Raw genomic sequence first — 57,671 nt, forward strand, 5'->3', positions numbered from 1 at the left:
TGGTCAGTTGATCTTTACGCCTTCTTTATGCCCTGACCCCACCCCCCATCTCGCCCCTTTACGCCCCTCCCTCGGACAATTTCCCCAAAGCGGCCCTCATGCCGCATCAAGGGAGATGGGCTCATGTACATGCTCGATGGGCTGTCACTGCTGTTGGCGGTGGCGTTGGCGGTTTACCTGCTGGTGGCGCTGCTGCGCGCCGATCGCAGCTAAGGGGCGGCCATGCACAGTTACGATTACCTGCTATTGCTGGCGTTCTTCGCCATCGTGCTGCTACCGGCACCCTGGCTTGGGCGTTTCTACTTCAAGGTGATGGAAGGCCAGCGCACCTGGCTGACCCCGCTGCTCGGCCCGGTGGAGCGGGGCTGCTATCGCCTGGCTGGGGTCAACGCCGGGCAAGAGCACAACTGGAAGCAGTACACCTTGGCCCTGCTGGCCTTCAACCTGGCCGGCTTCGGGCTGCTGTTCGCCGTCCTGCTGCTGCAAGGCAGCCTGCCGCTCAACCCGCAGCACCTACCGGGCCAGGAATGGTCATTGGCGTTCAACACAGCGGTCAGCTTCATGACCAACACCAACTGGCAGTCCTACAGCGGTGAGGCCTCGGTCAGCTACCTGAGCCAAATGCTCGGCCTGACCGTGCAGAACTTCGTCAGCGCCGCCACCGGCCTGGCCGTGCTGGTCGCCCTGTGCCGTGGTATCGCCCGGCGCTCGACCACCACACTGGGCAACTTCTGGGTCGACCTGACCCGCGCCACCCTCTACGGCCTGCTGCCGCTGTGCATCGTGCTGGCGCTGCTGCTGGTGTGGCAGGGCGTGCCGCAGACCTTCGCCGACTACGCCCATGCCGTCACCTTGCAGGGTGCCGACCAGACCATCCCGCTCGGCCCGGCCGCCAGCCAGATCGCCATCAAGCAACTGGGCACCAACGGTGGCGGCTTCTTCGGCGTCAACTCGGCGCACCCGTTCGAGAACCCCACGGCCTGGAGCAACCTGTTCGAGGTGGCCTCGATCATCCTGATCCCGGTGGCGCTGGTGTTCACCTTCGGCCGCTACGTCAAGGACCTGCGCCAGAGCCGCGCGATCATCGCCTGCATGCTGGCGCTGTTCCTGATCGGCGGCAGCACCGCGCTGTGGTCGGAGTACCAGCCCAACCCGGCCTTCGAGAGTGCCCAGGTGCAACAGAGCGCGCCGCTGGAAGGCAAGGAGAGCCGCTTCGGCACCACCGGTTCGGTGCTGTGGACGGTCACCACCACCGCCGCCTCCAACGGCTCGGTCAACGCCATGCACGACAGCCTCAACCCGCTGACCGGCATGGTGGCGATGGTCAACATGATGGTCGGCGAGGTGATCTTCGGCGGCGTCGGCGCAGGCCTGTACGGCATGCTGCTGTTCGTGCTGATCGCGGTGTTCCTGGCCGGCCTGATGATCGGCCGCACCCCGGAGTACCTGGGCAAGAAGCTGCAGGCCCGTGAAGTGCAACTGCTGGTGGCGACCTTGCTGGTGATGCCGGTCGGCGTGCTGGTGCTCGGCGCCATCGCCGCCAGCCTGCCAGGCCCGGCCGGCGCGGTGAGCAACCCCGGTGCCCACGGCTTCAGCCAGTTGCTGTACGCCTACACCTCCGGCACCGCCAACAACGGCTCGGCTTTCGCCGGCTTCGGCGCCAACACCCCCTACCACAACGTGATGATCGCCCTGGCCATGCTGATCGGCCGCTTCGGCTACATCCTGCCGGTGCTGGCCCTGGCCGGCAGCCTGGCGGCGAAGAAGAGCGCGCCGCAGGGACTGAACAGCTTCCCCACCCACGGCCCGCTGTTCACCACGCTGCTGCTGGTGACCATCCTGCTGGTCGGTGGCCTGACCTTCCTGCCGACCTTGGCCCTGGGGCCGATCGCCGAACACCTGAGCCTGGGTTTCTGAGGAATCATTGATGAACATGCCCATTCCTGACGTGAAGGCGCAACGCAGCGCCAAGGACCAGACCCGCTTCGCCGCGCTGTGGCGCCCGGCGCTGCTGCAGGCCTTCGTCAAGCTCGACCCGCGCCAGCTCAAACGCTCGCCGGTGATGCTGGTGGTGGCCTTCACTGCGCTGCTCACCACGCTGCTGTGTTTTGCCCCCGAAAGCGGCGTGAGCACCGGCGTGGCGGTGCAGATCAGCGTATGGCTGTGGTTCACCGTGCTGTTCGCCAACTTTGCCGAAGCCCTCGCCGAGGGCCGCGGCAAGGCCCGCGCCGACAGCCTCAAGGCCGGCAGCCAGGGCCTGACCGCGCAACGCCGCAAGAGCGACGGCAGCTACGAGACCGTCGCCGCCAGCCAGCTGCGCAAGGACGACGTAGTACGCGTGGTGGCCGGCGAGATGATCCCCGGTGACGGCGAGGTGCTCGAAGGCATCGCTGCGGTCAACGAGGCCGCCATCACCGGCGAGTCCGCGCTGGTGATCCGCGAGTCCGGCGGCGACCGCTCGGCCGTCACCGGCAACACCCGCCTGGTCTCCGACTGGCTGCTGATCCGCATCTCCAGCAACCCCGGCGAATCGACCCTGGACCGCATGATCGCCCTGGTCGAAGGCGCCAAGCGCCAGAAAACCCCCAACGAGATCGCCCTGGACATCCTGCTGATCGGCCTCACCCTGATCTTCCTGATCGTGGTGGTGACCCTGCAGCCGTTCGCTCGCTTCGCCGGCGGTAGCCTGCCGCTGATCTTCCTCGCCGCCTTGCTGGTGACGCTGATCCCCACCACCATCGGCGGCCTGCTGTCGGCCATCGGCATCGCCGGCATGGACCGCCTGGTGCGCCTGAACGTGATCGCCCGCTCCGGCCGCGCGGTGGAGGCGGCCGGCGACGTGCACACGCTGATGCTCGACAAGACCGGCACCATCACCTTCGGCAACCGTCGCTGCAGTGCCCTGCATGCCGCCTCGGGCGTGACCGCCAAGGAACTGGGGGAGGGTGCCTTGCTCGCCTCGCTGGCCGACGACACCGCCGAAGGCAAGTCCATCGTCGAGTACCTGCGCCAGCTGCATGACTTCGCTGAACCCTCGAGCAGCCAGTACCAGGCCATCGCCTTCAGCGCCGAGACGCGCCTGTCGGGCATCGACTTCCAGCAGCACCGCTACCGCAAGGGCGCCGTCGATGCGGTGCTGGCCTTCGTCGGCATGCAACGCCTGGAAATGCCGGTACCCCTGGCCCGTGAAGTGGAGCGCATTGCCCAGAGCGGCGGCACACCGCTGCTGGTGTGCGTCGACAAGCGCCTGCTCGGCGTGATCCACCTCAAGGACGTGGTCAAGCCCGGCATCCGTGAGCGCTTCGCCGAGCTACGCAAGCTGGGCATCCGCACCGTGATGGTCACCGGCGACAACCCGCTGACCGCCGCGGCCATTGCCGCCGAAGCCGGCGTGGATGACGTGCTCGCCGAAGCCACCCCGGAGAAGAAGCTGGCGCGCATCCGCCAGGAGCAGAACGACGGCCGCCTGGTGGCCATGTGCGGCGACGGCGCCAACGACGCGCCGGCCCTGGCCCAGGCTGACGTGGGCATGGCCATGAACGACGGCACCCAGGCCGCCCGCGAGGCCGCCAACATGGTCGACCTCGACAGCGACCCGACCAAGCTGCTGGACGTGGTGCAGGTGGGCAAGGAGCTGCTGGTCACCCGCGGCGCGCTGACCACCTTCTCCATTGCCAACGACGTGGCCAAGTACTTCGCCATCCTGCCGGCGCTGTTCGCCGCCATCTACCCGCAATTGGGCGTGCTCAACCTGATGCAGCTGGCCAGCCCGCAGAGCGCGATCCTCTCGGCCATCGTGTTCAACGCGCTGATCATCATCGTGCTGATCCCCCTGGCCCTGCGCGGGGTGCGGGTGCAGGCCGCCAGCGCCGCCCACCTGCTGCGGCGCAACCTGCTGATCTATGGCCTGGGCGGGATCCTTGTGCCGTTTGCCGGGATCAAGCTGATCGACCTGCTGCTCAACGCCCTGCACCTGGTTTGAAGGAGAGACTGACATGACTGCTTATGTACGCCCGGCCTTGAGCCTGATCCTGTTGATGACCGTGGTCACTGGTGCCCTGTACCCACTGGCGGTGACCGGGATTGCCCAGGTGGCGTTCCCCGACCAGGCTAATGGCAGCCTGGTGCGTGACGACAAAGGTGAAGTGCGCGGTTCGGCGCTGATCGCTCAGGAGTTCAAAGGCGATGGCTGGTTCCAGTCGCGGCCCTCGGCGGGGGCGTATGCCACCGTGGCCAGCAGCGCGAGCAACCTGTCGCCGAGCAACCCGGCACTGGCCGAGCGGGTCAAGGGCGAGGCCGCCGCGCAATACCAGGCGCAGCAGGGGCCGGTGCCCTTGGCGCTGCTGACCACCTCTGGCAGCGGCCTGGACCCGCACCTGCCGCCGCAAGCCATCGCCTACCAGCTGCCGCGTGTGGCGGCGGCGCGGCAGGTGCCGGTGGAGCGCTTGCAAGTGCTGGTGAATGACGCCACCCTTCGCCCATTGGTCGGGCCGCCGGTGGTCAATGTGCTGGCGCTGAACCAGGCGCTTGAGCGTTTGGCACCTGTTAACCGGCACTGACAAGGGGCCGCTTTGCGGCCCTTCGCGGGTAAACCCGCTCCCACAGGGGAAGCTTGGCGCTATCCCTGTGGGAGCGGGTTTACCCGCGAAGGCCTGCGCAGCAGGCCCAAAATCGCAATCTGTAAAGGATGAACCATGAGCAACCCCACCCGCGCCGACGCGCTGTTGGCCGGCCTGCCCCGCGAAGGCCGGGGCCGGCTCAAGGTATTCCTCGGCGCCGCGCCCGGGGTCGGCAAGACCTTCGCCATGCTCCAGGCCGCCCACGCTCAGCAGCGCCAGGGTGTGCAGGTGGTGGCCGGGGTGGTCGAAACCCACGGCCGCGCCGAAACCGAGGCCCTGCTCGGCGGCCTGCTCCAGCAACCCTTGCTGCGCAGCGAATACCGTGGCGTGCTGCTCGAAGAAATGGACCTCGACGGCCTGCTCAAGGCCAAGCCCCCGCTGGTGCTGGTCGACGAGCTGGCCCACAGCAACGCCCCCGGCAGCCGCCACGCCAAGCGCTGGCAGGACGTGCAGGAACTGCTGGCCGCCGGCATCGACGTGTACACCACGGTCAACGTCCAGCACCTGGAAAGCCTCAACGACAAGGTGCGCGACATCACTGGCGTGCAGGTGCGCGAAACCCTGCCCGACTGGGTGCTGCAGGAAGCCTTCGAACTGGTGCTGATCGACCTGCCGCCGCGCGAGCTGCTGGAGCGCCTGCGCGAGGGCAAGGTCTATGTGCCCGAGCAGGCCCGCGCCGCCATCGACGCCTATTTCTCCCAGACCAACCTCACCGCCCTGCGCGAGCTGGCAATGCAGACCGCCGCCGCCCAGGTGGATGCCGACCTGGCCAGCGGCTACCGCCAGCGCGGCCAGGAAGCGCCAGCCTTGCGCGGCCGGCTGCTGGTCGGCATCGACGGCGACGACCAGGCCGAACGCCTGGTGCGCCATGCCAGCCGCGTTGCGCAACGCCGCCATTTGCCGTGGAGCGTGGTGCACGTCGACAACGGCCGCCTGCGCGACGAAACCGCCCGCCATCGTCTGCAGGCCGCCCAGCAACTGGCCGAACGGCTGGGCGGTGAAGTGGTGCTGCTCAGGGCGGGGGAGGTGGCCCGCACGTTGATCCAGCACGCCGCCGAACGCCGCGCCAGCCTGGTGCTGGTGGGCCAGTCCAGGGACCTGCTGCGCCGCCGTTTCTTCGGTGCCGGCGTTGCGGCACGCCTGCTGCGCGAAAGCCATGGCCTGGAAATCAACGTGCTCGACCGCGACGCCCAGCCACAACCGGCCAGCGCTGCGGCCAAGCGCGTGTGGGTGTGGCGCCACTACCTGCTGGCGCTGGTGGCCACGGTGCTGGCCGCCGGCCTGTCATGGGCGGTGTCCAGCGTGCTGGCGCTGCCCAATATCTCGCTGGTGTTCCTCGCCGCCGTGCTGCTGGTAGCGGTGCGCAGCAGCCTCGGCCCGGCGTTGGCCTGCGCCGTCCTGTCGTTCCTTGCCTACGACTTCCTGTTCATCCCGCCGAACTTCTCGTTCAGCATCCAGCGCGAAGAAGACGTGCTGACCCTGGTGTTCTTCCTGTTGATGGCCGCGCTCACCGGCAACCTCGCCGCCCGCCAGCGCCGCCAGTTGCAGGCCCTGCGCGAAACCCAGGCGCAGACCAACCAGTTGCTCGACCTGTCGCGCCGGCTGACCGTGGCCACCGATCGCCAGGCCGTGTTCAGCGCTGCCGGCCAGCACCTGAATGGCTGGCAGGACGTGCAGGTGTGCCTGCTCGAACGTAGCGCCGACGGCCTGCTGCAAGTCGCCAGCGGCGATGCCCCGGCCTTCACCGACAACGAACGCGCCGCCGCCGAATGGGCCTGGCAACACGGCCAGGCCGCAGGCTTCGGTAGCGATACCTTGCCCCACGGCCGCTGGTGGTGGTGGCCGCTGGCCGTGGAGGAGCAACCCCTGGCCTTGCTCGGCGTGCGCCCGCGCAGCGGCGAAGCCATGGGCGCCCAACGCCGCCGCCTGTTGATGGCCCTGGCGCAGCCCCTGGCCCAGGCCCTGGCCCGCGCCCGCCTGGGCGAGCAACTGGAGGCCGCGCGCCTGCACGGCGAAACCGAGCAACTGCGCAGCGCCTTGCTCGCCTCGGTGTCCCACGACCTGCGCACCCCGCTCACGTCCATGCGCGGCAGCATCGACAGCCTGCTGGCGCTGGGCGACGCCATCCCCCCGGACGACCGCCGCGAGTTGCTCGAAGGCACTCGCGATGAAGCCGAGCGCCTGGACCGCTATATCCAGAACCTGCTGGACATGACCCGCCTCGGCCACGGCAGCCTCAAGCTCGCCCGCGACTGGGTGGCCCCCGCCGATATCGTCGGCAGCGCCCTCAACCGCCTGCGCGTGGTGCTGGCGCCGCTGCGCGTGCACACCGATGTGCCCGGCGAGCTGCCGCTGCTGTTCGTGCATGCCGCGCTGATCGAGCAGGCGCTGGTGAACGTGCTGGAGAACGCCGCGCGCTTCTCGCCGCCACAAGGGCGGCTCGACTTGCAGGTGAAGGTGCAGGACCAGCAACTGTGCTTTGCCGTCAGCGACCAGGGCCCCGGCATCCCCGAGGACGAGCGCGAAAAGATCTTCGACATGTTCTACACCGCCGCCCGTGGCGACCGCGGCGGGCAGGGCACCGGGCTGGGCCTGGCGATCTGCCAGGGCATGATCGGCGCCCACGGCGGGCGCATCCTGGTGGGCGAGGGCCTCGATGGCCACGGCACCTGCATCACTCTATGCTTGCCGCTGCCCACTCAACCCGATAGCGAAAGTGAAGCCCCATGAGCCAAGCCGCCACCCTGCTGGTGATCGACGACGAACCGCAGATCCGCAAGTTCCTGCGCATCAGCCTGGCGTCCCAGGGCTACAAGGTGATCGAAGCCGCTACCGGCAGTGAAGGCCTGGCCCAGGCCGCCTTGAGCAAGCCAGACCTGGTGGTGCTCGACCTCGGCCTGCCGGACATGGACGGCCAGCAAGTGCTGCGCGAGCTGCGTGAATGGAGCACGGTGCCGGTGATGGTGCTGTCGGTGCGCGCCAGTGAAGTGCAGAAGGTCGATGCGCTGGACGGTGGTGCCAATGACTACGTGACCAAGCCGTTCGGCATCCAGGAATTCCTCGCCCGCGTGCGCGCATTGCTGCGCCAGGCGCCGCAGGTGGGCAGTGCAACTTCGACGGCCAGCTTTGGGCCGCTGGTGGTGGACTTTGCCTTTCGCAAGGTGACGCTGGAGGGGCTGGAGGTGGCGCTGACGCGTAAGGAATACGCGTTGCTGGCGCAGCTGGCCGGGCACCCGGGGCGGGTGATTACCCAACAGCAGTTGCTCAAGGATATCTGGGGGCCGACCCATACCGATGACACCCATTACCTGCGGATTGTGGTGGGGCACCTGCGCCAGAAGCTGGGGGATGACCCCACCGCGCCGCGGTTCATCATTACCGAGGCGGGGGTGGGGTATCGGTTGGTGGCACCAGCGGTTTAGCCGCAGAGCGGTTTTGCTTGGTCGATCCTGGGGCTGCTTCGCAGCCCTTTCGCGGCACAAGGCCGCTCCTACAGTAGACGGTGGCCTCCTGTAGGAGCGGTCTTGTGCCGCGAAAGGGCCGCAAAGCGGCCCCAGAAAGTGCGACGCCTTACACACCCAGCTCCAGCGCCAGCAGCTCCTGCACAGTCTGCCGCCGGCGGATCATGCGCAGGCTGCCCTGCTCGATCAGAAACTCCGGCAACAACGGCCGGCTGTTGTAGTTCGACGACATGGACGCGCCGTAGGCCCCGGCATCGTGAATCACCAGCAGGTCACCTACCTTGGCTTGCGGCAGTACCTGGGGCGTCAGCTCCTGATCGTCCTGGGTAAACACATCCCCGGACTCGCACAGCGGCCCGGCCACCACGGTTGGTTGCAGCGGGCGATTGACGGGCCGCCCCACGGCATCGAACAGGCTCATGCGGTGGTAGGCGCCATACATCGCCGGGCGCATCAGGTCGTTGAAGCCGGCGTCCACCAGGATGTAGTGCTTGCTGCCCATCTGCTTGACGGCGCGCACCTCGGCCACTAGGTAGCCAGACTCCGCCACCAGGAAGCGCCCCGGTTCGATCTCCATGCGCACGGGGTGGCCGAGCATCGCTTCGATCTCCGCCCGCGCCACGGCCCAAGTGCGGGCATAGCACTGCAGGTCCACCGGCTGGTCGTCCTGACGGTACGGCGTGGACAGCCCGCCGCCGATGGAGAAGGCTTCGATGTCCATGCCCAGTTGGCCGATCAGCCCGACCATGGCCCCGGCCACCTGCTCCAGGTGCTGGTAATCCACCCCCGAGCCGATGTGCATGTGCACGCCCACCAGGTGCAGGCCGTGCTGCTTCACGCAGGCCAGCGCCTCGGGCAGTTGCTCGTGCCAGATGCCGTGCTTGCTGTTTTCACCGCCGGTGTTGGTCTTGCGGCTGTGGCCGTGGCCGAACCCTGGGTTGATGCGCAGCCACACCCGGTGCCCGGGGGAGCGTTCGCCCAGTTGGCGGAGCATGTCGATGGAACCGGCGTTCACTTCGATACCGGTCTCGACCACCCGCGCCAGGGTCGGCTGGTCCAGCACGTCGCAGGTCAGCACCACCCCGGCCGGCTCGCCGGTTACTTGCGCGCCCGCGGCGAAGGCACGTTCCATTTCACCCAGCGAGACCGCATCGAGCACCAGGCCGCGTTCGCGGATCAGGCGCAGCACGTGCAGGTTGGGGTTGGCCTTTTGCGCGAAACGGACGGTGTCGAAGTGCTGCAGCAGTTGGTCGATGCGCTGGCCGATGGTTTGTGCGTCGTAGGCCCACAGGGGCGAGCCGTGTTGGCGGACGGCGTCGGCCAGGAGGGTGGAAGGGGTGCTCATGGTGGTGTTCCTTGTAATGGATACACCGATCTTGAATGAGTTGATTGATTCACAAAAATAGCTATTTTTATTCTATCTATTCATATTTGATATGTAAGTGCGTGGGAGCGGGCATGCCCCGCGATCACCGGCATAGCCGGTGCCATACACCGCGTTGCTTGCATCGCGGGGCAAGCCCGCTCCCACGAACCGCTCCCACGACACCGCGTCCATACCTCTGGCTGTGTAGCCCCATGAAACTCTCCGTCCGCCACATCGAAGTGTTCCGCGCCATCATGGCTGCCGGCAGCGTCACCGGTGCCGCCCGGCTGCTGTTCACTTCGCAGCCCACCGTCAGCCGTGAACTGGCGCGCATGGAGCAGGTCACCGGCCTGAACCTGTTCGACCGCGAAGGCGGGCGCCTGGCGCCCACCGCTCAGGCCCTGCTGCTGATTGACGAGGTCGAGCGCGCTTTCGTCGGCCTGGAGCGCATCGACCGCTTTGCCCAGGCCATTCGCAACTTCGAGCAAGGCCGGCTGGCCATTACCTGCCTGCCGCTGTTCTCGCAAACCCTGCTGCCCAGGGCCTGCCAGCGCTTCCATCAGCAACACCGGGGCGTGAGCGTGAGCATCACCGCCCAGGAGTCGCCGCTGTTGGAGGAATCACTGGTCGCCCAGCAGCACGACCTCGGCCTGACCGAGGTCGAGCAGGTACCGCGTGGCGCGGTGGGCGAGTTGCTGTTCAGCGCCGACATGGTCTGCGTGCTGCCCCAGGGGCACCCGCTGCAGGCCAAGGCGGTCCTTGAGCTGAGCGATTTCGACGAGGTCGACTTTATCAACCTGGCCAGCCTGGATACTTACCGCCAGCAGCTCGACCAGCACTTTCGCGCCGCCGGGGTGAATCGGCGCACGGTGATCGAGACCACAAGCGCGGCCTCGGTGTGCGCCATGGTCCGCCAGGGGCTGGGGGTAGCGATCATCAACCCGTTGAGCGGGCTGGAGGCGGGGCAGGGTGGGTTACCGATTCGACGGTTGAGCATCTCGGTGCCGTATCGGGTGATGCTGATCCAGCCGGAACATCGGCCGACGTCGGCGGTTGTCGAGCCGTTTTGCCAGGCTTTGCGTGAGCAGGCGCGGGAAATGACAGCAGCGCTGGGCGGTAGCAGCGCTCAAGTGGCGGTAGAATCCGGGGCAGCTTTGTCCATCCACAAGGAAGCGCAATGAGCGGATCGCAGCCCACGACGGCAAAATCCCTGGGGGATCTCGAACCCCTTCCAGATTCTGTGTCGACCCTCACCCGGTTATTGCTGGAGGAAACCCATGAGCGACACGAAGATATCGTGTTCGAACTCGGGCTGCTCGGCGATGCGGCAGCCGTCCCTGCCATTGCGCAGGCGGTGAACATTCCGTTCGCCAGCCTGGTGCGCTGGGGCAACCTCCAGGAGTTCCAGCGCAAGTGCGCGTATGCGCTGGCACGGATCGGCACCCCGGAATCCCGCGCGGTGCTTGAACACATGGCGAGCAGTGCCGACCCGGACATCCAGGCTTATGGAGAAGAAGGGCTGGCTCGTTGGCCCCTCAAGTAGAGACGCCATTGGACCCCACTCGCGGCATGGCGCCAGCCCTTCGGTGAGTGGCATGGTTTGATCCAGCAGCACGACCTTGGTCTGACAGAGGTCGAGCAGGTGCCCCACGGGGTGTCGGGGATGCTTTGGGGAGGATTGCGCTGCCTTGAGTTGAGTGGGGTGCCGCGCAATGGCTGCTGGTTAAACAGCAGTGCGCATACAGGCCTGAGTGCGCCCGGTCGCTGACCGCCTAAACCCGATGGGTTTACATAGAATTATTCCAGGCCAATAATTATTGAAATCCAATAATTCTGGATAAACCGATGGCAGACATCTTCCTGCGCCCTGAGCTGGCGGCCGACATGGCTAAACAGCTGCTCAAACCGTCCGCGCTCGATATCGGGTTGCGCTCTGGGCTGTTCCTGTCCGGCTTGCGCCGTACCGGTAAAACCACCTTCCTGAAGAACGACCTGATCCCCGCGCTGGAGGCCCGTGGCGCGTTGGTGATCTATGTCGACTTGTGGAGTGATACCCAGACCAACCCAGTGGCTTTGGTGCTTGGCGCGGTGCGTAGAGCCTTGAACGATTTGCTCACGCCCACGTCGGCGTTCATGCAAAGGCTCAAGGCCCTGCGCGGAGCCGGGATCGAACTGGCCGGTATGAGGTTCGGTTTCGATCTGGAGACCTTGGGTGAAGCAGGCGGCGTTACGCTCGCCGAGGCTCTTACCGAAGTAGTGGACCAGGCCAAGGCCGACGTGGTGCTCATAGTCGATGAGGTGCAGCACGCCATCACCACCGAAGACGGCCAGCAGATGATGCTGGCATTGAAGGCCGCACGCGATTCCATCAATCCTCGGCCAGCGTCACCGGGCCATTTCCTGTTCATCGGCACCGGCTCGCACCGGGCAATGGTCAATGAATTGACCGCCCGACGTAACCAGGCATTTGCCGGTGCGACCAATGTCGCCTATCCGGTGTTGGGCAGTGACTACGTCGAATTCTGGCTCAAGCGGCTTGAGGCGGATGGCCTCGAAAACCTGCCGTCCCTGGCGATCGCGGCAGAGGCTTTCAGGACCCTGGGCAGCCGGCCGGAGGAGTTCATCCGTGCATTGCGCCAGCTTCTCCACTCACCAAGCCTGAGCTCAGGGCCGGATGTTGTACTTCCGGTGATTGCGGCTACCTTGCGTTCGGCGGCGGCGGACCTTGAACTGATGAAGGTCGAGGAGCTGGGCATCCTGGCTCAGGCGATCTTCGCCCGGATCGCCGCAGTGGATGGCGATACACGCGGGGTGTTCTCCAGCGAGGCGGCGGTGGAATATTCGACGTTCGTCGGCCGCGAGGTGCGCGTGGAAGAAGTGCAGCCGGTCGCCAACGACTTGCTGGCGGCCAACCTGATCATTCGCCGTGGCCACGGGCTGTATGGCGTGACCGACCCGTTCGTGCAGGAGATCTGGCGGGAACGCCAGGAACTGCTGGGCAAGCGGTGAGGTAGCTTGTGCATTGGTAGCGACAACTGCCGGAAGCACTCCACGACCATTGTGTGAGAGGCACGTCGTGACGGTAATGTGAAGCTTTCGGCGGATTGCTTCAGTTCTTGGGGAGGCATTGGTTATCTTTGCAGCGAGCCTCGAAGTCGGCCATGATTTTTGTGTAGTAGCTCGCTGGTAATTTATCTTTGTAGGTTTGGATGATTTTGATGGTTTCAAGGTAGGTGAGCTTGAGCCTGGGCTCAAAGTTGTCAGAATCTATCGAGGCGCCTGCAAAAGCCTGGGTGATGTTAAACGCGGGGATTCGTAGGGCGCTTGCATCAGGGTCGTCAAATATGATCATTTTCAGGGCGAATTCATCTGCCTTGAGTTCTCTTTCATTGCTTTCCTCGGCCGAGATCGGTGGCTTTTCCAAGTCTCCGTTCATGATGTGGAAGAACTCGTGGAATAGTTGTCCGAACCACTGGCCGGCTTGTACTTGTCCGAGCATGTTTGAGATGAATTTGTTGCGCATTTCTTTGGAATAGTCCAGCTTCGCGTTTGGGATGTTTTCCAGTGCCTTTAAAAGTTTGGCTTCAGTGATGGCGCCATTGCGTTCATCGTTGTACATCCAGTCAATCGCAGCTTTGTACTGATCAAGCTGCGTCATGCACTTCTCCGGGTGAAGATTCATTGCGAAAAGATAGGCAAAGAGCAGTGGTTCGCAAAGTTTTGGGTAGGGTGTCCCGCTTTCCCTGGAAAAAATTGAAAGTGCGGCAGAGGACAGGTACCTCTGGTACCGGGCAAGGAAGTCTAGTGTGACATCTTCGGCTTTCGAGCCGAGGCTCAATGCGTAAACTGAAATATAGGCGTACCCTTCCCCAAAATCATGGATCACTCGGTAGCCTGTCGGGCAATAGACAATAACAGGGTGCCCATTCCTGAACGTGGAGTACATGCTTTGAGTGCCACACCGGCTTAACGGTCCCGAGCTACCAATAACTAGTTCGGTGGTTTTAAGCTTTTCTTTCAAGTTGTCGGGTGCGTAATAGACCAATCTTTCGCGAGCGGCTGAAAATACCTGGGCGTGGCGCTGTGCAAGCAGTTGCACGTAATCTTGCTCACTGTTTGCTGGCGAGCTACCTAGGCACAGGAGTGCAAAGAGCGCCACGCTATAGCGCATCATCTTGGTCGCCCAACGAATTGAGCTTGCTCAAAATATTAATCGCTTGATTTCTATTTACAGTAAGCCCGCTGACCTTTTCTGTCGGATCGCCTTTGGACATGTCGCGAATGGCAAGTTGCAGTGCTTGGGATATTGCTTGCCGGTCAATGCGTTGCCCGTCAAAGAAAACCAGTATATTTTGGCAGTCTTTTTTAGTGTCGGATCCGCGGCTTTCTGATGTGCGTAGGAGTTGACCGTGCTCGCCATGGTTTGCAGGGAGCATCAATACACTGGCGGGGGCCTGGATCGAAGGCGGAGTGTAGTCCACCGTTGCTTGATAAGGTCGATTGACCAAGCTAACCAGTAGCCACATGCCAAACGCAGCAAAAAACACGCCTGGCCCGGCAGAGACAATCTTTATGCTAAATGATGAGGTTTTAGCCTCGCTTTCGGTATATGACAAAATTGCGTCTTTATACAGTCGCCAGCCTAAGTAAATGCAAATTAGTCCGGCAATAGCGCAAATAATGAGGACTGAGCAGCGGGCTATTGCAGCCAAGAGCTGAGGGCTAATGCACGGAGAAGCTTCCACAGGGCACCTCCAAGTGACATAGATATGAATGTAGCTCAACGTCAGGCACATTCAAAATGTAAGGAGGTGCGCTGGACGTGTTCGGTTTGGCGTCGGCGAGATGCTGGCGTTGCGAATGAGCGCCAAGGTCACCTGACCTTCCCAACCGGCGTGAAGCTGCCGACCAGATTCGGGCCAACCGTGTTCTTTGGTTTGTAATCCGCCTCGTGCTTGAGCCGGTCTTCGACACTCGGGTCGATGGCCTCCCGGCCAAACAGCGTTTGCCCGATGTCCCGGTAGTAGGGTGGGTTGAACTGGCTGTAGGCACCGCCAAGGAACTGTTTGTAGGAGTTGGTGATCGGCAGAGTGGTAGTGGGCAGGCTGGGGAGCTTGCTGGTGTCGACTGCAAGGCCACATTCGACCGCCTTGTTGATCATCCACGTCAGGGCGATATCCGAGAGGCTGTTGTCCGGGTAGCCACCGCCGATATTGGCGTGGGCACCGGAGAACCAGACTTGCTCCACACGCTGGTTGGGTTTGCTCTTCGGGTCCCACAGGGTGCACTGGTAGTTCTTGCGCCACTCATCGATCGCCAGCGCGTGGAAGGCGTTGTGGACGATCGAACTCAGTTCGGTGTCATGGAATTCGTAGTACGACTTGTTGAACCAGTCGAAGGACTCAAGCGGCACGCCCAGCGCGCCGACGGTATCCCAGATGCCCAGCATGTGGATGGTGATGTTGCGTGAGAAGTTGCTGCGGAAAAGTTGTGCTCTGTCCGAGTCGGCGCCCTCGTCCCGGGTCCGATACAGGCCATAGGCCTCTTCTGTCAGGTCGATATGCTCGGGTTTGAGCAATCCTGCGTTGCGGATCAGGCCCACCAGACTGCGCGCGGTGTAGGCGCCCCGGCTGAAACCGAAGATGTGGACCAAGTCACCGGGCTCGTAGGTGTTTGCCAGGTGGCGATAACCTTCGAGGATCTTATCTGAAAGCCCCACGCCGAAGGCACCCCCGCGGATGCGGTCGTACCATGCCGTGCCAACGCCTTGGTCGTACCATTTGTGCTGGACGGTGTTGTCCTTGTCGCGTGGGAGCAGGGCGGCGTGCAACTTCCAGACGTTGGTGCTCTTGCTGCCTTTGATTTCGGACTTCGTGTCCGGTGTATTCCAGGTGCCGTCAAACGAGATGATGATTTTCTTGGGCATAGTCCGTTCTCCTTCGCCACTGTGCTGCCTGGGCTTTGAACCGCACTGGGTATGGGCGTGGGTAACGGGTTTTTCGTGCAGGGTGCAGCGCAAGTTACAGCGGGTGGTGCGCTGACACATGCTCCCAGGGCCATTCGCAGGTGCTGTTCTCAGCGATCACTGTAGCCGTACATTTGTTGGGGTGCCGTGGAGGCTATGGGGCGGGCTCTGAGCTCAGAGCAAGAATCTGAACTCGGAAAGCAGTTTTACCGACTCGGGCAGTTTTTGCTGGAGTAGCTTGTCCAGATAGACCTGCGCACTGAGGGCTGGGTTTTTCAATGATTGACGCTGACGTTGGGCCGCCTCAAGCACAGCGGCCTTGTCGAGGTCCCACAGGTCGGCGATGAAGTCATCGGGATGCAGTGCTTCGATATCGAAGCTGCCAAGCGTAGCGTCGGGAAAGTCCTTGAGATTGAAGGTCACGATCACCGAGGCGTTGCACTTGATGGCGGCGGCGAGGACATGGCGATCATCCTCATCCGGCAGATCCAGCCCGCCCATCAGTGGCTCGTAATCGCTGACCAGTGCGTCGGGCACTGCCTCATCCATAAGGCTCGACGTGCGATCTAGCTGCGTTCGGTCAAGGTCCGGGCGATTGATCAGTAGATTGCGCTTCCACTCGTCATGAATCCTGGCTGACCAGCGGGCCCGGTACACGCCCGTCAGTGCAAGGTTCATCAGCAAGTCACGCAGTGGGACGGGGTAAAGAACGTTGGCGTCGTAAAGGGCTGTGAAGGAGGAATGCTTCATTCGTAGCCCATCCTTAAGTCCTGTGCCTGGGCTGCCAGCTCGTCCATCGCGGCACGGCTGATTGCATCACGTTTGTTTTTGTAGGCCACCAAATCCGCGAATTTGACCCGGCGGTGACGGCCTGTCTTGGTGTGTGGCATCAACCCTTCGTCCAGCAGCTTTACCAGATGCGGGCGGGAAACATTGAGCAGGTCGGCAGCTTCCTGAGTGGTCAGCTCGGCGTGGATCGGCACGACCTTGACGGCGTTGCCCAGTGCCAGTTCGCTGAGGATTTCGCCAAACAGGCGCAGGGCAAAGGTGGGGACCTCCACGACCTGGCGCTGATTCGCGTCATTGAGCAGCTCGATCCGTTGGGTGTGCGCTGCGGTCGAGAGAAAGGCGGCGAGCGTGCGGCTTGATTCGACGGCCACGGCAATCTCGTTGTCATCGGGAAGCATGTTGCGCGAAAGGTCGGTGGTGGTCATGGGCATCTCCAGGGCGCTATCGGGGGAAGGTGCCGTGACAGTGCGGCAGCCTGAGATCGCTTTATATTCGAAATATTCGAAAATCGCAATAAACGAAACGGCCTTCCATGGCAACCAGATGTACCTGTGGAAACCGGCATGTTTTGCTATGTCGCATGACATAAGCCAGACGCAGCGGCATCCGCGCGCACCGCGATACTGCGCCTTGTTGGCACGACGCGGTATCGCGGTGCGCGCTGATACCGCTGCGCCTGTCTTGCGTCATGCACCAAGGCAGGCGCCGCCTCTCTCACCGTAAAACCGCAGCCAAAGCAGATGCGCAAGCTCAGTGCCTCATCCCCAACTCCGCATCATCCATCAGCGCCTTGGCCAGCGCGCTCAGGTAATACGATGCCCAGAGCAGTTGCGGCTTCTCTTCCATGATCCCGGTAATGGTCAGGTCCCGCACGCAGCCCATCAGCTCCGAGGCCTGGTCCCGCGCATGCTGGCAAGGGATGCCGGGTTCGATGCAGAACAGCGGGGCGGTCATCCCTTCGCCTTGGTAGAACTTGGTCTTGCCCACGGTGGTGCGGGGCGTGGTGTCGTCTGTGTTCATTGCTCACTCTCCCTGAAATGATCGATGCCTGGGCAGGCCCTATCGCGGGTCAAGCCCGCTCCCACGGATGCAGGCATAACCCTGCGGGCTGGGGGTGGCGTGGGAGCGGGCTTGCCCCGCGATAGCGCCAGCTCAGGCGACACATGACCAACGGCCTAGTGGAACGCCCGGCGCTCCATCTGCGGCATCTGCACCTGAATCAACGCCGACTCGAGCAGCACCCGCAGCGCCTCGATCTCATGCATCAACGCCATGATCAGAATTGACGCGGGCGACTTGGGCTGCTGGACCGAAATGGCCTGATGCGCCACAGCCTGAGCGCACAGGGCGTACTCCGTGGCCTGGACGAGGGTGTCTTCGAGGGAGTGGTGGTTGTGGGGTGGATCGGGGACGATCTTTAACATGGCATAGATCCTTTCATCGGGCTGCCATCTGCCAGCTGTCAAACTGGAGGGTGGCAGCTATACGTGGGTTGACAGACCGGCGGACTATGCAAGTTCCGGCGCACGCAAGCGTGCCCGCACGTACAGCCGCCATAGAAGACAGCCATATGCATAATACCGTCGCGGCCTGTCAAAGCCGATCGCTGAACACCAGCGACTCGACGAGACTAGGGGCCTGCCAGGTCTACCGCAACGGAAAAAAGGCGGCAGGAGTATGTTTGGGAAATGGACTACAAGTAAGGGCTTTAATCTGATTCTTCGTGACGGGTAGCAACGTCAGCAGTTGCAGATATTGCATTGATACTGGCCGGCCCGGTAAACGCGATTCCTGTGGGAGCGGCTTTAGCCGCGAAGCAAGCGACGCGGTGACTGGCACCGGCTACGCCGGTGTTCGCGGCTAAAGCCGCTCCCACAGGGATCGCGCGTTGAGCAAGACCGTGGCTCCTGAAAGGGGCCAGTTTCAGGCAATCGATGTTGTGCCCAAAAACGCAGCCTCCAACAACTGCCGCGTATACCCATGCTTGGGCTCATTAAAGATCGCCCGCGCATCCCCCTGTTCCACCACCTGCCCATGCTTGATCACCATCAACTGGTGACTCAACGCTTTCACCACCGCCAGGTCGTGACTGATAAACAGGTACGTCAGGTTGTACTTGACCTGCAATTTCCGAAGTAATTCCACCACCTGCCGCTGCACTGTTCGGTCCAGCGCCGACGTCGGCTCATCCAGCAAAATCAGCGCCGGCTTCAACACCAACGCCCGAGCAATCGCAATCCGCTGCCGCTGCCCGCCAGAGAACTCATGGGGATACCGATGCCGCGTTCTAGGATCCAGCCCTACTTCCTCCAGCGCCGCCACAATCGCCGCTTCCTGCTCGGCCGGCGTGCCGATCTTGTGAATCCGCAACCCCTCGCCAACGATATCCGCCACGCACATGCGCGGGCTCAGGCTGCCAAAGGGGTCCTGGAACACCACCTGCATTTCCCGGCGCAGCGGCCGCACTTCCTTCTGGTTCAACCCTTCCAGGTTCTGCCCATGGAAGCGAATGCCGCCCTGGCTGGAGATCAACCGCAAGATGGCCAAGCCCAGGGTGGACTTGCCGGAGCCACTCTCGCCAACGATGCCCAGGGTCTGCCCCTGGGGCAGGCTGAAGTTCACCCCATCCACCGCCTTCACATGGTCCACGGTGCGGCGCAGCAGCCCCTTCTTGATCGGGAACCACACCTTCAAGTCCTTCACCTCCAGCAACGGCGCCCCTTCGGCGTTCGCTGCCGGCGCGCCGCTGGGTTCGGCATTGATCAGCATCTGCGTATACGGATGCTGCGGCTTGCTGAACAGCGTGGCGCAATCGGCCTGCTCGACGATCTTGCCGCACTGCATCACGCACACGCGGTTGGCGATGCGGCGCACCAGGTTGAGGTCGTGGCTGATCAGCAGCAAGGCCATGCCCAGACGCGCCTGCAACTCCTTGAGCAGGTCGAGGATCTTCAACTGCACGGTCACGTCGAGCGCCGTGGTGGGCTCGTCGGCAATCAGCAGTTCGGGTTCGTTGGCCAGGGCCATGGCAATCATCACGCGCTGGCGCTGGCCGCCGGACAGCTCGTGGGGCAGGGCCTTCAAGCGCTTGCGCGGCTCGGGGATACCGACCAGTTCCAGCAGCTCCAGGGTGCGCGCAGTGGCTTGCTTGCCAGTGAGGCCTTTGTGCAGCAGGAGGATTTCGTTGATCTGCTTTTCGATGCTGTGCAGCGGGTTCAGCGAGGTCATCGGCTCCTGGAAGATCATCGCGATGCGGTCGCCGCGGATGCGCTGCATGGGCTTTTCGCCCAGGTGCAGCAGGTCCTTGCCGCCGTACTGGATGCTGCCGGACGGATGCCGGGCCAGGGGGTAGGGCAGCAGGCGCAGGATCGAGTGGGCGGTGACGGACTTGCCCGAGCCGCTCTCGCCCACCAGGGCCAGGGTTTCGCCTTTGCGGATGTCGAAGCTGATGCCATCGACCACGCGGTTGACCTGGTCGCCGGTAACGAATTCCACGGCCAGGTCGCGCACTTCGATCAGGGTGTCTTGGCTCATGTCATTTCCTTGGGTCGAAGGCATCGCGGGCGGACTCGCCGATGAACACCAGCAGGCTCAGCATCACCGCCAGCACGGCGAAGGCGCTGATGCCCAGCCACGGCGCTTGCAGGTTGGACTTGCCCTGGGCCACCAGCTCGCCCAGCGACGGCGAGCCGGCGGGCAGGCCGAAGCCGAGGAAGTCGAGGGCGGTGAGGGTGCCGATGGCGCCGGTGAGGATGAACGGCATGAAGGTCATGGTCGAGATCATGGCGTTGGGCAGGATGTGCCGGTACATGATCGGGCCGTTGCGCATCCCCAGGGCGCGGGCGGCGCGCACGTACTCGAGGTTGCGGCCCCGCAGGAACTCGGCGCGCACCACGTCCACCAGGCTCATCCACGAGAACAGCAGCATGATGCCCAGCAGCCACCAGAAGTTGGGCTGCACGAAGCTGGCGAGGATGATCAGCAGATAGAGCACCGGCAGGCCGGACCAGATCTCCAGGAAACGCTGGCCGGCCAGGTCGACCCAACCGCCGTAAAAACCCTGCAGGGCGCCGGCGATGACGCCGACGATAGAGCTGGCGAGGGTCAGGGTCAGGGCGAACAGCACCGAGATGCGAAAACCGTAGATCACCCGGGCCAGCACGTCGCGGCCCTGGTCGTCGGTGCCCAGCAGGTTGTCGGCCGAGGGCGGCGCGGGGGCGGGCACCTTGAGGTCGTAGTTGATGCTCTGGTAGCTGAACGGGATCGGCGCCCACAGCACGAAGGCGTCTTTCTTGGCCAGCAGCTCGCGGATGTACGGGCTCTTGTAGTTGGCCTCCAGCGGGAACTCACCGCCGAAGGTGGTCTCTGGGTAGCGCTTGAAGGCGGGGAAGTACCACTGCCCGTCGTAGCGCACCGCCACCGGTTTGTCGTTGGCGATCAGCTCGGCGCCCAGGCTCAGGCCGAACAGCACCACGAAGATCCACAGCGACCACCAGCCACGGCGGTTGGCCTTGAAGCGCTCGAAGCGTCGGCGATTGAGGGGGGAGAGGGCCATGTCAGTGCTCCCGGCTGGCGAAGTCGATACGTGGATCGACCAGGGTGTAGGTGAGGTCGCCGATCAGCTTCACCAACAGCCCCAGCAGGGTGAAGATGAACAAGGTGCCGAACACCACCGGGTAGTCGCGGTTGATTGCCGCTTCGAAGCTCATCAGGCCCAGGCCGTCGAGGCTGAAGATCACCTCGATCAACAGGGAACCGGTGAAGAAGATGCCGATGAACGCCGAGGGGAAGCCGGCGATCACCAGCAGCATGGCGTTGCGGAACACGTGGCCGTACAGCACGCGGGTGCGGCTCAGGCCCTTGGCCTTAGCGGTGACCACGTACTGCTTGTTGATCTCGTCGAGGAAGCTGTTCTTGGTCAACAGGGTCATGGTGGCGAAGTTGCCGATCACCAGCGCGGTGATCGGCAGCACCAGGTGCCAGAAGTAGTCCAGGATCTTGCCAGTGGTGGACAGCTCGTCGAAGTTGTTGGAGGTAAGGCCGCGTAGCGGGAACCAGTCGAAGTAGCTGCCGCCGGCGAACAGCACGATCAGCAGGATGGCGAACAGGAACGCGGGGATGGCGTAGCCGACGACGATGGCCGAGCTGGTCCACACGTCGAAATGGCTGCCGTGGCGCACGGCCTTGGCGATCCCCAGCGGGATAGACACCAGGTACATGATCAGCGTGCTCCACAGGCCCAGGGAGATCGACACGGGCATCTTCTCGATGATCAGGTCGATGACCTTGGCGTCGCGGAAGAAGCTGTTGCCGAAGTCGAGCTGGGCGTAGTTCTTGACCATGATCCACAGCCGTTCGGGGGCGGACTTGTCGAAGCCGTACATGCGTTCGATCTCGGCGATCAGGGCCGGGTCCAGGCCTTGCGCGCCGCGGTAGTTGGAACCGGCCACCGACACTTCGGCGCCGCCGCCGGCGATGCGGCTGGTAGCGCCTTCGAAGCCTTCGAGCTTGGCGATCATCTGCTCGACCGGGCCGCCGGGGGCGGCCTGGACGATGATGAAGTTGATGATCAGGATGCCGAACAGGGTGGGGATGATCAGCAGCAGGCGGCGCAGGATATAGGCCAGCATGTCAGTTGGCCTCATCCGCAGGGGCTTTGGTCACGGCGGGGGTGACGCCTGGCTTGATCCACCAGGTGTCGATGCCGATGTCGTACCTGGGCGGCACCTGCGGGTGGCCGATGTGGTTCCAATACGCCACGCGCCAGGTCTTGATGTGCCAGTTGGGGATCACGTAGTAACCCCACAGCAGCACGCGGTCGAGGGCGCGGGTGTGGTCGATCAGGCTCTGGCGCGAATCGGCGTTGATCAACTGTTCCACCAGCTGGTCGATGGCAGGGTCGCGCAGGCCGATGAAGTTGCGGCTGCCGGGGTTGTCGGCGGCGGCGCTGGACCAGTATTCGCGTTGCTCGTTGCCGGGCGAATTGGATTGCGAGAAACCGCCGACGATCATGTCGTAGTCGCGCGAGCGCAGGCGGTTGATGTACTGCGAAACGTCGACGCGGCGGATGTTCAGCTCGATGCCGAGGTCGGCGAGGCTGCGCTTGAACGGCAGCAGGATGCGCTCGAACTGGGTCTGGGCCAGCAGGAACTCGATGACCAGCGGCTTGCCGTCCTTGTCGACCATCTTGTCGTCGACGATTTTCCAGCCGGCCTCCTGCAACAGCTTGTAGGCCTGGCGCTGCTGTTCGCGGATCATGCCGCTGCCGTCGGTGATGGGGTTGTGGAAGGCCTCGCTGAACACTTGATCGGGAACTTTGCCGCGCAGCGGTTCGAGGATTTTCAGCTCGGCCGGGGAGGGCAAGCCCTGGGCGGCCATATCGGAGTTTTCGAAGTAGCTGCCGGTACGCAGGTAGGCGCCGTTGAACAGCTGCTTGTTGGTCCACTCGAAGTCCAGCAGCAGGCTCAGCGCCTGGCGCACCCGCACATCCTGGAACACCGGCTTGCGCAGGTTGAAGATGAAGCCTTGCATGCCGACGGGGGTGCCGTTGGGCAGCTCTTCCTTGATCAGCCGGCCATCACGCACGGCGGGCACATCGTAGGCGGTGGCCCAGTTCTTCGCGCTGACTTCCAGGCCGTAGTCGAACTGGCCGGCCTTGAGCGCTTCGAGGGCGACGGTGTTGTCGCGGTAGGAGTCGAAGGTCATCACGTCGAAGTTGTAGAAGCCGCGGTTGATCGGCAGGTCCTTGGCCCAGTAGTCCTTGACCCGCTCGTAGCGGATCGAACGACCGGCCTTCACGTCGGCGACCTTGTAGGGGCCGCTGCCCAAGGGGATTTCCAGGTTGCCGCGGTTGAAGTCGCGGTTTGCATACCAGTGCTTGGGCAGCACCGGCAGTTGGCCGAGGATCAGCGGCAGCTCGCGGTTGTTGGTGTGCTTGAACTTGAACAGCACCTTGAGCGGGTCTTCGGCGACCACCTCGGCGACGTCGGCGTAGTACTGGCGGTACAGCGGCGCGCCGTCCTTGATCAGGGCGTTGAAGGTGAACACCACGTCTTCGGCGCGCATCGGGTGGCCGTCGTGGAAGCGCGCTTCGGGGCGCAGGTAGAAGCGTACCCAGCTGTTGTCGGGGGCTTTCTCGATCTTGCCGGCCACCAGGCCGTACTCGGTGAAGGGTTCGTCCAGGCTCTGGCGCATCAGGGTGTCGTAGATGCTGCCGACGTTGTCGGCGGGCACGCCCTTGTTGATGAACGGGTTGAGGCTGTCGAAGCCGCCGAAGCTGGACTGGCGGAACGTGCCACCCTTGGGCGCATCCGGGTTGACGAAGTCGAAGTGCTTGAAGTTGGCCGGGTATTTCGGCGCTTCGTCATACAGGGTCAGGGCGTGTTGCGGGGCGGCCATGGCCGGGAGCGTAAGGCAGGCCAGCAGCAGGCTGCAGGCCAGGCGCAGGGTCGGGGTCATTTGGCTTTCTCCGAAGTCTTCTTGATCCACCAGCTGTTCAGCCCGAGGGTGTAGGGCGGCGTGGTGACGAAGGCCAGCCGGTTGCGGTAGGCCAGGCGATGGTTGTCCAGGTACCAGTTGGGGATCATGTAGTACTGCCATGAGAGCACGCGGTCCAGGGCCCGGGCGGCGGCGATCTGGTCATCGCGGGTGCGGGCGGCGAGCAGGGTGTCGAGCAGGTGGTCGACCACCGGGTCCTTCACGCCAGCATAGTTCTTGCTGCCCTTGGTCGCGGCCTGGCTTGAATGGAAGTACAGCCACTGCTCGAGGCCGGGGCTCAGGGTCTGGTTAAGGGTCATCAGGATCATGTCGAAATCGAACTGGTCGAGCCGTTGTTTGTACTGGGCGCGGTCGACGGTGCGCAAGCGCGCATCGATGCCGATGCTGGCCAGATTTTCGACATAAGGTTGCAGGATACGTTCGAGGTTCGGGTTCACCAGCAGCAGTTCCATGCGCAACTGCTGGCCCTTGCTGTCCACCAGGCGCTGGCCGTTGAGCTTCCAGCCGGCCTGGGCGAACAGATCGAGGGCCTGGCGCAGGGTCTGGCGGCTGATGCCACGGCCATCGGTGTGGCTCACCTGGTAGGGCTCGGTGAACAGTTTCTCCGGCAGCTGGTCGCGGAACGGCTTGAGCAGCAGCCACTCCTTGCCGGTGGGCAGGCCGCTGGCGGCGAACTCGCTGTTGGGGTAGTAGCTGGTGGCGCGGCGGTAGGCGCTGCTGAACAACGCGCGGTTGGTCCACTCGAAGTCCAGCATCAGGCCCAGCGCCTGGCGTACCCGGGGGTCGCCGAAGGTGGCGCGGCGGCTGTTCATGAACAGGCCCTGGGTTTGCGTGGGGATCTGGTGCGGGATCTGCGCCTTGATCACCTGGCCCCGGCGCACGGCGGGGAAGTTGTAGCCGTTGGCCCAGTTCTTGGCCTGGTGCTCGATATAGATGTCGAACTCGCCGGCCTTGAACGCTTCGAAGGCCACGGTGGCGTCGCGGTAGAACTCGTATTCGACGCGCTTGAAGTTGTACTTGCCGCGGTTGACCGCCAGGTCCTTGCCCCAGTAGTCCTTCACCCGCTCGAACACCAGGCGCCGGCCAGGCTGCACTTCGGTAATGCGGTACGGGCCGCTGCCCAGCGGTGGCTCGAAGGTGGTGGCCTTGAAGTCGCGGTTTTGCCAGTAATGCTTGGGCAGCACCGGCATCTCGCCCAGGCGCAGGATCAGCAGCGGGTTGCCGGCGCGCTTGAACACGAAGCGGATGCGCAAGGGGCCGAGGATGTCGACGCGCTGCACTTCCTGCAGGTTGGTGCGATAGATCGGGTGGCCATCCTTGAGCAGGGTGCGGTAGCTGAAGGCGACGTCGGCCGAGGTGATCGGCGTGCCGTCGTGAAAGCGGGCCTCGGGGCGCAGGTTGAACACCACCCAGCTGCGGTCCTCGCTGTACTCGACGCTGCGGGCGATCAGGCCGTAGCTTGACGTGGGTTCGTCGCCGGAGGGGTCGTACATGCCGGTGCCGACCATCAGTGGCTCGTTGAGCTCGCTGATGCCGTATTGCAGGAAGTTGGGCGTGGTGACCGGGCTCGAGCCCTTGAAGGTATAGGGGTTGAGCGTGTCGAAGGTGCCGAACGCCATGGCCCGCAAGGTGCCGCCTTTAGGGGCTTGCGGGTTGACCCAGTCGAAGTGGGTGAAGGTGGCCGGGTACTTGAGCGTGCCGAACTGCGCGTATCCGTGGCTTTCGCTCACCATCGCGACGGCGGGGAAGCTCAAGGCCAGGCTGAGGGACAGCAGGAGGGGACGTATCAAATCGGCATCCGATCCAGAAGGCGTTGGGCTTTGGTCGGGGTACAGTAACAGCTTGTCTGGAATGGAAAAAGGGTACGGCGCGGGGCTTTGCTTCAGCCTTCAAAGCATCGCGGGGCAAGCCCGCTCCCACGCCAGGTCGCGATCGGCGTGGGAGCGGGCTTGCCCCGCGATTGAGCTGTTAACGCGCCAGGTAAACGGTCAGCGTCTGCCCTGGCTTGAGCGCATGGCCGCTGCGTGGGTTCCAGCGCTTGAGGTGCTGCATCTCGACATTGAAGCGCTTGGCCACCAGGTAGTACGAGTCGCCCTTGCGCACTTTGTACTGGGTGGAGCGCTGCTTCGAGTCGGCTACCCGGTTGGCGGCGGCGCTCGGTGCGCTGCCGCCGCGCAGGGCCAATACCTGGCCGACCTTGAGGCTGTTGCCGCGCAGCTTGTTCCAGCCCTGCAACTGCTTGACCGACACGCGGTTGGCCTTGGCGATGCTGGCCAGATTGTCGCCGCGCTTGACCCGGTAGCTGCGCGCCGCCGGCGCCTTGGCCTCGGCCAGGGCAGCGTTGAACACGGCCTTGTTCGGCTGCAGGCTGACCAGCTCCTCGGGCTTGAGGTTGGACATGCGATCTGTCAGCAACTGCGCCTTGGCGGTGGGCACCAGCAGTTGCTTGGGGCCGTCCACGGTCATGCGCTTCTTGAATGCCGGGTTGAGCTGGATCAGCTCGTCCTCGTCGATGTCGGCGAAGGCGGCGACCCGCGACAGGTCGAGGCGCTCGCTGATGGCGACGGCTTCGAAGTAGGGTTCGTTGGCGATCGGGTTGAGGTTGACGCCATAGGCTTGCGGGGTGTTGACCACCTGCGACAGGGCCAGCAGCTTGGGCACGTAGTCGCGGGTTTCCTGCGGCAGCGGCAGGTTCCAGTAGTCGGTGGGCAGGCCAAGGCGTTCGTTGCGCTCGATGGCGCGGCTGACGGTGCCTTCGCCGGCGTTGTAGGCCGCCAGGGCCAGCAGCCAGTCGCCGTTGAACATGTCGTGCAGACGGTTCAGGTAATCCAGCGCGGCGTTGGTCGATGCGGTGATGTCGCGGCGGCCATCGTAGAAGTTGGTCTGGCGCAGGTTGAAGTGGCGCCCGGTGGACGGGATGAACTGCCACATGCCGGCGGCGTGCGCGCGGGAGTAGGCCATCGGGTTGTAGGCGCTCTCGATGGCCGGCAGCAGGGCCAGCTCCAGCGGCATGTCACGCTCTTCCAGACGCTCGACGATGTAGTGCAGGTAGAGGCTGCCACGCTCGCCGGCGTTCTCGAGGAACGACGGGTTGCTGGCGAACCACAGGCGCTGCTGCTCGATGCGTGGGTTGACGTCGACGTTGTCCTGCAGGGCGAAGCCCTGGCGCATGCGCTCCCATACGTCCTGCGGGGCCTGCTCCTTCGGTTTGACCAGCAGCGGGGCGGGCTTGTGCTTGATCCGCGCCTGGTAATTGTGCGCGCGAACGCTGTCGGATTCGTCGAGCTGACGGGTGCTCTGGCAGCCGACCAGGGTGGCGGCCAGCGCCAGTGCACTGATCTGGGCCAGTCGCGTCAGGGCGACCGAATGAGAGGTTCTGCGGCTAGTGGAAGGCATCGGCTGGGACAGGTATCCGGGCAAAAAAGTTCGGCGATTCTAGAAACCGGTCCCGGCCGGGTCAACCTTTGTACCTGTGTCGCGATATATCTTGGGGTTATCAGAACACGTCCTTCCAAGACCTCAAGGCAGCAAAAACAGTGGCTTGGGTGGGGTTTGAAAGACCCTTCCATTCGTCTGCTTTTTCTTTAACGGATGTTTCAGCAGTGCGCAAAAAAGGGTTGGTCTGGCGCTCCAGGCCAATGGTCGAGGGCAAGCTGATGCGATTTTCGGCGCGCAGCCGGGTAACGTCTTCGAACCGCTGCAGAACCTGCGCGTTGTGCGGCTCTACGGCGCGGGCGAAGCGCAGGTTGCTCAGGGTGTATTCGTGGGTGCAGTACACCTGGGTTGCCGCGGGTAAGGCGGCCAGGCGCTGCAATGAGTGGTGCATCTGCTCCGGGGTGCCTTCGAACAGGCGGCCACAACCGGCGGCGAACAGGGTGTCGCCACAGAACAGTAGCGGCTTGGCCGGTTGCGCAGTGTAATAGGCGATGTGCCCAAGGGTGTGGCCGGGCATGGCCAGCACCTCGAAGTCGAGCCCCAGCACCTGTACGCGGGCGTTGTCTTCCAGGGCCAGGTCGCGGGCCGGGATGCGTTCGTGGGCAGGGCCGCAGACGCGGGCGCCGGTAGCCTTTTTCAGCGTTTCGACGCCGCCGACGTGGTCGTGATGGTGGTGGGTGACGAGGATATCCGTCAGTACCCAGCCTGGGTGGGCGTCGAGCCAGGCCTGCACCGGCCCGGCATCACCGGGGTCGACCACCGCGCAGCGGCGATTGGCAGTATCCTGTAACAACCAGATGTAGTTGTCGGAGAAAGCGGGTAGGGCATCGATCTGTATCATGGTGCGGATCCGTATCGCCAAGCCTGGACATTGAAGGCATCTTAGCCGCGATGGCGCGGCCGGAGAACCTTCGAGGGAGAACGCAATGACCGACCAAGCCTTCGCCCAGGCCGACCCCGAGTGGGTCGAGCTGATCAGCCTGGCCCGCGAGTGGTTCAACGGGCCGCTCGGGCAATTGATGCTCGAGGAAGAACAGAAACTGCTCGAACAAGAGCTCGGCCGCTTCTTCGGCGGCTATCTGGTGCATTACGGCCCCGGTGCCGACGCCCCGCCCAATGCCCCGCAGGTGCAACGCAACGTGCGCCTGGGCGCGCCTTTGCCCGGGGTCGAGATCGTCTGCGAGGAGCAGGCCTGGCCGCTGTCGGAGCACGCCGCCGACGTGGTGGTGTTGCAGCATGGCCTGGATTTCAGCCTGTCCCCCCATGGCCTGCTGCGCGAGGCTGCCAGTGCGGTGCGCCCGGGCGGCCACTTGCTGATCATTGGCATCAACCCCTGGAGCAGCTGGGGCATGCGCCATTTCTTCAGCCACGGCGCCTTGCGCAAGGCGCGCTGCATCCCGCCGTCGCGGGTCGGCGACTGGCTCAACCTGCTGGGCTTCGCGCTGGAGAAACGCCGTTTCGGGTGCTATCGTCCGCCGCTTGCCTCGGCGGCCTGGCAGCAACGCCTGGCCGGCTGGGAGCGCATCGCCGGTGGCTGGCAGACGGCCGGTGGCGGTGTCTACCTGCTGGTGGCACGCAAGATCATGGTCGGCCTGCGGCCACTGCGCCAGGAGCGCCGCGAGCCCATGGGCAAGCTGTTGCCGCTGCCGCTGGCCAAGGTCAACCGCAACGCCAGCAACCCCGATATCGAAAAGCATTGAAGATGAGTGGTACATGAGCGAAAGCGAAATCGTCGAGATCTACACCGATGGTGCCTGCAAAGGCAACCCTGGCCCGGGCGGCTGGGGCGTGCTGATGGTGTTCAAGGGCGTCGAGAAGGAGTTGTGGGGCGGCGAGCGCGAAACCACCAACAACCGCATGGAACTGATGGCCGCGATCGAAGGGTTGAAGGCGCTCAAGCGTGAATGCGAGGTGGTGCTGACCACCGACTCGCAGTACGTGATGAAGGGCATCAACGAGTGGATGGTCAACTGGAAGAAGCGTGGCTGGAAGACTGCCGCGAAGGAACCGGTGAAGAACGCCGACCTGTGGATGGCCCTCGATGAGCAGGTCAACCGCCACAAGGTGGTCTGGAAGTGGGTGCGCGGGCACATCGGCCACCCGGGCAACGAGCGCGCCGACCAGCTGGCCAACCGCGGTGTCGAAGAGCTGCGCGCCAAGCGCTGATGTCCTTGTGGGGCTGCTGCGCAGCCCTTCGCGGCTGAAGCCGCTCCCACAGGAGTTACGCGGCCCTTTCGCGACACAAGGCCGCTCCTGCAAAGACAGTTGCTCCCACATTCAACGGGTTTGCACATTTCATTGTGGGAGCCGGCTTGCCGGCGAAGGGCCGCAAAGCGGCCCCGAGTCCGGTATACTCCCGCCCTGAATTCAAGCACCGCATGTTGGAGTCCCCCGCGTGGAGCAGCAGCAAGACAAACGGTTCATCATCCTCGACACCGAAACCACGGGCATGCCAGTGGCCGACGGCCACCGCATCATCGAGATCGGTTGCGTCGAGGTTGTGGGCCGACGCCTGACCGGGCGGCACTTCCACGTCTACCTGCAGCCCGACCGCGAGAGTGACGAGGGCGCCATCAACGTCCACGGCATCACCGACGCTTTCCTGGTCGGCAAGCCGCGTTTCGCCGATGTGGCCGAGGAGTTCTTCGAATTCATCCAGGGCGCCACCCTGGTCATCCACAACGCGGCGTTCGACGTTGGCTTCATCAACAACGAGTTCGCCCTGCTGGGCCAGCACGACCGCGCCGATATCTCGCAACACTGCCCGATCCTCGACACCCTGATGATGGCGCGCTCGCGCCACCCGGGGCAGCGCAACAGCCTGGATGCCCTGTGCAAACGCTACGGTATCGACAACTCCGGCCGTGATCTGCACGGCGCACTGCTCGACTCGGAACTGCTGGCCGACGTCTATCTGGCGATGACCGGTGGGCAGACCAGCTTGTCGCTGGCCGGTGAAGCTGCAGGCGATGAAGAGGGGCAAGGCAGTACCGGTAGCGAGATCCGCCGGATTGTCGGGCGCGCACCGGGGCGGGTGATCCTGCCCACCGACGAAGAGCTGGCAGCCCATGCCGAACGCCTGGCGGCCGTCGCCAAATCCGCAGGTGGGCCGGCCATGTGGCAGGTGTTGACCGAGCCAGCCGCGAGCTGATTGCAGGCCAATCGCGGGGCAAGCCCGCTCCCACGCCCGTGGGAGCGGGCTTGCCCCGCGATTGCGTCAGCACCTCGACTACCCTGAAGAGACAATCTGTCCTTCGGAGGTAGCCGCCTGATGTACAAGGACCTCAAGTTCCCCATCCTCATCGTCCATCGGGCGGTCAAGGCCGACAGCGTTGCCGGCGAACGGGTGCGTGGCATCGCCGCCGAGCTGGCCCAGGACGGTTTCAGCATCCTCGCCGCCGCCGACTACACCGAAGCGCGTCTGGTCGCCGCCACCCACCACGGGCTGGCCTGCATGCTGATCGGCGCCGAAGGGGCCGGTGACAACAACCACCTGCTGCAGCACATGGCCGAGCTGATTCGCCTGGCCCGCCTGCGTGCGCCGCAGCTGCCGATCTTTGCCCTGGGCGAGCAGGTCACCCTGGAAAACGCCCCCGCCGAGGCCATGAGCGAGCTCAACCAGTTGCGCGGCATCCTCTACCTGTTCGAAGACACCGTGCCCTTTCTTGCCCGCCAGGTGGCTCGGGCCGCGCACAACTACCTCGATGGCTTGCTGCCGCCGTTCTTCAAGGCGTTGGTGCAGCACACCGCGCAATCGAACTATTCCTGGCACACGCCGGGCCACGGCGGTGGCGTGGCCTACCGCAAGAGCCCGGTGGGGCAGGCCTTCCACCAGTTCTTCGGCGAGAACACCTTGCGTTCGGACCTGTCGGTGTCGGTGCCCGAACTCGGCTCGCTGCTCGACCATACCGGCCCCCTGGCCGAAGCCGAGGCCCGCGCGGCGCGCAACTTCGGCGCCGACCACAGCTTTTTCGTGATCAACGGCACCTCCACCGCCAACAAGATCGTCTGGCACGCCATGGTCGGGCGCGATGACCTGGTGCTGGTGGACCGCAACTGCCACAAGTCGGTGGTGCACGCGATCATCATGACCGGCGCCATCCCTATCTACCTGTGCCCGGAGCGCAACGAGCAGGGCATCATCGGGCCGATCCCGCTCAGCGAGTTCAGCGCCGAATCGATCCAGGCGAAGATCCAGGCCCATCCGCTGGCCCAGGGCCGGGCCGCAAAGATCAGGCTGGCGGTGGTGACCAACTCTACCTACGACGGGCTGTGCTACCACGCGGGGTTGATCAAGCAGGCCCTCGGCGCCAGTGTCGAGGTGCTGCATTTCGACGAGGCCTGGTTCGCCTACGCCGCCTTCCACGATTTCTTCACCGGCCGCTATGCCATGGGCACGCCCAAGGCCGACGATGGCCCGCTGCTGTTCAGCACCCATTCCACCCACAAGCTGCTGGCCGCCTTCAGCCAGGCGTCGATGATCCATGTGCAGGATGGCGCCACCCGTGCGCTTGACCGCGACCGCTTCAACGAAGCGTTCATGATGCATATCTCCACCTCACCGCAGTACAGCATCCTGGCCTCGCTGGACGTGGCCTCGGCGATGATGGAAGGCCCGGCCGGGCGTTCGCTTTTGCAGGAGATGTTCGACGAGGCGCTGAGCTTTCGCCGGGCCCTGGCCAACCTGCGCGAGCACATCGCCGCCGACGACTGGTGGTTCGGCATCTGGCAGCCGCCGGCGACCGAGGGCATTCAGCGCCTGGCGGCAGCGGACTGGCTGTTGCAGCCGGGGGCCGAGTGGCACGGCTTTGGCGAGGTGGCGGACGATTACGTGCTGCTCGACCCGCTCAAGGTCACCCTGGTCATGCCTGGGCTCAACGCCGGTGGCGTGCTGGCTGAACACGGCATTCCGGCGGCAGTGGTCAGCAAGTTTCTCTGGGAGCGCGGGCTGGTGGTGGAGAAGACCGGGTTGTACAGCTTCCTGGTGCTGTTCTCGATGGGGATCACCAAGGGCAAGTGGAGCACCCTGCTCACCGAGCTGCTGGAGTTCAAGCGCCATTACGATGGCAATACGCCGCTGCTGCAATGCCTGCCCAGTGTGGTTGGCGAACAGCCTGCGCGCTACCAGGGGCTGGGCCTGCGTGAGTTGTGCCAGCAGTTGCACGACTGTTACCGCGCCAATGCCACCGCCAAGCAGCTCAAGCGGCTGTTCACCAAGCTGCCGGAGGTGGCCATGAGCCCGGCCCAGGCGTATGACCGGATGGTGAAGGAAGAGGTAGAGGCGGTGCCGATCGAACGGCTGCTGGGGCGGGTTGCGGCGGTGATGCTGGTGCCGTACCCGCCGGGTATCCCGCTGATCATGCCGGGCGAGCGGTTCACCGAGGCGACCCGCTCGATCCTCGATTACCTGGCGTTCGCCCGGGCCTTCGACCAGGGCTTCCCGGGCTTCGTCGCCGATGTGCATGGCCTGCAGCACGAGCACGGGGCGTACACGGTCGACTGCATCAAGGAATGCGAATGATCTCGACGCCGGTCTGGGCCAGCTCGAAACGGTCCTCGCCCAGGTAGTTGACCCGGTCGCCAATGGCCAGGCGGTAGGTGGTGATCGGTGCACCGAGGGTGCTGCCGTCGGCCTGGAGCGTCGACTCCTGGAATTCGTGCACGGGGTAGATACGGCCTTCGGCGTCGCGGGCGTGGAACTGGCCGACCATTACTGCTGCCATTTTGGGTGAAACCCTCTGAAACGTTGGGGAAATGTCTGCAGCCATAGACCAGCGAAACGCCTGGGAGTTTTTGCCCGGGCGGAAAAAAATCCAGGGCCCGAGGAACGGTCATCTATAACTAGTACGTCCCATTTCCCACGCAGAGGATGCAAACGCCATGAGCCAGGTCTATTCGGTAGCGGTCGTTGTCGGCAGCTTGCGCAAGGACTCCTACAACCGCAAGGTCGCCCGCGCCCTGTCTGAGCTGGCACCGTCCAGCCTTGCCCTGAGGATCGTCGAGATCGGCGATTTGCCGTTGTACAACGAGGATGTCGAGGCCGAGGCGCCGCCTGAGGCGTGGAAGCGTTTTCGTGACGAGATCCGGCGTAGCGACGCGGTGCTGTTCGTCACCCCCGAGTACAACCGTTCGGTGCCCGGTGGCTTGAAGAACGCCATCGACGTTGGCTCGCGGCCTTATGGGCAGAGCGCCTGGAGCGGCAAGCCGGCGGCGGTGGTCAGTGTGTCGCCAGGGGCCATCGGTGGCTTTGGTGCCAACCACGCGGTGCGCCAGTCGCTGGTGTTTCTCGACATGCCCTGCATGCAGATGCCCGAGGCTTACCTCGGCGGGGCGGCGACGCTGTTCGAGGACAGCGGTAAGTTGAGCGACAAGACCCGGCCGTTCCTGCAAGGCTTCATCGACAAGTTCGCCTCGTGGGTGAAGTTGAACAGGGCGGTTTGAGCCGAAAAGCATCGCGGGGCAGCCCGCCCCCACGCCAGCGTGCACTGGCAAGCTGTGGGAGTGGCTTCGCCCCGCGATGAAACCTGCCATCAAGCGCTTTGCGGCATCTCGCCCTTGGCCAGCCGCCGATTGATATCGGCAATCACCTCTGGCAACTCATTGATCGTGTCGATCAGGTAGTGCGGGCGCGAGCTGGCGAACAGCTGGTGAATCCGCTTGCGCTCGCTTTCCAGCTTATCCGCGCTCAGCGCCTGGTAGCCTTCCCAGGTCAAGCCCAGGGCGTTGCCGGAGCACACCAGCGCCACGGTCCACATCCCGGCGCGGCGGCCTTCGAGGATGCCCGGCACGGTGTCGTCCACCTTCACGCACGCCGCTACATCGTCGATGCCCAGGGCAATCACGTTGGCCAGGGCCTGGGCCGGCCATGGGCGGCCGTTCGGGGTTTCGTCGGTGGCCACCACATGGTCGGCGACATAGCCGTTCTGCGCGGCCAGCTCGACCACCTTGTCCATCACCACCTTCGGGTAGCCCGAGCACGAACCGATCTTCAACCCGCCCTTGCGCAGGCCGGTCAAGGTGTCCAGCGCACCGGGGATCAGCGCCGAGTGCACGGCGATCTTCTCGATCTGCAGGGGCATGAAGCGTTCGTAGATGGCGGTCACGTCATCGTCGGTGGGCGTGCGGCCAAACACCTTGCGGTAGCGCTCGGCGATCTCCGGCACGTCGCACAGGGTGCGGATATGGTCCCACTTGCCCATGCCCATCGGGCCGCGAGCTTCTTCGATGGACACTTGTACGTCGAACTCGGCGAAGGCCTCGACGAAGATCTGGGTAGGGGCGAAGGAGCCGAAGTCGACCACGGTGCCGGCCCAGTCGAGGATGGCGGCTTGCAGCTGGGTAGGGTTGCTGTAGTTCATGTGCGCGGTTTCCTGAAGTTGGGTAGGCAGAGGGTCAGATGTCCAGTACTTCCATTTCCCGCAGCACCTCGGCCACGGCGTTGACGGCGGCCTGCATGCCGTCCGGGCCGACCACGCCGATGCAGCCGACGCGGAAGGTTTCGACCTGGGTCAGCTTGCCCGGGTAGAGGATGAAACCCTTGGCCTTGACTCGTTCGTAGAAGTCCTTGAACTGGTAGCGGGCATCGCGGGGGGCGTGGAAAGTGACGATGATCGGCGCCTGGATCTCGGCGGGGAGGAAACTCTGCAGGCCGATCTTCGCCATGCCGTCGAGCAGGGTCTTGCAGTTGTCGGCATAGCGCTGGTGCCGAGCCGGCAGGCCGCCTTCTTCAGCGTACTGCTGCAGCGCTTCGTGCAGCGCGGCGACCACGTGGGTCGGCGGGGTGAAGCGCCATTGGCCGGTCTTGGCCATGTAGGCGTGCTGGTCGTGCAGGTCCATGGCCAGCGAGTGGGCATTGCCTTCGGCGGCGGCCAGGGCGGTTTTCTCGGCGAAGACGAAGCCCATGCCCGGTACGCCCTCGAGGCATTTGCCAGACGCGGCGATCAGCGCCTCGAACGGGATTTCGCGGGCATCGATGGGCAGCGCGCCGAACGAGCTCATGGCGTCGATGATCAGGCGTTTGCCGTGGCGCTTGATCACCTGGGCGATCTCGGCCAGCGGGTTGAGGATGCCGGTGCTGGTCTCGCAGTGGATCAGGGCCACGTGGGTAACGCTTGGGTCGGCGGCCAGCAGACGATTGACGTCTTCGGCGGTGGTCGGCTGGTCTTCGGCGGTTTCGAAGGTGCTGTATTGGCGGCCCAGTACTTTGCAGATCTTCGCCAGGCGCTGGCCATAAGCACCGTTGATCAGCACCAGCACCTTGCCGTCACGCGGTACCAGGGTACCGATGGCCGCTTCCACGGCGAAGGTGCCGCTGCCTTGCAGGGGCACGCAGTGGTGGCTGGCGGCACCGTCGATGATCGCCAGCAGCTGCTCGCAGACACTGGCGGTCAGCTGGTTGAAGTCGCGGTCCCAGGAGCCCCAGTCCACCAGCATGGCTTGGCGGGTGCGGATCGAGGTGGTCAGGGGGCCGGGGGTCAGCAGGATCGGGGCGTTGCTCATTCCGTGGTTCCTCACATGCGGTGGGCTGGAAACTTATGGGGGCTAGGTTGCAATTCGCCGGTCCATCATTCAAATTGTTTGTTGTTATGCCAGCCATAAGTCAGGCCGATATATATGAACCTGTTCCAGCTCCGCGCCTTCGATGCCGTGGCCCGTGAGGGCAGCTTTACCCGCGCCGCCGAGCGCCTGTTCATCAGCCAGCCGGCGGTCACCGGGCACGTCAAGGCGCTGGAGGAGCACTACCAGATCACCTTGCTGCGGCGCACCGCGCGGCGGGTCGAGCTGACCGAGGAGGGCACGCGGCTGGCGGCCATCACCCGGGCCATGTTCGGCCTGGCCGAGGAAGCCCAGGCGATGCTCGAGGCAAACCGCCAGCTGCTGACCGGGCGCTTGGAGGTGGCCGCCGACGGGCCGCACCGGGTGATGCCGATGCTGGCGCTGCTGCGCGAGCGCTACCCCGGCATCACCGTCAACCTGCGCCTGGGCAATGCCCAGGAGACGCTGGCCGCATTGTTGTCCGAACATGCCGACGTGGCGGTGCTGACCGAGATCGAACCGCGCAAGGGCCTGCACCTGCAGAGCCTGTGCGAGTCGCGCTTGTGCGCGCTGTTGCCGGCGGGGCATGCCTGGGCCAAGGCTGACGGCGATCTGCCGCTGGCCGAGCTGGACAAGCAGATCATGGTCTTGCGCGAACCAAGCTCAACCACCCGGCGCACGTTCGACAAGGCCTGTGCCGAGGGCCGTGTGCAGCCACGGGTGCTGCTGGAGCTGGACAGCCGTGAGGCGGTCACCGAGGCGGTGGCGGCGGAGCTTGGCATCGGCGTGGTGTCGTCCACCGAGGTCGCCCATGACCCACGGGTGGTGGCGCGCCCCTTGAGCGGCGCGGGGCTGGTCAACCAACACATGATCGGCTGCCTGGAGCGACGTCGGGAGCTGCGCCTGATCCAGGCGTTTCTGGGGCTGGCCGCCAGTGTCTGAGGGGCCTAAGATGGCCGCCATTGAGCGCAGCGGACTGCCGATGAGCGAGAAAGACACCATTTCCATGCAACTGGTGCGCGAAGCGCTATTGCAGACCTGTCCGGCGGGCGCGCCGGACGCGGCGTTGCTGGCCCGCGCCGGGATCGACGTGCAGCACCTCGACCTGCCCCAGGCACGGGTGAGCGCCGACGCCTATGCCCGGCTCTGGCGTCTGCTGGCGCGGCGCTGCAACGACGAGTTCTTCGCCATGGACCCGCGCGGCCTGCGCAGCGGCAGCCTGGCATTCCTGTGCCGCTCGGCGATGGCTCAAGCGACCCTGGGCGAAGGCTTGCGTACCGCTCTTGATTTCCTTGGCCTGATGCTCGAAGACCTGCAGCCGGGCCTGGTGCGTCAGCAAAGCCTGGCCGAGATCGTCATCAACGAACCGCGCGATGAGCCGCGCCGGGCCTTCACCTATTTCACCTTCTGGATGATCGTGCACGGCGTGGCCTGCTGGCTGGCGGGCCGGCGCATCCCGATCCTGGCCATCGACCTGCGCTGCGCCGAGCCGCCGTTCTGTGACGACTACCGGGTGATGTTCTCCGAAAACCTGCAGTTCGAGCGCCCGCGCACGCGCATGATCATCGCCGCCGACTGCCTCGATCTGCCGCTCAGGCGCACGCCTGAGGAGCTGCAGCGTTTCCTCGCCGAGGCGCCGGGCAACATCCTGGTCAAATACCGCGACCCGGCCAGCCTGGCCCGGCGCATTCGTCACGACTTGTTGCAACTGGCGCCAGCACAATGGCCCGATGCCGAAAGCCTGGCACGGCGCTTGTGCCTGTCGCCGTCGACGTTCAGGCGCCGCCTGGCGGACGAAGGGCAAAGTTACCAAGGCCTGAAGGACAGCGTGCGACGTGAATTGGCCGTGACTTGGCTGGGCGAGGTCGAGCCGGCCATGGGGGATATCGCCGAACGGCTGGGCTTTGCCGACAGCAGTTCGTTCTACAAGGCGTTTCGCAAGTGGTTCGGCTGCAACCCGGGGCACTACCGGCAACTGGCCATGCAGGGGGTAGCGCTCGAACAGGTGACGGCGTTTCCCGCTGCAATCGAGCGCTGAGGCTGTAGAGGGTGGACGTCCCTCAATCATGCAGGTCGTCCAACCCATGGCAGTTACAACTCCAAGCACCACGTCCCTGACTCCCGAACAGTTGACCGATGGCTTCATCGCCGCGAAGTTGCCGGCCTGGCTGCGTACAGGGTCGGCCGAGCAGGTCCGCACGCTGTCCTCACGATTCAAGGCGCACGCCGACAGCGGCAAGGCACTGGCGGCACTCGAGCGCTCGCTGATGTCGCCGCAACGCTTCGCCGAGCAGGCATTCGAACCTTTGATCGGCGAACTGCTGCCCGATGGCCCGGCGCTCGCCAAGCTCGACTGGCTGGAGGTAAGGCGCCGGTTTCGAGTGCCCTTGGGGGGCGGTCTGCCCGAGGACGAGATCCACTACTTGCGCTATCCGGCACTGCTGCGGCTGATGCAAGGGTTCGCCGCCGATGCCTCGTTCTACAAGGGGAGCGGGCTGACTGCGAGTGCCGGTGAAGCGCTGCTGTTCGAGGACCTGGCCACGCTGGTCACGCGGGTCAGGGCACTCGAGGTGGGGAAACGCTACCAACAGTTTTTGCAACAGGCCTTTACCCGCGAAGCTCGCGCGTTGCTTGCAGCGCATCACCGCACGGGCTTCGCCCTGAGTTGCGAGCTGGGACTCATGCAGGGCTGGATCAGTGCCGAGGAGCAGGCTGCCTTGGGCAGCCTGCTGTCATCGGCGCCGCACGGGCCATCGGCGCCGCTGGCTGCCTACGCCGGTGAGTTGCAGTTGCTCGGCTGCAAGATCGCCAACGGCCTGAAGATCCAGTTGCGCAACGAGCAGGGAGAGGACAGTGGCGTGGTCCTGTACTTGCCCACTGACTGGCAACGCCCCCTGCGACGGTTCGATTCGCAGTTGCAGTTGCAAGCATTCCTGGCCAGTGAGTTGAGTCGGGTCGATGTGCGCCAGCAGTTCTACTCGCTGGTCGGCCTCGACCGACGCGCCGAATTCGTCACTACCCTCACCACGCGCCTGCAGGACGATGTTCCTGATCTCGAGGTGCAAGGGGCAGTAGCGGTTGGCGACATCTTCGCGGCACTGGCGCAGTCCCAGGTCGAGCGTTTCGAGGCGGATGCGCAGGTGTTGCTGGTTTCGAACGAGGCAGTCGACCACAAGGCCGCCGAGCAACGCCTGGAACGTTGGAAATCAGTCGGTTGGACGGTACTCGGCCTGGTCGGCCTGGCGGTGCCGGTTGTTGGGTTGGTGCTGTTCGGCAAGCTGGTCGTCGACATGCTCGGTGAAGTCTATACCGGTATCGAGGACTGGTCCGAAGGCCATCAGCACGAGGCCAGGGAGCACTTGCTGCAGGTGGCGCAAAGCGTGCTCGTCACCGGAGCGACGGTGGTCGGCGTCGGTGCAGTGGCGCGCAGCTTCCAGGGCAGCGCGTTTGTCGACGCGCTGGAACCGGTACCGCTCCCGGCGGGCGGCGACCGCTTGTGGAACGACAACTTGAGTGTCTACGCGTCGGACCCGGGCCCGGCGACGCTTGGGCAGGATGGTCTGTACGCGCACGCGCAGAAGCGCTGGCTGCGCATCGGTTCACGCTACTACGAAGTGTATCGGCCTGCGCCGGGCCTGGCCTGGCGTTTGCGCCACCCCGATGCAGAGGGTGCCTACGAGCCGCCGCTGGAACACAACGGCGAGCGGGGATGGCGCTTGCGTCAGGAGCGACCGCTGGAATGGGATGACAGCACCGACATGCTCAACCGGCTCTGGCCCCATGAACCTCCGTTCGATGCCGTGCAGGCCGATCGCATCCTGCGCACGGCGGGCATGGACAAGGATGAGCTGCGGGGTTTGTGGGTGGAGAACCGCCCCACGCCGGTCAACCTGCGTGACACCCTGCGGCGTTTCGAGGCCGATGCCAGGCTGGTGAGACTCTTCGTGGCCCTGCGCCAGCCTGATTCGCGCCTGGAAGATGACCAGGTACTGGCGTGGTGCAGGCGCCGTGACGACATGCAAGGCCTGGACGATGCCGCCATTGCCGAGGATCTTGCCGGACGGCAGGCCGAGTTGCAGGGGGCACTGCTTGAGCATCTGTCCATCCAGGCTGCGCCGTCGCAGGGCTTGGCGGCCCTTGTGCGGCGCGATTTCCCCGGGTTGCCGCATGCGTATGTCGAGGAGGTTGCACGTGAGGTGGATCCTGAGGTGGAGGAGCAGGCACTGGGCGAAGCGCGCCTGCCCTTCGCGTTGGGCAAGCGGGCCCGAGCCTTGCTCGAGCTGTCGCGCATCAACCGCGCCGTGGAGGGCCTGTACCTGCGCAGTGCTTGCTCCAGCGAGACGGCCGAACTGGTCATCGCATTGCTCGGGCGCCTGCCTGGCTGGCCCAAACGTCTCAACCTGGAGTTGCATGAAGGATCCGAGAGCGGCGCCACGCTGGCGATTCTCGATCCGCAAGGGCCGAGTGCCGGGCGCATCGTGTTGTTCACCCGCAACGGGCGCTTCTGGCTCTACGACAGTGCAGGCCGTCCACGGGAGGAGGATGTGGCAGAGCCTGGCGGCCTGTTCGAGGCCCTTGCGGCCTTGCTCAAAGCATCGGACCGCAGGGCCCTGAATTTCGATGACAGCGACCTTGCCGAGCAGTTGCGCAATGCGTTGATCGAGCAGTTGCCGGCGACACGCAGCGGTGTGCTGGCGCGACTGGGCTGGCGCGTGTCCACGCCGTGGTTCAACCCGGGCCGGCGCCTGGTCGATGGGCGAGTCGGTTATGAGCTCGGGGGGCGCTCCTCACGTCCGTCCACCGAGCGGTTGCGACAGCGGGTACGGATGCTGTACCCCAGTTTCGATGCCGGTGAAGTGGAAGGCTATGTGCAGGGATTGCAACGTGACCATGAGCGCCCGTTCGAAGCGATCGCTCGGCAGGAGCGCAACTACGCGGAGTTTGACGATGTCCTGCGGCGCTGGTCGCAAGGTAGCAGGGAGCTGCGGGTTCATCGGGTGCGTGTTCAGTTCGCCAATCGGTTACGCGCGATCTGGCGTTTCGAAGGGGAAGTGGCGCGGGGCGCGTTGAGCCGGGCTGACGGCATGCGCCTGGACATCAGCGGCTGGCGCATTGGCAGCCTGCCGGACTTGCCGGCGAATGTCGATATGAGCCATGTCACCGAGTTGACGATGGTGCGCATGGGGCTGACGACGGTGAGTGGCAATTTCCTGCAGGTATTCGACTCCTTGCGGGTGCTGAACCTCAACAGCAACAGGATCGACGCAGTACCGCCTTCGCTGGTGCGCTTGACCGGCCTGCGCAGCCTGTTGCTGCTGTCGAACCAGGTGCGCATGAGCGACAGTGACCAGCAGGTGCTGGCCGGCCTGGGCAACTTGCAGGTCCTGGATCTGAGCCTCAACCCGATTCGCCGGTTGCCGTTGCGTTTCGACCGTCTGCCTGAGTTGACGACACTTCGGGCCAGAGGGTGTGGGTTGCTCGAAGTGCCTGACGGTATCGAGCGCTGCGTGTTCCTGCGCACAGCTGACCTGAGCAACAACCGCATCAGCAGTGTGTCGGACTCACTGGCTGTGCAGCCATGGGCGTTCCGGCGGCGCCTGAACCTTGTAGGCAATCCGCTGGACCACCAAGCAATGGAGCGTCTGAACCGTGTCGATATGCAGCACGCGTTTGTGCCGGACCTGGATGAGGATGAGGATGAAGATGAGGCCCCTGAGCCGGGGGCGGTCATGCAGCGCTGGCTGGCGCTGGAAAAGGACACGCGTAATGACCAGGCCCGCATGCAGTTGTGGAAACGGCTGGAGGCATTGCCCGGCAGTGCTGGCCTGTTCGAGTTGCTGCGCAACCTGACGTCGACCCCGGACTTCGTGCGGGCGCCGGGTTACATGTCCGAGCAACTCTGGCCGTTGCTCGAGAGCATGGATCAGGATGCGCAGCTGCGTGAGGAGATCTTCTTGCATGCCGATGAAGTGCGCGGCTGTCATGACAGCCATGTGGAGCGCTTCAGCCGCTTGATGATCCACGAACTGGTGTACAAGGCCAATGCCTTGGGTGCCCAGGGCATTGGCGGTGACGGGTTGCTATTGCTGGGGAAGCAATTGTTCCGGCTGGACAAGCTGGACGAAATCGCCGCTGAGGACGTTCGTCGGCAGGAAGCGGTGCTGCGCGCTGACGATCCGCAATCGGCAGGCGTCGATGCACTGCAGGTGATCCTCGGCTATCGCACCTCGCTGGCCGGCGAGTTGAACTTGCCGCATCAGCCGCGCAACTTGCGCTTCGAAAGCCTTTCGCATATCGATGCGGCGCAGAAGGCCAAGGCGTTGCTTGAAGTGAAGGCGGCAGAGGCGTCCCCGGCGCTGGCGCAAAGCATCAGTGGGCGGGATTTCTGGCGCACCTACCTGGAAAAGCGCCATGGCGCCGCTTTTTCGGCAGTGGCAGAGACGTTCTCGCGGTATGGAAGCGAGCTTGACGATGAAGCTTCGACCTTGGACAGCCAGGCATACAGAGAACGTTGGGATGCGCTGGTCAGTGGGCGTGCTTCGGCAGAACAGGCCTTGGCGCTTCGGCTTACCGAGGAGGCACTCGAGCGTGAGGCCGATGGCTCGCTCACCTAGCGTGCAACGCCCGACTGGGCGTGTTTCCCGCTGATCCGCCGCATGCTCAGCAGGCAGGGTTGTCGCTTCCATCCCTCAGGAAGCGACAACCATGTCCGGCACGACCACCCCCTCCGCAACAGACGCCTTCATTGCACAGCAACTGCCCGTATGGCTCAGATCCGCCAGTGTCGATCAGTTGCAAGCCCTGCGGGCGCGCTTCCTGGCGCACCGAGCGACCCAGGATCGGCTTGCCGAGGCCTGGCGCCAGATCGAGTCGCCGACCGAGTTCGCCCGGCCACTGTTCGAACGGATGCTGTCGCGCGGGCTGGGTATCGAGCAGCCGTTGGAGGTACTGCATTGGGAGGAGGTTTTCCAGCGTTTCCAGCGTGATACTTCGCCGTTTCTCCCCGAGTTTTCCATGCCAGGCGGCACGATAACCCGGGTCACGCTGCGAGAGCCGGCGTTGCAGCGAATGCTGCAGAACTTCGAGCAAGGCCAGTCGTTTTTCCCAGGCACCGGGTTTGCGCAGGGTGCCGCGCTGCAGGGGGAGGGCCCGGACCTGCCGTTACCGGTAGCACTGGACAAGCTGGTGGAGCAGTGTCGTTCGCTGGACGTCGGCAAGCGCTACCAGGAGCATCTGCAGGCCAGGCTCGATACCGATTTACGGCAACAGATGGCCGACGACGGGCGTCTGGGGCTGGGCGTTGCCGCTCAGATTGCAGCGATGAAGCAGGAAATCGACGAAGACGTATTGAGCCTGTTGCTCAAGGCCAGTGACGGGCAATTGATCACCCATCCGGACAGCGCGTTCATCAGCGTGCAGGCACTGGACCTGCTGGATTGCCCGATCGATGGGGCGTTGCTGTTCGTCCTCAGCGATGACCTGGCGAGCACTAGGGTCAAGGGGGTGGTGTGCTATCTGCCGGGTGCACCACAGGCCGTCTTGAAACGATATGACGGCTGGTCGCACCTCAATGCCGGCCTGGGTGCTCTGGTCGGGCAGCCGGCATTCCAGGGGTATCTGTTGCAGCGCGTGGCGCTTGGCCAGCGGGCGCGATTCATCACGACGCTACGCACCCGAGTGCAGGACAGCACCCCTGACATGCAACCTCGAGGCAAGGTGAGCCGCGTCGATGTCTTCACTGTCCTGGCCCAGCGACAGGTCGAGCGGATCCTGCAGGATGCGTGCTTGCTGGTGGTGCCCACTCAGCAGGTCGATGCCGCGGCGTCCAGGCGCCGACGCGAAGAGCTGGAAGAGGTGGGCCTGACGCTGCTCAATCTGGCAGCATTCTTCGTGCCGGGGGTGGGGGAGCTGCTACTGGCGAAGATGCTCCAGGAAACGCTGTCGCAGGTGTATGAAGGGGTTGCCGACTGGAGCAAGGGGCGTGATCACGAAGCCTTGGAGCACCTTCTCAACGTAGCGCAGACGGTGGTCGGCAACACCCTGGTGGCAGGCGGCGCCGTTGCGGCGCGACGCTTCGTCGGCAGCGCGTTCGTCGACGGTCTGAAGCCGGTCACGGTCATGCCGGGCAAGGAGCGGTTGTGGTCGGACGATCTGCAGCCCTACCGCACTGCGGGTCTGCCAGGCAGTGCCACACTTACCGAGCTTGGCCTGTACGGCGATGGGCAACGCCATTGGTGGCGAAATGCAGATGACTACTATGAGGTTCACCAGGCCCGCCCCGCTGCCAACTGGTCCCTGCGTCACCCTGGCAATGACGCTGCCTATGGCCCCGAGCTGGTCAGCAACGGCGAACGTGCCTGGCGTCTTGCTCATGATGAGCCTCAGGCGTGGAGCGGCAGCGGGCGCATGCTGGGGGCGCTGTGGCCAGGGGCGCAGGCCTGGTCGCCTGCGCGGGTCGCGCAGATCCTCAAGGTCGCCGGCATCGACGAGGACGGGCTGCGTGGATTGCTGGTGGAAAACCGTCCGTTGCCCATCACCTTGCGCGACACGGTTGAACGGTTCGAGGTGAGTGACGCCATCGAAACCTTTTTCACGGCACTGGGCAGGGGCGAGGTGATGTCCGGATCCGGCGAGTACTTCGCGTGGTGCTTGCGTCAGCCCGAGATCGCGGGGCTGCAGGAGGTCGAGCAGCGCGCTGCGATACTGCTGCACGCCCGAGCCCTGCGTGGCAGGCTGCTCGAGCACTTTGCGGCCCGCTACGTAAACCCAGACGCGTTGCTGGGCCTGGTCCAGCGTGACTTTCCAGGGTTGCCCGACGCCTATGCTGCCGCCGTGCTGCGCGAAGCCACGACAGCTCAGCGCCAGCGCATGACCGAGGCGTGGCGAGTGCCGCTGGCACTGACCGAAAAAGCCCGTGAGCTGTTGCGCGAAGCCAAGCTGACCCGCGCGCTGGAAGGGTTGTATCTGCAAGACAGCCACTGCGACGAGACCTGCGCCCTGGTGCTTTCGCTGCTTTCGCGCCAGGCTGCATGGCCGCAAAGCATCAACCTGGAGATACGTCAGGGCAGCGACAGTGGGCGCCGCCTGGGGCTCATCTTCCCTCAAGGACAGCCTGGGCTGTTGACCACCCTGGTGCGCAATGAGGGGCGCTACCGGTTGTACAACGAAGGCCGCGCCTCGGACGTCGAGGTAGACGAGCCCAGGGGCTGGGAGCAGGTGCTGCTGGCCATGCTGGCGCCGAGCGATCGGCAGCGCCTGGGCTGGGCCGGAGATGACGCCCCGGCCAAGGTGCGCCGGATGCTGCAACAATCCTTGCCGTCGTCGCGTCGAGACATAGCGCAATCCGTTGGCATTTCACCCGGTCGACCCTGGTTCAACCCTGGCAGGCGCATGCCCGATGGGCGCGTGGGCTACCCACTCGATGGGCGTGGTAACCCCACGCTGGCAATGGAAAGCACATTCCGCGCGCGGGTGCGCGCGCTGTACCCGGGCATCGAAGAGGCCGAACTGGAAGCCTGGATGGCGGATTACCGGCAATCGCATCCGGTGGCGTTCAGTCGGCTGCTGCGCCACGAGCAGCAGTACCGCGATCTGCATGAGAGCCTGCAGGCGTGGATGAGCGAACAGGCCGAACATCGAACGGCGCGCCAGCGAGTCGCCCAGGCGATCGGCCGTGCGTGGCAGTGGCGCGCAGAGCGGTTGGTCGACACCCAGGGCACCGGTTCCGGCATGCGCCTGAGCCTGGTCGGGGTGGCCGCCCATGGCTTGCCCGACATACCGGTGGGGGTGAGCTTCCCCCACGTTACCGAGCTGGTGCTGGTCGATCTGGCGCTTCAGTCATTGCCTGAACGCTTCTTGCAGTGTTTCCCCAATACCCGCTGGTGCAACCTGAGCAACAACCGGCTGACCCAGTTGCCAAACGGACTGGGTTTGATGACCCGCCTGTATGAGCTTAGGCTGAACAACAATCGCATTCGTCTGGACGAGCAGTCTTCGGCTGTGATGCAGACCCTCGGGCAGTTGCGGCTGCTGGATGTGAGCGACAATCCGCTGGGGGCTGCCGACCTGCCACTGGACGCGCTGCGTCGCCTGCGAGAGTTGCATGCGCGAAACTGTCGGCTGCAGCGCTTGCCTGCGAACCTGCTGTGGTCCAGCTATCTGGAACTGGCGGATCTGCGTGACAACCAGATCGCCACGCTGCAACCGATCGTTTTCCAGACACCGTACAGCTTCCGCCAAGCCTTGCTGCTGGCTGGCAACCCCTTGCCCGCCAGCGCCCATGCCCGGCTGATGCAGCCAAGCAGCAGCGTGCTTGAAGCGGTCAGCGAGGGTGCCGCCGGCGGCACGCAGGAGGTCACCGTGGAGCAGGCTCGGCAGATCTGGGTGGGCGGCGAGGATGAAGCGCTGCGTGAGCGGCGCCAGCAGCAATGGGACTCGCTGGCCGCCGAGCCCGAGAGTGAAGCGCTGTTCCAGTTGTTCGCCGAACTCACCGGCACCAGTGACTATCGTGAAGCCCGCGAAGACCTGGGCAGCCGCTTGTGGGACATGATCGAGGCCGCGTCCGGGCAGAGCACGCTGCGCGAGGAGTTGTTCAACTGGGCGGGTGCGGGACGTACCTGCGTGGACAGTGTGATCGGCTGCTTCAGCGCTCTGGAGGTGCGTGTCCAGGTGGCGCAGATGTTGCGTGACGCAGACGCCGGGCAAGCTGAGGGCAGGCGCCTGGAGATGGCGCGGCGGCTGTTCCGCCTGGAACAGGTCCAGGCGTATGCCCGTGCCGACCTGCCACGGGTGGAACGTGCCTTGCGCAGGCAGTACCCGGACGAAAGCGTCGATGAGGTCGAAGTGGACCTGGCATACCGAATCGGTCTTGCCGAGCGCCTGTCATTGCCGCGCCAACCCAGGACCATGCAATTCAGGGCCATGGCTCACGTCAACGACGAGCAACTCGCGGATGCCGAGCGCAGCGTGCGTGCCGCTGAGGCGGATAGTGAAGGACTGGCACGCTTCATCAGTCAGCGCGATTTCTGGCAGGCGTACCTGAAACAGCAGCATGCGACCAGCCTGGATGAGGTCCAGGAGCCCTTCTTCGTTGACCTGGAGCGGCTGGATGAGCGGCGGATGGCGGGTGAAGTCAACGAGGGTGAATACCTTGCGCAGGCTGACACCTTGCGTCAGGCGCTGCTGGAGGCCGAGCAGTCCTGGTACCTGCGCTTGACCCAGGAGGCCTTGGCCAGGGCGGCGCCCGGCGAGCGCTGATGATGGTTTGATCGCCCCTGGCTCGCCTGCCTTGCGCAGCGGCCAAACCGGTCATCCAGATTGACGCCTTTGGCCATTGCCGGGGTGGGTGAGCGGCGCGAACATCGTCAGACCAATGGTGCACTCCAACAATAAGAAGCCAGGAGTCTGACGATGCGCGATTACGCCGAGGCCGCCCGTTCGTTCAACTACGCCCAGGCCGCTGCTGCGGCCTTGCACGGCAACCTCGAAGCCCTCAACGCCTGCGTCGAATGCTGTGACCGGCATGTGGGCGAGGACAAGCCTGCGCTGGTCTGGGAGGACCGCGACGGCAACGGTGCCCGCTACAGTTTCGAACAGTTGCAGGCGCTCGCCGCGCGCTTCGCCAACGTGCTCGGTGCGCAAGGTGTGGTGGCGGGGGACCGGGTTGCCGGCCTGATGCCGCGCACGCCCGAACTGCTGGTGACGATACTGGCCACCTGGCGCCTGGGCGCGGTGTACCAGCCGTTGTTCACCGCCTTCGGCCCCAAGGCCATCGAGCACCGCCTGGAGCAGTCGCAAGCCCGGCTGGTGGTCACCGATCGCAATAACCGAGCCAAGCTCGATGACGTTGTCGGTTGCCCGACCGTCATCACCGTGGGCGCGGCACTGGGCGAGCTGGACTTCCAGCAGGCGCTCGAAGCGGCCGATGCACATTGTGAGCCTGTGATGCGTACCGGCGACGATCCCTTCCTGCTGATGTTCACCTCCGGTACCACCGGGCCGGCCAAACCCCTGGAAGTACCGCTGCGTGCCATCGTCGCCTTCCAGGGCTACATGCGCGACGCCATCGGCTTGCGCACGGAGGACAACTTCTGGAACCTGGCCGACCCGGGCTGGGCCTATGGCCTGTATTACGCGGTCACTGGCCCGCTGTCGCTCGGCCATGCCACCACCTTCTACGATGGGCCGTTCAACGTCGAAAGCTGTGCGCGGGTCATCGACAAGCTGGGGATCACCAACCTCGCCGGCTCGCCCACCGCGTACCGCCTGCTGATTGCGGCGGGCGAGGCGTTCGCCGACCCGATCAAGGGCCGCCTGCGAGTGGTCAGCAGCGCTGGCGAGCCGCTCAATCCGGAAGTGATTCGCTGGTTCGCCGACGAGCTGGGCGTGACCATTCACGACCATTACGGCCAGACCGAACTGGGCATGGTGCTGTGCAACCACCATGCGCTGGAGCATCCGGTGCACCTGGGTTCGGCCGGCTTCGCCATCCCCGGCCACCGCATTGTGGTGGTGGACGAGCAGGGCTTTGAGCTGCCCGCCGGCCAGCCGGGCATCCTGGCGGTGGATCGCGAGCAGTCGCCGCTGTGCTGGTTCGCCGGCTATCACGGTTTGCCGACCAAGGCGTTCGTCGGCAAGTACTACCTGTCCGGCGACACCGTCGAGCTCAACCAGGACGGCAGCATCAGTTTTGTCGGCCGCAGCGACGATGTGATCACCACCTCCGGTTACCGGGTCGGCCCGTTCGACGTGGAGAGCGCGCTGATCGAACACCCGGCGGTGATCGAGGCAGCAGTGATCGGCAAGCCAGACCCGGAGCGCACCGAGCTGATCAAGGCGTTCGTGGTGCTGGCCAAGGGGTACGCGGGCAGCCCCGAGCTTGAGGAATCCCTGCGTCAGCACGTGCGCCAGCGTCTGTACGCCCACGCCTATCCGCGTGAAATCGAATTCGTCGGCGAGCTGCCCAAGACCCCGAGCGGCAAGCTGCAACGCTTCATCCTGCGCAACCAGGAAATCGCCAAACAACAAGCCGTGCAGCCGATCGCTGCGGGCGCCTGAAGGAAACCCGACATGCATATCCAGAACAAGCACTTCATTGTCAGCGGCGCGGCCTCGGGCCTGGGCGCCGCCACCGCGCACATGCTCATCGAAGCCGGCGCCAAGGTCATGCTGGTCGACCTGAACGCCGTCGCCGTCGAGGCCAAGGCCCGTGAGCTGGGTGACAATGCCCGCTTCGCGGTGGCCGACATCAGCGACGAGCAGGCCGCCAAGGCAGCGGTGGATGCTGCCGTCAGCGCCTTCGGCAGCCTGCACGGGCTGGTCAACTGCGCGGGTATCGTCGGTGCCGAGAAAGTGCTGGGCAAGAACGGCCCGCACGCCCTGGGCAGCTTCGCCAAGGTCATCAACGTCAACCTGATCGGCAGCTTCAACCTGCTGCGCCTGGCTGCCGCGGCCATGGCCGAGGGCCAGGCCGACGAGGGCGGTGAGCGTGGGGTGGTCATCAACACCGCCTCCATTGCCGCCTACGACGGTCAGATCGGCCAGGCCGCCTATGCCGCCTCCAAGGGCGCGATCGCCAGCCTGACCCTGCCGGCTGCCCGTGAACTGGCGCGCTTCGGCATCCGCGTGATGACCATCGCCCCGGGCATCTTCGAAACCCCGATGATGGCCGGCATGACCGAGGAAGTGCGCGCGTCCCTGGCTGCCGGGGTGCCATTCCCACCGCGCCTGGGCCGCCCGCAGGAATACGCCGCGCTCGCCCGCCACATCATCGAGAACAGCATGCTCAACGGCGAGGTGATCCGCCTCGACGGCGCGCTGCGCATGGCTGCCAAATAAGGAGCAATGAACATGACCCTCGCCAATGACCCCATCGTTATCGTCAGCGCCGTGCGCACGCCCATGGGCGGCCTGCAGGGCGACCTCAAGAGCCTGACCGCGCCGCAGTTGGGCAGCGCGGCGATCCGCGCCGCCGTGGAGCGCGCCGGCATCGATGCCGCCAGCGTCCAGGAGGTGTTGTTCGGCTGCGTGCTGCCCGCCGGGCTTGGCCAGGCCCCGGCACGCCAAGCCGCCCTGGGCGCCGGCCTGGGCAAGCACACCACTTGCACCACCCTGAACAAGATGTGCGGTTCGGGCATGCAGGCGGCGATCCTGGCCCATGACCAACTGCTGGCCGGCAGCGCCGAGGTGATCGTCGCCGGTGGCATGGAGAGCATGACCAATGCACCCTACCTGCTGGACAAGGCCCGTGGCGGCTACCGCATGGGCCACGGCAAGATCATCGACCACATGTTCATGGACGGGCTGGAAGACGCCTACGACAAGGGCCGGCTGATGGGCACCTTCGCCGAGGACTGCGCGCAGAACGGCGCATTCAGCCGTGAGGCCCAGGACAACTTCGCCATCGCCTCGCTGACCCGGGCGCAGGACGCCATCAAGAACGGCCGCTTCGCTGCCGAAATCGTTCCGGTGGAAGTCACCGAGGGTAGGGAAAAGCGCGTTATCAAGGATGACGAACAGCCACCCAAAGCGCGCCTGGACAAGATCCCGCAGCTCAAGCCGGCCTTCCGCGAAGGCGGCACCGTGACCGCGGCCAACTCAAGCTCGATCTCCGACGGCGCCGCGGCACTGGTGCTGATGCGTCGCTCGGAGGCCGAGAAACGCGGCCTCAAGCCGCTGGCGCTGATCCACGGTCACGCGGCTTTCGCCGACACCCCGGCGCTGTTCCCCACCGCCCCCATCGGCGCCATCGACAAGCTGCTGAAACGCACCGGCTGGGACCTGGCAGAGGTCGACCTGTTCGAGATCAACGAGGCCTTCGCCGTGGTCACCCTGGCCGCGATGAAGCACCTCGACCTGCCCCACGACAAGGTCAACATCCATGGCGGTGCCTGCGCCCTGGGCCACCCGATCGGCGCCTCGGGCGCGCGTATCCTGGTGACCCTGCTGTCGGCTTTGCGCCAGAACAACCTGCGCCGTGGCGTGGCGGCCATCTGCATCGGCGGTGGCGAGGCCACGGCCATGGCCGTCGAATGCCTGTACTGAGGTGAGCCATGTTGGTAACTGACGAGCAACAACAGATCGCCGACGCCGTGCGTGCTTTCGCCCAGGAGCGGTTGAAGCCGTTCGCCGAGCAATGGGACAAAGAGCACCGCTTCCCCAAGGAGGCCATCGAGGAAATGGCCGAACTTGGCCTGTTCGGCATGCTGGTGCCGGAGCAGTACGGTGGTAGCGACACGGGCTATGTGGCCTACGCCATGGCCCTGGAAGAAATCGCCGCGGGTGACGGTGCCTGCTCGACCATCATGAGCGTGCACAACTCGGTGGGCTGCGTGCCGATCCTCAAGTTCGGCAGTGAAGCGCAAAAGCAGCAGTTCCTCACGCCGCTGGCCACGGGTGCGATGCTTGGCGCGTTCGCCCTGACCGAACCCCAGGCCGGCTCCGACGCCAGCAGCCTGAAGGCTCGCGCGCGCCTGGATGGTGACCACTACGTGCTCAACGGCAGCAAGCAGTTCATCACCTCCGGGCAGAACGCCGGGGTGGTGATCGTCTTCGCCGTCACCGACCCTGATGCCGGCAAACGGGGCATCAGCGCCTTCATCGTGCCGACCGACGCGCCCGGCTACCAGGTGGCGCGGGTCGAGGACAAACTCGGCCAGCACGCCTCCGATACCTGCCAGATCGTCTTCGACAATGTGCGGGTGCCGCTGGCCAACCGCCTGGGCGAAGAAGGGCAGGGCTACAAGATCGCCCTGGCCAACCTCGAAGGCGGGCGCATCGGCATCGCCTCGCAGGCGGTGGGCATGGCCCGCGCCGCCTTCGAGGTGGCCCGCGACTATGCCAACGAACGCCAGAGCTTCGGCAAGCCGCTGATCGAACACCAGGCCGTGGCCTTCCGCCTGGCCGACATGGCAACCAGGATTGCCGTGGCCCGGCAGATGGTGCTGCATGCCGCTGCCCTGCGCGATGCCGGGCGCCCGGCGCTGGTGGAAGCCTCGATGGCCAAGCTTTTCGCCTCGGAAATGGCCGAAAAGGTCTGTTCGGATGCCTTGCAGACACTCGGTGGTTATGGCTATCTGAGCGACTTCCCGCTGGAGCGCATCTACCGCGATGTGCGGGTCTGCCAGATCTACGAAGGCACCAGCGACATTCAGCGCATGGTCATTGCGCGCAATCTTTGAAGGAGCAGTCTGCATGGCATTCGAAACCATCCTGTTGGACATCCACGGCAAGGTCGGCCTGATCACCCTCAACCGCCCGCAGGCGCTCAACGCCCTGAACGCGCAGATCGTCGGCGAGATCAACCAGGCCCTTGACCAGCTCGAGCGTGACCCGAACATCGGCTGCGTGGTGCTCACAGGCTCCGCCAAGGCCTTCGCCGCCGGCGCCGACATCAAGGAAATGGCCGATCTGAAGTACCCGCAGATCTACGTCGAAGACCTGTTCAGCGACGCCGACCGCGTCGCCAATCGGCGCAAGCCGATCATCGCCGCAGTGTCCGGCTTCGCCCTGGGCGGCGGCTGCGAGCTGGCGATGATGTGTGATTTCATCCTGGCCGCCGACAACGCCAAGTTCGGCCAGCCAGAAGTGAATCTGGGCGTGCTGCCGGGCATGGGCGGCACCCAGCGCCTGACCCGCGCGGTGGGCAAGGCCAAGGCCATGGAACTGTGCCTGACCGGCCGCCTGATGGGGGCCGAGGAAGCCGAACGTGCAGGCCTGGTGGCGCGCATCGTGCCGCAGGCCGAGTTGCTGGAAGAGGCGCTGAAGGTGGCCGCGACCATTGCCAGCAAGTCGATCCCGGTCAGCATGATGGTCAAGGAGAGCGTCAACCGCGCCTTCGAAGTGACCCTGAGCGAGGGCGTGCGTTTCGAGCGCCGGGTGTTCCATGCGGCGTTCGCCACCGAGGACCAGAAGGAAGGCATGGCGGCGTTCATCGCCAAGCGCGAGGCGCAGTTCAAGGATCGCTGAGGACGGGAACGGGCGCCGCAGCCGGCGCCCGTTGCATCAGAGGCTGAAGAAGAATCGGCTCGCTGCGGCCAGCGTGATGGGTGAGCGGTAGACCTCGACCGGCCGACCCGTGGCGACGTCCATGACCATCTGGCCCTTGAAATGGCGTTGTTCGGCTGTTTTCAGGTGGCCGGCGAGGAACTGGGGTTTGGCTGTTTCCTGCGCGGGATAGTGGAAGTGCGCGTACCACAGGTCGCGGCCCTGATGGCGGATGACGTATTCGTCCAGGTAGTCGGCGGGCCGCCCCTTGACCTTCGCCAGGCGTGTGCGAGCCCCCAGGGCATGCACGGTCACTTCATGATTGTCGATGAGGTACTGCAGCTCACCCATGCGCGGCTTCTGGCTCAAGGCGGCCCGGATGCGCAAGGCCTTGGCCTGGCTCTGCAGGACCATGGCCAGGTCATTCAGCGTTTTGCCGACCCGTGCTGCATCCTGGCCGCCGCTGACCTCGTCAGTGGCGTTGTCGGCGGTCAGCCTTCGTTCGATGGCATCGACACGTTCTGTCAACCGTTGCCCATGCAGCATGAGTTCGTCGTGGATCTCCACGGGCAGGTAGCGCTCGCTGGGGCTGCCCTGCAGGCGATTGAGGGTTGCCCGGGCGTTGTCCATGAGTGCCTGGCTGCCTTTGAGCAGGCGCTTCAGGCTGTCATTGGCTTTCGGTCGTGCAACGGGGGCTGGCAGGACTTCGACCCAGTCGCCGTGGTCCTGCCGGTAGGTGCGTTTGCGGCCCTCCGGCCCCGGCGCCTCGATGTCGACGGTCGTCTCATCGCCCGCACGCGGTACCCCCAGCAGCACCCCGTGTTCCTCGGTTTCGATCAGCCCGGGTGCTTGCTCGCGCAAGCGTGAGAGTGTCGTGGTGGGTGGGTAGTCCGGGTACTCGGCCAGTTCGCTGCTGACCGTCGCCTGGATGTACGCCAGGTCCTGTTCGATAGGGGCCAGCAAGGCCGTCGACGCCCTGTCCGTCGACAGTGTCTTGAAGTTGCCCAGTTGCCGGTCGGCCTGGGCAAGCCACTCATTGGCGCTTTTGAGCAGGCGTTTGGCCAGTTCGTCGCTCGGCTTGGACAGCGCCGCCAATTGTCGCCGCTGGGCAATGACCAGGCTGATGTTGTCGTTGGCCAGCTTGAGCCAGAATCCGCCGTTCCTGGGCTCGCTGGTTTTGAGCGGGTGGAAGGCGAACAGCCGGTTGAAGTGGTTTTCCAGGCGCATGTAGCGGCAGGTGATCGGGCTCTCGGCGCTGGGCCATCCGCGCTCGAGGCTGTCGAACATTGCCTGGATGCGGTCCTGGCCACGGTTGGTCAGCTTCTTCAACTGGGCATGAATGTCGTGCATCGCATCGGCGTTGATCACCAGCTCGTCGAGCAGGGGCGAGATTTCGGCCAGGCGTCGGCTGTAGATGAGCAGATCCGCAGGGCTCATGCGGGTTTCGTTCTGACCGATGAAACGCATGAGCTGCGCGCGCTTGGGTGCAATCAACTGATGCAGCGTGGCGTTGATCATCTGCTCGCTGAAGGCGCGTTGGGTGAGGGCGTTGGCACGTTCCAGTTTGAAGCCGTCGCGTACCTCCAGCGCGTTGCGCTGGTTGAGGCGCTCCAGATGGGCCTTCCAGTGCAGCGAAGCGGTCTGGCAGGTGTGCAGGTGCTTGCGCAGGTCGGCCTCGGGCACGTCGTCTGCGAAGCTCGACGCGTCGATGCGCATGCGCCGCAGCTGTTCCAGCCCTTGCTCGACATCGTGCGCAAGGGTGCGGTCGAGTTCGATCAATGCCTGTCTGTTCGCTTCGCGCAGCCTGGCAATGCGCGAGGTCGTGGGCATGCCGCCCAGCAGGCGCAGGCGCAGGTCGATGCCCCATCGACCAGCTTCGTCACGTCGCAGCCAGGGGCCAGGGAGCTGCTCCGGCGAATCACCGACGATCCTGGGCTGGCCGCCGGGTTCGTCCAGCAGTACGCGATAGGCCTTGCCATCGAGCAGTACGTAGAAGTGCTCGTCAAGCAGGTGCAGTCCGGCCAAGGCCCCGTGGGGAATAGGCTCGCCAAGGCTTTGCGCCAGCGTACGGGAAGACAGGGCATTGAGTGCCCGACGTTGCGCCTGGCTGAGCTTGCCGGCCGGCTGCGCCCAACTGTAGTCGAGCACGCTGACAGGGACCGTGGTTTCCACCTGCGCGAGGGCTGGGGCCTGGGGGGATGGCAACGGTGGCGGCGGAACCTGGTTCTCTTCGCCTTCCTCCAGTTGCAGCTGTGCCGGCGAACCCGACAGCAGCAACAAGGCAAGGTTGAGCAACAAGTTGACCCAGGCGATGCGGTGTTCGGTCGGCGAGAGGCTGTCGTCGGTATCGATGACCTGAGCCAGGGCGATCTCCATCTGGGCCAGCCAGGCAAGCCTGCCAGCCAGGCGTCCGGCGAACGGGAGCACGCTGTTGAACAGCAGCCAGCCGAACGTGATTCGGCTTCTCCAGGTGGCTTCGTGGGTGGTCACGGCGTGTGCCTGGAAGTGCTGGATCGTTTCCTCGATGCTGGCCTGGTAGATGGCCTTGCCGATGTCATCGACAGCTGGCTCGGTGCTGAGCGTCACCGGGGCGGGTGTGCCGAAGGGGACGGCGAAGCTGTCGTCCAGCGGGTAGAACAGGTGGGGCTCCTGAAATCCGCCGTGGGCGTAGACCTTGCGGTCCGGCGCAGGCAGGCGCTGCAGCAGATCTTCCTGCAGCGCGCCGGGTGTGCCGATGGCGACCAGCAGGGCCAGGCGGTCGTCGTATTCCAGCAAGGGCTGTTCGTGCTGCGGGCGATACAGCAGGCAGACGCCGTTTGTGGGGCTGGCCGCTTCGATCAGCCAGGTGTTGAGCGGATGATCGGGTTCGGCATCCGCTCGCCTGAGCAGCCCCAACGGACGCATCACCCAGTGCGTTCGATCGTCAGGAATACGGGTGAAAATCTGCGCGATGCTCAGCGCGCTGGCTTCGCTGATGCCCTCGCCGCGCAGGTGCAGCTCCATGGCCAGCGCGGGCAGTTGGCTGCGCAGTTGGGCGTCAAGCAGCTGTTCGCGTGCGTGCCGCTGTGCTGTGTCATCGAGCAGTTTTGCGCGTAGCAGGCGTGGGTAGGAGGCGCCGATATCGAGCTCGCTGACCAGGGTCTTCACATAGTGTTCGTTCAACCATGCGGGCAGCGGCTGGCCAGTGGATGAGGCCAGCTCCACCTTGCCGGGCTTGAGCAGCGCGAGGTTGCCGATGGCCAACTCGGCGAGGCTGAATGTCACGGTGTGGATCTCGCCACTGGTGAACGCCGTGTCCCCGACGGCGGCGCTGGAGGTGGTGACCTGGTGATTCAGAACCAGCACCTCTTCCGGCGCCAGGGCTTCGCCAGGATGGTCGACGGCCAGCCTGGCCCGAAGTTGCCGATTGGCGAACGCTTCTGCGCTGACGATGCCGTCGAGCCAGAACTGGCCATCGGCATCTTCGTAGCTCTGTGCGACGTCCACCAGCCTGCGGGCATAGAGTGCCTGGGCGGTGTAGGGGGCGTTTCGCAGCCAGTCGGGAAGTTGTTCGCTCAGGCGCTGGCGCTGTGTGCGCTCGGTGCGGTTGCACAGCTCCACCATCGATGTCAGACGGTCCAGGTCCCGGCCCAGGGCCAGCGCCAGGCCTTGGGCGTGATAATTGCCCGCGACGGTCCGCGCCACGTCGAGTTGCTGGCGCAGCAAGCCCAGGGCCTGTGCCGCGAATGGCTCCTCGGTCAGCGGCAGGATGTGCAGGACATGGGGGACCGGGGTGGGCGTGGCCGGCCACAGGCGCTCGAGGATATCGACCATTACCTGGCGGGATGGAAAGACCAGCAGCTTGCCGACCAGGGTGAACAGCAGCGTGACCGGCGTGCCTGCAGCATCGCTGTTGTGCTCTATCAGCAAGGCGCTGCCCAGGTCGCGGTCGATCTTGCCGCTGGCGGACAGGTCGCTGGACAGGTGGCTGACCGAGGGCGAGGCGGTTTGCGTACCTGCCGTTTCGGGCGTCACCAGCAGGCGCTTGGCGAGGTCGATCATCTGTGGTCGCAGGCGACTCTCCTGCGTACCTATATCCAGTGCGTTGATGAACTGTTGGCGAAGATGTTCGGTGTACCACTGCCAAGGGGTCTGGCCGGTGATGTCGAACCGGCTCCAGTAGGCCAGCAATTCTTCCTGATAACGATCGAGCATGAGCGGGCCGCAGTCGTTGATCAGCAATTCGACCGCGTGCAGGTCGAGGTCCACGGCCCAGCCCGGGTTGTCTTCGGCGTGAGTGCTGATGAAGTCCTCGCCCTCGGTGAGGTTGAGGGTGGCGCGGCGACAGAAGCGCTCGATCAACAGTGTCGAGAGTGGGCGTATCCAGGCGCGGGCACCGCGTGGGGGGCGACTGATCAGGTGGAGGCTCAGCGGATCGTGCGTGTCGTCTAGGCGGCGTTGTCGCCACTGCTCGGCCAGCAGTCGGGCCGCCACCTCGGTCAGCACGGGACGATCCTGGAAGCGCCGGGCAACCGTGCAGTCCAGGTCACTGAGGGCGATGAAGCGTTGATGCAGGTCCATGGTAAGGCTCCGTTGATGTAAGACGTCATCAAACGGCACTGCGCGCAATCGTCGGTGTTAGCTAACTGCCACCTGCGCCTGCAGGAGGGCCTGGCGGTGGGGCGATGTGTTGCGGCATATTGCCCGCTGGCGCTTGGCAGGCGCGTCGGCGAGGGCTAACGCGGCACCAATGGGCGGATTCCTCGCTGTTTCGGTCAAATCCGCCGTCATTTCTGTTGCCCCTTGCCGCTTGGCACCTTAGACTTCCGCCCCCTGTAAAAGAGTGCCGGTTGGCGCTTGAAGAATTCCGCTGCCGATGAGCCATCATCGGCGGCACTCGAATCGCCCAAATGCACATTTTTTCATAGAGAAATCGATGACCAAGGAACAGTTGCTGGCCATGTCGGCCGATGACTACATGAATGCCGACCAACTGGTGTTCTTTACCAAGCTGCTGCAAGCGATGAAAGTCGAGACGCACG

At 64.5% G+C, this 57,671-nt stretch carries 43 protein-coding genes (1 of these 43 running past the window's edge); 24 read left to right on the forward strand and 19 right to left on the reverse strand.

What is annotated here, in order from left to right; all coding sequences use genetic code 11:
- Positions 1 to 123 precede the first annotated feature (123 nt).
- The 6 genes from kdpF (at position 124) to DM373_RS16170 (ending at position 8,041) form a co-directional block, all read left to right on the forward strand.
- On the forward strand, positions 124 to 213 hold the full coding sequence (gene kdpF / locus DM373_RS16145; protein WP_033696222.1) for a K(+)-transporting ATPase subunit F: 90 nt from the start codon (positions 124 to 126) through the stop codon (positions 211 to 213).
- A 9-nt stretch (positions 214 to 222) separates the two neighbouring features.
- A complete protein-coding gene (gene kdpA, locus DM373_RS16150) occupies positions 223 to 1,917 on the forward strand; it encodes a potassium-transporting ATPase subunit KdpA (RefSeq protein ID WP_110994534.1) in 1,695 nt (564 codons plus the stop codon).
- A gap of 10 nt (positions 1,918 to 1,927) precedes the next feature.
- Positions 1,928 to 3,982 carry a potassium-transporting ATPase subunit KdpB gene (gene kdpB / locus DM373_RS16155; RefSeq protein ID WP_110994535.1) on the forward strand — a complete coding sequence of 685 codons (2,055 nt, stop codon included), beginning with the start codon at positions 1,928 to 1,930 and terminating at the stop codon, positions 3,980 to 3,982.
- Between the two features lie 13 nt (positions 3,983 to 3,995).
- The gene (kdpC, locus tag DM373_RS16160) at positions 3,996 to 4,559 is read left to right on the forward strand and encodes a potassium-transporting ATPase subunit KdpC (protein ID WP_110994536.1); all 564 of its coding nucleotides are present in this window, start codon (positions 3,996 to 3,998) and stop codon (positions 4,557 to 4,559) included.
- Positions 4,560 to 4,694: 135 nt separating this feature from the next.
- Complete coding sequence (locus DM373_RS16165; protein WP_110994537.1) at positions 4,695 to 7,349, forward strand: sensor histidine kinase; 2,655 nt, start codon at positions 4,695 to 4,697, stop codon at positions 7,347 to 7,349.
- A complete protein-coding gene (locus DM373_RS16170; protein WP_110994538.1) occupies positions 7,346 to 8,041 on the forward strand; it encodes a response regulator in 696 nt (231 codons plus the stop codon). The genes DM373_RS16165 and DM373_RS16170 overlap by 4 nt, the downstream gene beginning before the upstream one ends.
- A gap of 148 nt (positions 8,042 to 8,189) precedes the next feature.
- Here DM373_RS16170 and lysA read toward each other — a convergent pair whose 3' ends face one another.
- The gene (lysA, locus tag DM373_RS16175) at positions 8,190 to 9,425 is read right to left on the reverse strand and encodes a diaminopimelate decarboxylase (RefSeq protein ID WP_110994539.1); all 1,236 of its coding nucleotides are present in this window, start codon (positions 9,423 to 9,425) and stop codon (positions 8,190 to 8,192) included.
- 233 nt (positions 9,426 to 9,658) lie between these two features.
- Between lysA and DM373_RS16180 the strand changes: the two genes are divergently transcribed.
- The 3 genes from DM373_RS16180 to DM373_RS16190 all read left to right on the forward strand — a co-directional run bounded on the left by DM373_RS16180 (position 9,659) and on the right by DM373_RS16190 (position 12,455).
- Positions 9,659 to 10,627: a LysR family transcriptional regulator gene (locus DM373_RS16180; RefSeq protein WP_244215084.1), complete on the forward strand. Its 969-nt coding sequence runs from the start codon at positions 9,659 to 9,661 to the stop codon at positions 10,625 to 10,627.
- On the forward strand, positions 10,624 to 10,989 hold the full coding sequence (locus DM373_RS16185; protein WP_110994540.1) for a hypothetical protein: 366 nt from the start codon (positions 10,624 to 10,626) through the stop codon (positions 10,987 to 10,989). Before DM373_RS16180 ends, DM373_RS16185 begins: the two co-directional genes overlap by 4 nt.
- A gap of 302 nt (positions 10,990 to 11,291) precedes the next feature.
- Positions 11,292 to 12,455 (forward strand): AAA family ATPase, encoded by a 1,164-nt coding sequence (locus DM373_RS16190; RefSeq protein ID WP_110994541.1) that lies wholly within the window; start codon positions 11,292 to 11,294, stop codon positions 12,453 to 12,455.
- A 100-nt stretch (positions 12,456 to 12,555) separates the two neighbouring features.
- Here the strand turns inward: DM373_RS16190 and DM373_RS28740 are convergent, their stop codons facing one another.
- The 14 genes from DM373_RS28740 to gloB form a co-directional block, all read right to left on the reverse strand.
- Positions 12,556 to 13,620 (reverse strand): hypothetical protein, encoded by a 1,065-nt coding sequence (locus tag DM373_RS28740; protein WP_157966844.1) that lies wholly within the window; start codon positions 13,618 to 13,620, stop codon positions 12,556 to 12,558.
- Positions 13,607 to 14,191: a hypothetical protein gene (locus DM373_RS28745; RefSeq protein ID WP_157966845.1), complete on the reverse strand. Its 585-nt coding sequence runs from the start codon at positions 14,189 to 14,191 to the stop codon at positions 13,607 to 13,609. The genes DM373_RS28740 and DM373_RS28745 overlap by 14 nt, the downstream gene beginning before the upstream one ends.
- 128 nt (positions 14,192 to 14,319) lie before the next feature.
- Complete coding sequence (locus DM373_RS16200) at positions 14,320 to 15,372, reverse strand: DUF2235 domain-containing protein (RefSeq protein WP_110994543.1); 1,053 nt, start codon at positions 15,370 to 15,372, stop codon at positions 14,320 to 14,322.
- 213 nt (positions 15,373 to 15,585) lie between these two features.
- The gene (locus DM373_RS16205; protein WP_110994544.1) at positions 15,586 to 16,161 is read right to left on the reverse strand and encodes a PIN domain-containing protein; all 576 of its coding nucleotides are present in this window, start codon (positions 16,159 to 16,161) and stop codon (positions 15,586 to 15,588) included.
- The gene (locus tag DM373_RS16210) at positions 16,158 to 16,625 is read right to left on the reverse strand and encodes a helix-turn-helix domain-containing protein (protein ID WP_110994545.1); all 468 of its coding nucleotides are present in this window, start codon (positions 16,623 to 16,625) and stop codon (positions 16,158 to 16,160) included. The genes DM373_RS16205 and DM373_RS16210 overlap by 4 nt, the downstream gene beginning before the upstream one ends.
- 325 nt (positions 16,626 to 16,950) lie before the next feature.
- On the reverse strand, positions 16,951 to 17,220 hold the full coding sequence (locus DM373_RS16215; RefSeq protein WP_110994546.1) for a DUF3077 domain-containing protein: 270 nt from the start codon (positions 17,218 to 17,220) through the stop codon (positions 16,951 to 16,953).
- A 155-nt stretch (positions 17,221 to 17,375) separates the two neighbouring features.
- A complete protein-coding gene (locus DM373_RS16220; RefSeq protein WP_110994547.1) occupies positions 17,376 to 17,624 on the reverse strand; it encodes a hypothetical protein in 249 nt (82 codons plus the stop codon).
- 499 nt (positions 17,625 to 18,123) lie between these two features.
- Positions 18,124 to 19,734 (reverse strand): ABC transporter ATP-binding protein, encoded by a 1,611-nt coding sequence (locus DM373_RS16230; RefSeq protein ID WP_110994548.1) that lies wholly within the window; start codon positions 19,732 to 19,734, stop codon positions 18,124 to 18,126.
- 1 nt (position 19,735) lies between these two features.
- Positions 19,736 to 20,755 carry an ABC transporter permease gene (locus DM373_RS16235; protein WP_110994549.1) on the reverse strand — a complete coding sequence of 340 codons (1,020 nt, stop codon included), beginning with the start codon at positions 20,753 to 20,755 and terminating at the stop codon, positions 19,736 to 19,738.
- Position 20,756: 1 nt separating this feature from the next.
- Positions 20,757 to 21,830 (reverse strand): microcin C ABC transporter permease YejB, encoded by a 1,074-nt coding sequence (locus DM373_RS16240; RefSeq protein ID WP_110994550.1) that lies wholly within the window; start codon positions 21,828 to 21,830, stop codon positions 20,757 to 20,759.
- 1 nt (position 21,831) lies between these two features.
- A complete protein-coding gene (locus DM373_RS16245) occupies positions 21,832 to 23,658 on the reverse strand; it encodes an extracellular solute-binding protein (RefSeq protein WP_110994551.1) in 1,827 nt (608 codons plus the stop codon).
- Positions 23,655 to 25,487 (reverse strand): extracellular solute-binding protein, encoded by a 1,833-nt coding sequence (locus DM373_RS16250; protein ID WP_208642802.1) that lies wholly within the window; start codon positions 25,485 to 25,487, stop codon positions 23,655 to 23,657. Before DM373_RS16250 ends, DM373_RS16245 begins: the two co-directional genes overlap by 4 nt.
- A 178-nt stretch (positions 25,488 to 25,665) precedes the next feature.
- Positions 25,666 to 27,093: a lytic transglycosylase domain-containing protein gene (locus DM373_RS16255; RefSeq protein WP_110994552.1), complete on the reverse strand. Its 1,428-nt coding sequence runs from the start codon at positions 27,091 to 27,093 to the stop codon at positions 25,666 to 25,668.
- 100 nt (positions 27,094 to 27,193) lie between these two features.
- Positions 27,194 to 27,973: a hydroxyacylglutathione hydrolase gene (gene gloB, locus DM373_RS16260; protein ID WP_110994553.1), complete on the reverse strand. Its 780-nt coding sequence runs from the start codon at positions 27,971 to 27,973 to the stop codon at positions 27,194 to 27,196.
- A gap of 85 nt (positions 27,974 to 28,058) precedes the next feature.
- On the opposite strand from gloB, the gene DM373_RS16265 reads away from it, so the two are divergent.
- The 4 genes from DM373_RS16265 to DM373_RS16280 all read left to right on the forward strand — a co-directional run bounded on the left by DM373_RS16265 (position 28,059) and on the right by DM373_RS16280 (position 32,653).
- Positions 28,059 to 28,832 (forward strand): class I SAM-dependent methyltransferase, encoded by a 774-nt coding sequence (locus DM373_RS16265; RefSeq protein WP_110994554.1) that lies wholly within the window; start codon positions 28,059 to 28,061, stop codon positions 28,830 to 28,832.
- 13 nt (positions 28,833 to 28,845) lie between these two features.
- On the forward strand, positions 28,846 to 29,298 hold the full coding sequence (gene rnhA, locus DM373_RS16270; RefSeq protein ID WP_110994555.1) for a ribonuclease HI: 453 nt from the start codon (positions 28,846 to 28,848) through the stop codon (positions 29,296 to 29,298).
- A 229-nt stretch (positions 29,299 to 29,527) separates the two neighbouring features.
- On the forward strand, positions 29,528 to 30,283 hold the full coding sequence (gene dnaQ / locus DM373_RS16275; RefSeq protein WP_110994556.1) for a DNA polymerase III subunit epsilon: 756 nt from the start codon (positions 29,528 to 29,530) through the stop codon (positions 30,281 to 30,283).
- Positions 30,284 to 30,403: 120 nt separating this feature from the next.
- On the forward strand, positions 30,404 to 32,653 hold the full coding sequence (locus DM373_RS16280) for an Orn/Lys/Arg family decarboxylase (protein WP_110994557.1): 2,250 nt from the start codon (positions 30,404 to 30,406) through the stop codon (positions 32,651 to 32,653).
- On the opposite strand, the gene DM373_RS16285 is transcribed toward DM373_RS16280, so the two are convergent.
- A complete protein-coding gene (locus DM373_RS16285; protein WP_110994558.1) occupies positions 32,637 to 32,855 on the reverse strand; it encodes a hypothetical protein in 219 nt (72 codons plus the stop codon). The two genes, DM373_RS16280 and DM373_RS16285, sit on opposite strands and share 17 nt — an antisense overlap.
- Before the next feature lie 157 nt (positions 32,856 to 33,012).
- Here DM373_RS16285 and chrR point away from each other — a divergent pair, with 157 nt between their 5' ends.
- A complete protein-coding gene (chrR, locus tag DM373_RS16290; protein WP_110994559.1) occupies positions 33,013 to 33,573 on the forward strand; it encodes a class I chromate reductase ChrR in 561 nt (186 codons plus the stop codon).
- An 89-nt stretch (positions 33,574 to 33,662) separates the two neighbouring features.
- On the opposite strand, the gene phnX is transcribed toward chrR, so the two are convergent.
- Together phnX and DM373_RS16300 are read right to left on the reverse strand one after the other, a co-directional pair.
- Positions 33,663 to 34,490, reverse strand: coding sequence for a phosphonoacetaldehyde hydrolase (gene phnX, locus DM373_RS16295; protein WP_110994560.1), 828 nt, complete (start codon positions 34,488 to 34,490; stop codon positions 33,663 to 33,665).
- A 34-nt stretch (positions 34,491 to 34,524) separates the two neighbouring features.
- Positions 34,525 to 35,631 (reverse strand): 2-aminoethylphosphonate--pyruvate transaminase, encoded by a 1,107-nt coding sequence (locus DM373_RS16300; protein ID WP_110994561.1) that lies wholly within the window; start codon positions 35,629 to 35,631, stop codon positions 34,525 to 34,527.
- A 114-nt stretch (positions 35,632 to 35,745) separates the two neighbouring features.
- Between DM373_RS16300 and DM373_RS16305 the strand changes: the two genes are divergently transcribed.
- The 9 genes from DM373_RS16305 (at position 35,746) to DM373_RS16345 (ending at position 52,632) form a co-directional block, all read left to right on the forward strand.
- Positions 35,746 to 36,609 carry a LysR substrate-binding domain-containing protein gene (locus DM373_RS16305; protein WP_110994562.1) on the forward strand — a complete coding sequence of 288 codons (864 nt, stop codon included), beginning with the start codon at positions 35,746 to 35,748 and terminating at the stop codon, positions 36,607 to 36,609.
- Positions 36,610 to 36,649: 40 nt separating this feature from the next.
- Positions 36,650 to 37,705: an AraC family transcriptional regulator gene (locus tag DM373_RS16310; protein WP_110994594.1), complete on the forward strand. Its 1,056-nt coding sequence runs from the start codon at positions 36,650 to 36,652 to the stop codon at positions 37,703 to 37,705.
- Between the two features lie 46 nt (positions 37,706 to 37,751).
- Complete coding sequence (locus DM373_RS16315) at positions 37,752 to 42,281, forward strand: NEL-type E3 ubiquitin ligase domain-containing protein (RefSeq protein ID WP_157966846.1); 4,530 nt, start codon at positions 37,752 to 37,754, stop codon at positions 42,279 to 42,281.
- A 91-nt stretch (positions 42,282 to 42,372) separates the two neighbouring features.
- Positions 42,373 to 46,923, forward strand: coding sequence for an NEL-type E3 ubiquitin ligase domain-containing protein (locus tag DM373_RS16320; protein ID WP_110994564.1), 4,551 nt, complete (start codon positions 42,373 to 42,375; stop codon positions 46,921 to 46,923).
- 153 nt (positions 46,924 to 47,076) lie between these two features.
- Positions 47,077 to 48,723 (forward strand): AMP-binding protein, encoded by a 1,647-nt coding sequence (locus DM373_RS16325; RefSeq protein WP_110994565.1) that lies wholly within the window; start codon positions 47,077 to 47,079, stop codon positions 48,721 to 48,723.
- A gap of 12 nt (positions 48,724 to 48,735) precedes the next feature.
- Entirely contained in the window at positions 48,736 to 49,503 is a 768-nt protein-coding gene (locus DM373_RS16330) for an SDR family NAD(P)-dependent oxidoreductase (RefSeq protein WP_110994566.1), read from the forward strand.
- Positions 49,504 to 49,515: 12 nt separating this feature from the next.
- Positions 49,516 to 50,709, forward strand: coding sequence for an acetyl-CoA C-acyltransferase (locus tag DM373_RS16335; protein ID WP_110994567.1), 1,194 nt, complete (start codon positions 49,516 to 49,518; stop codon positions 50,707 to 50,709).
- 8 nt (positions 50,710 to 50,717) lie between these two features.
- A complete protein-coding gene (locus DM373_RS16340) occupies positions 50,718 to 51,845 on the forward strand; it encodes an acyl-CoA dehydrogenase (protein WP_110994568.1) in 1,128 nt (375 codons plus the stop codon).
- 13 nt (positions 51,846 to 51,858) lie between these two features.
- Positions 51,859 to 52,632, forward strand: coding sequence for an enoyl-CoA hydratase (locus DM373_RS16345; protein ID WP_110994569.1), 774 nt, complete (start codon positions 51,859 to 51,861; stop codon positions 52,630 to 52,632).
- Between the two features lie 36 nt (positions 52,633 to 52,668).
- On the opposite strand, the gene DM373_RS16350 is transcribed toward DM373_RS16345, so the two are convergent.
- Complete coding sequence (locus DM373_RS16350) at positions 52,669 to 57,210, reverse strand: dermonecrotic toxin domain-containing protein (protein WP_110994570.1); 4,542 nt, start codon at positions 57,208 to 57,210, stop codon at positions 52,669 to 52,671.
- A gap of 355 nt (positions 57,211 to 57,565) precedes the next feature.
- Here DM373_RS16350 and DM373_RS16360 point away from each other — a divergent pair, with 355 nt between their 5' ends.
- Positions 57,566 to 57,671, forward strand: partial view of a TraR/DksA family transcriptional regulator gene (locus tag DM373_RS16360; RefSeq protein WP_110994572.1) — the 5' end (the start) only. The gene runs 299 nt beyond the window's last position; only the first 106 of its 405 coding nucleotides appear in the window; the start codon lies at positions 57,566 to 57,568; its stop codon lies off the right edge, out of view.

Origin of the sequence: Pseudomonas sichuanensis, assembly GCF_003231305.1 — a bacterium.
Classification (GTDB): domain Bacteria; phylum Pseudomonadota; class Gammaproteobacteria; order Pseudomonadales; family Pseudomonadaceae; genus Aquipseudomonas; species Aquipseudomonas sichuanensis.

What these genes read in the sequence shown, in the direction of transcription:
- kdpA (WP_110994534.1), top strand. Translation starts at nt 223, where the DNA reads ATGCACAGTTACGATTACCTGCTATTGCTGGCGTTCTTCGCCATCGTG.
- phnX (WP_110994560.1), bottom strand. Translation starts at nt 34,490, where the DNA reads ATGAACTACAGCAACCCTACCCAGCTGCAAGCCGCCATCCTCGACTGG.
- DM373_RS16165 (WP_110994537.1), top strand. Translation starts at nt 4,695, where the DNA reads ATGAGCAACCCCACCCGCGCCGACGCGCTGTTGGCCGGCCTGCCCCGC.
- DM373_RS16300 (WP_110994561.1), bottom strand. Translation starts at nt 35,631, where the DNA reads ATGAGCAACGCCCCGATCCTGCTGACCCCCGGCCCCCTGACCACCTCG.
- DM373_RS16305 (WP_110994562.1), top strand. Translation starts at nt 35,746, where the DNA reads ATGAACCTGTTCCAGCTCCGCGCCTTCGATGCCGTGGCCCGTGAGGGC.
- DM373_RS28740 (WP_157966844.1), bottom strand. Translation starts at nt 13,620, where the DNA reads ATGATGCGCTATAGCGTGGCGCTCTTTGCACTCCTGTGCCTAGGTAGC.
- DM373_RS16200 (WP_110994543.1), bottom strand. Translation starts at nt 15,372, where the DNA reads ATGCCCAAGAAAATCATCATCTCGTTTGACGGCACCTGGAATACACCG.
- DM373_RS16285 (WP_110994558.1), bottom strand. Translation starts at nt 32,855, where the DNA reads ATGGCAGCAGTAATGGTCGGCCAGTTCCACGCCCGCGACGCCGAAGGC.
- DM373_RS16205 (WP_110994544.1), bottom strand. Translation starts at nt 16,161, where the DNA reads ATGAAGCATTCCTCCTTCACAGCCCTTTACGACGCCAACGTTCTTTAC.
- DM373_RS16230 (WP_110994548.1), bottom strand. Translation starts at nt 19,734, where the DNA reads ATGAGCCAAGACACCCTGATCGAAGTGCGCGACCTGGCCGTGGAATTC.
- DM373_RS16215 (WP_110994546.1), bottom strand. Translation starts at nt 17,220, where the DNA reads ATGAACACAGACGACACCACGCCCCGCACCACCGTGGGCAAGACCAAG.
- DM373_RS16255 (WP_110994552.1), bottom strand. Translation starts at nt 27,093, where the DNA reads ATGCCTTCCACTAGCCGCAGAACCTCTCATTCGGTCGCCCTGACGCGA.
- kdpC (WP_110994536.1), top strand. Translation starts at nt 3,996, where the DNA reads ATGACTGCTTATGTACGCCCGGCCTTGAGCCTGATCCTGTTGATGACC.
- DM373_RS16245 (WP_110994551.1), bottom strand. Translation starts at nt 23,658, where the DNA reads ATGACCCCGACCCTGCGCCTGGCCTGCAGCCTGCTGCTGGCCTGCCTT.
- DM373_RS16210 (WP_110994545.1), bottom strand. Translation starts at nt 16,625, where the DNA reads ATGACCACCACCGACCTTTCGCGCAACATGCTTCCCGATGACAACGAG.
- DM373_RS16330 (WP_110994566.1), top strand. Translation starts at nt 48,736, where the DNA reads ATGCATATCCAGAACAAGCACTTCATTGTCAGCGGCGCGGCCTCGGGC.
- DM373_RS16320 (WP_110994564.1), top strand. Translation starts at nt 42,373, where the DNA reads ATGTCCGGCACGACCACCCCCTCCGCAACAGACGCCTTCATTGCACAG.
- DM373_RS16335 (WP_110994567.1), top strand. Translation starts at nt 49,516, where the DNA reads ATGACCCTCGCCAATGACCCCATCGTTATCGTCAGCGCCGTGCGCACG.
- DM373_RS16350 (WP_110994570.1), bottom strand. Translation starts at nt 57,210, where the DNA reads ATGGACCTGCATCAACGCTTCATCGCCCTCAGTGACCTGGACTGCACG.
- rnhA (WP_110994555.1), top strand. Translation starts at nt 28,846, where the DNA reads ATGAGCGAAAGCGAAATCGTCGAGATCTACACCGATGGTGCCTGCAAA.
- kdpB (WP_110994535.1), top strand. Translation starts at nt 1,928, where the DNA reads ATGAACATGCCCATTCCTGACGTGAAGGCGCAACGCAGCGCCAAGGAC.
- DM373_RS16315 (WP_157966846.1), top strand. Translation starts at nt 37,752, where the DNA reads ATGGCAGTTACAACTCCAAGCACCACGTCCCTGACTCCCGAACAGTTG.
- lysA (WP_110994539.1), bottom strand. Translation starts at nt 9,425, where the DNA reads ATGAGCACCCCTTCCACCCTCCTGGCCGACGCCGTCCGCCAACACGGC.
- DM373_RS16180 (WP_244215084.1), top strand. Translation starts at nt 9,659, where the DNA reads ATGAAACTCTCCGTCCGCCACATCGAAGTGTTCCGCGCCATCATGGCT.
- chrR (WP_110994559.1), top strand. Translation starts at nt 33,013, where the DNA reads ATGAGCCAGGTCTATTCGGTAGCGGTCGTTGTCGGCAGCTTGCGCAAG.
- DM373_RS16345 (WP_110994569.1), top strand. Translation starts at nt 51,859, where the DNA reads ATGGCATTCGAAACCATCCTGTTGGACATCCACGGCAAGGTCGGCCTG.
- gloB (WP_110994553.1), bottom strand. Translation starts at nt 27,973, where the DNA reads ATGATACAGATCGATGCCCTACCCGCTTTCTCCGACAACTACATCTGG.
- DM373_RS16240 (WP_110994550.1), bottom strand. Translation starts at nt 21,830, where the DNA reads ATGCTGGCCTATATCCTGCGCCGCCTGCTGCTGATCATCCCCACCCTG.
- DM373_RS16340 (WP_110994568.1), top strand. Translation starts at nt 50,718, where the DNA reads ATGTTGGTAACTGACGAGCAACAACAGATCGCCGACGCCGTGCGTGCT.
- DM373_RS16190 (WP_110994541.1), top strand. Translation starts at nt 11,292, where the DNA reads ATGGCAGACATCTTCCTGCGCCCTGAGCTGGCGGCCGACATGGCTAAA.
- DM373_RS16185 (WP_110994540.1), top strand. Translation starts at nt 10,624, where the DNA reads ATGAGCGGATCGCAGCCCACGACGGCAAAATCCCTGGGGGATCTCGAA.
- DM373_RS16170 (WP_110994538.1), top strand. Translation starts at nt 7,346, where the DNA reads ATGAGCCAAGCCGCCACCCTGCTGGTGATCGACGACGAACCGCAGATC.
- DM373_RS16280 (WP_110994557.1), top strand. Translation starts at nt 30,404, where the DNA reads ATGTACAAGGACCTCAAGTTCCCCATCCTCATCGTCCATCGGGCGGTC.
- DM373_RS16310 (WP_110994594.1), top strand. Translation starts at nt 36,650, where the DNA reads ATGAGCGAGAAAGACACCATTTCCATGCAACTGGTGCGCGAAGCGCTA.
- DM373_RS16265 (WP_110994554.1), top strand. Translation starts at nt 28,059, where the DNA reads ATGACCGACCAAGCCTTCGCCCAGGCCGACCCCGAGTGGGTCGAGCTG.
- DM373_RS16220 (WP_110994547.1), bottom strand. Translation starts at nt 17,624, where the DNA reads ATGTTAAAGATCGTCCCCGATCCACCCCACAACCACCACTCCCTCGAA.
- kdpF (WP_033696222.1), top strand. Translation starts at nt 124, where the DNA reads ATGTACATGCTCGATGGGCTGTCACTGCTGTTGGCGGTGGCGTTGGCG.
- DM373_RS16235 (WP_110994549.1), bottom strand. Translation starts at nt 20,755, where the DNA reads ATGGCCCTCTCCCCCCTCAATCGCCGACGCTTCGAGCGCTTCAAGGCC.
- DM373_RS16325 (WP_110994565.1), top strand. Translation starts at nt 47,077, where the DNA reads ATGCGCGATTACGCCGAGGCCGCCCGTTCGTTCAACTACGCCCAGGCC.